This is a genomic window from Pseudomonas sp. IT-P2, assembly GCF_949767575.1.
GTDB classification, from domain to species: Bacteria; Pseudomonadota; Gammaproteobacteria; order Pseudomonadales; family Pseudomonadaceae; genus Aquipseudomonas; species Aquipseudomonas pharyngis.
Window position 1 is genome coordinate 1,035,466 of the sequence record NZ_CATKQA010000011.1, and the last position, 57,671, is coordinate 1,093,136.

Below are 57,671 nucleotides of genomic sequence, written 5' to 3' on the forward strand. Positions count from 1 at the left end.
GTAGTTCACGGCATAGTCTTCGATGTGGCGGTCTTCATTGGTCAGACCGGTACGCAGCATCTTGGTCAGGCCGAGGAAGGAGTTCTGGTCGTATTCGATATGGCCGCCATCGGCCTGATCGACAACGGTGAACTCTTCGTAGCCAAGGAAGGTGAAGTGGTTGCCCACCAGCCATTCCAGGAAGCTCTTGATTTCGGTCTTCTCGTCGGCATCGACGGGGAATGCGCTGTTATCGAGCTTGGTGAGGATTTCCTGCACCTTGGCCTTCATCGGCTCGAAATCGGCGACCGCGACGCGGACTTCACCCAGGACCTGTTCCAGTTCCTTGGACAGCACATTCAATTCGGCCGCGTTGGCGCAGCGGTCGATTTCCAGGTACATCAGCGACTCGTGCAGCACGCCTTCGCCGGTGGTGCCTTTTGGCAGGATTTCCAGCAATTCGCCCTTGCTGCCACGACGCACGCTCAGCACCGTGGTCTGCAGGGTGTGGATGCTGTAGCCGCGACGGTTCAGCTCGGTACGCACCGAGTCCACCAGGAACGGCAAGTCATGGTGCAGCACTTCGACCGCGGTGTGGGTCGACTGCCAGCCGTGACGTTCGTAATCGGGGTTGTAGACGCGCACTTGCGGTTGCGCGTGATCGAAGCGCTCAAGCAGGCGCCACGCAGAGAGAGTACAGCCAGCGAGGTCGGAGAGGCGACGTTGGGTCAGCTCGTCCAGGGAAATGATGCCGAAGAATTGTTCAGCGAACAGCGCCACTTGTGGCAGTGCCTGTTCACTGATGTGCTGCGCCAGTGCCGCTTGCAGTTGGTGCTGGAAGTCGGCTTTGCTGGCTGCGGTGAAGAACGCCATCTGTGGTACTCCGCTTGGGCTTGTTATTGATGGAAAGCGTCGCGTGCAAAACCCCTTTCGGGGCGTTCCGTCGCCCTGTTCCTGAATCTCGGGCAGAGGAAACAGGGTGACAGGTGGGTGAAGCTGGACGAGACACTCAGGTCACATTCACCTTCCATGAATGGGCATCTGCAAAAACGACTGACCGGCGCCGCTCGCGGGGCCCTGGCAATGCCTTTACGGGTGCTCATCCGTTGCGCAGCTTAATGGGTGCGACAATGTGTCTGCTTGCGGTGCTGCGACATATTCGGTCATTGGCACGTAAACCAAGGCCTGCGCATCGGTAAACACTAGCATTCATGGGGCGGAACGCCGGTCTGAATCCCCGTTTTTACGGTACAGGCGTGCCAGGAATGACCATTGATCTGTGTCGCGTTCACGACACATCCTCTGACACTCTCACATGCAGAAATTCCCGGGGGCTGGCAGAATCGCGCCCAATTGCGACCAACACGCCCGCCGAGGCAGGAATTTCCCATGCAAATGACCACCGCCCTTTTGATCGTCAACCCGTGCGACGACGAAGAAGACAACATGGCCATGCTCTGCTGCCACAGCGACAAGGGCGAAATGTTTCTGATGAGCCGCTATCCGGACGAGGATGAGCTGGAGATCACCCTGGATGGCGAGCCGTCGACCCTTGATGGCGTGAAAGTCACCCTGGCCAAAACCCTGCTGAAGATCGAAATCGCGGCCGCCGATGCCGATGCGTTGAATGGGGATGATGTGCTGGAAATCACCTACAACCCGGACATGGTCGATCTGGCCGAGGTTGAGGAAACCCTGAAAAACATTCTTGATGGTACTGGCACCTATATCAGCCAGATTTGATGGCGTCTGCACTGCCCTCATCGCTGGCAAGCCAGCGATAGGGCCAGAACTGACTCCCCACCTTTCCCTGTCTACAAAATTCCAACATTTACCCCGGTCATTTTCCGCACTTTGCGCAAAATGCCGTTAGTCGCCACCCCCTGCGATGGATTAAAGTAACGCCCCCAGCCCCGGCGTTATCCGAACGCCTGTGGCCACCCTTTCCAGGAACAGTCATCGATGGAACATCGTGAAGCGCTGCTGGCGCTGCGAACCTTTCTTTCAACGCAGATTCTCGGCCAGGAAAAACTCATCGAGCGCTTGCTCATCGCCCTGCTCGCCGACGGCCACATGCTGGTCGAGGGTGCTCCGGGTCTGGCCAAGACCAAAGCGATCAAAGAGCTCGCCGAGGGCATCGAAGCCCAGTTCCATCGCATCCAGTTCACCCCGGACCTGCTGCCGGCCGACATCACCGGCACCGAGATCTATCGCCCGGAAACCGGCAGTTTCGTGTTTCAGCAAGGCCCGATCTTCCACAATCTGGTGCTGGCGGACGAAATCAACCGTGCCCCGGCCAAGGTGCAATCAGCTTTGCTCGAAGCCATGGCCGAACGTCAGGTCAGTGTCGGGCGCAGCACTTACGAGTTGTCGCCGCTGTTTCTGGTGATGGCCACGCAGAACCCGATCGAGCAGGAAGGCACCTACCCGCTGCCCGAAGCGCAGCTCGACCGCTTCCTGATGCACGTGAAAATGGGTTTCCCGGACGCGGCCGTCGAACGCCGGATCCTGCAACAGGCCCGGGGCGAAGCCCTCAACGGCGAAACCAAGCCCGAACGCCGGGTCAGCCAGCAGGCGATCTTCGCCGCGCGCAAGGAAATCCTCGGGCTGTACATGGCGGACGCCGTGGAGGAATACCTGGTGCAACTGGTCATGGCCACGCGCAACCCGGCCAAGTTCGACCCGGAAATGGCCGAGTGGATCGCCTACGGCGCCAGCCCGCGCGGCTCGATCGCCCTCGACCGCTGCGCCCGCGCCCACGCCTGGCTGGCCGGTCGCGACTTCGTCAGCCCGGAAGACATCCAAGCGGTGCTGTTCGACGTGTTGCGTCACCGCATCATTCTGTCGTTCGAGGCCGAAGCCGCCGGCATCGACCAGGATCGGGTGGTGCAACGGATTCTCGACGTCGTAGCCGTCGCTTGACCCCGATGAACGCCTCCCTGCCGTCCGAACCGGGCATCCGCATCAGCCTCGCCGAGCTGATCGAGATGCGTCACCGCGTGCGCGAAGTGCAGCTGTTTTCCACGCCGAGCCAGCGCAGCCCGCTGATCGGCCTGCACCACTCGAAATTTCGTGGTCGTGGTGTGGACTTCGATCAGGTGCGGGTCTATCAGGCCGGCGACGACGTGCGCACCATCGACTGGCGCGTGACGGCACGGACGCAGGAACCGCACACCAAACTGTTCCATGAAGAACGCGAACGGCCGATTTTCATCATGGTCGAGCAAAGCACGCGGCTGTTTTTCGGCTCCGGGCTGATGTTCAAATCGGTGCTCGCGGCGCAGGCTGCGGCGCTGATCGGCTGGGCTGCATTGGGTCATAACGATCGGGTTGGCGGGCTGGTGTTCGGCGACAACGAGCATTACGAAATCAAGCCGCGCCGCAGCAAGCAGAGCCTGTTGCAACTGTTCAACCGCTTGGTGAAGGTCAATCAGTCACTGCACAGCGAGCGGGAGCCGGACCGCGATGCGTTTGGCGTGGCGTTGCGCCGGGCCCGTGAAGTGCTGCGACCGGGCAGCCTGGTGATCGTGATCTGCGACGAGCGCGCACTGTCCGACAGCGCCGAGCAACAGTTGAGCCTGCTGTCGCGCCATTGCGACCTTTTGATGCTGCCGCTTTCCGATCCGCTGGACCACGCCCTGCCCGCCGCCGGGCTGCTGAGATTCGCCGAACGCGGTGCGCAACTGGAACTCGACACGCTGAATTTCGACCTGCGCCAGACCTACCGCGCCCAGGCCGAAGCGCGGATCGCTCGCTGGGAACTGCTCGCGCAGAAGCTGCGCGTGCTGCTGATGCCGCTGAGCACCCAGAGCGAAATGGTCGAGCAAATGCGCGAATTTCTTAACCCGCAACGCCCGGGGAAAGGTCGATGAACGGCCTCGAACAACTGCAACCGCTGATCTCCCCGCCACCGATCGCCTTCTGGCCACCGGCGCCGGGCTGGTGGCTGCTGCTTTTGCTGCTGCCGGTGATCGGCTTTGCGGTCTGGCGTCTGCGGCGTTTCATTCCGATCAAGAAGAAACCGGTCGTGCGCGCCGAACTGCCGCTCGATCCGGTGCGCATCGCTGCACTCGCCGAACTGGCGCAGATGCCCAAACCCTACGACGGCGCCCCGGCCGGAGCCTGGCTGCAGCAGCTCAACGGCCTGCTCAAGCGCCTGTGCCGCAACCATTACCCCTACAGCCAGAGCCATACCCTCAACGGCCGCAAATGGCTGGCGTTTCTCGACAACCGTTGCCCCGCCGCCGGCCTGACCCGCTGGATGGTGCTCGTCGAAGGCGCCTACAAACCCGAGTGCAAACTCGACGACAAAGCCATCGCCGGCCTGACCCAGGCAGTCGACACCTGGATCCGCAAACATGTTTGAGTTCGCCTGGCCGTGGATCTTTCTGCTGTTGCCGCTGCCGTGGCTGATGCGCCTCGTGCTGCCGGTGGCCGACAGCGGCGAGCCGGCGCTGAAAGTGAGTTTCCTGGGCGACCTCGAAGGTCTCGCCCGCCGTCGCGCCCGGGCCAATCTGCCGGCCTGGCGCCAACAGGCGCCGTTTCTGTTGTTGTGGCTGATGTTGCTGACCGCCGCCGCACGCCCGCAATGGCTCGGCGAACCGCTGCCGATTGCCGCCAGCGGCCGTGATCTGCTGGTGGCCGTGGACGTGTCCGGCTCGATGGATTTCCCGGACATGCAATGGAACGACGAAGACGTCAGTCGCCTGTCGCTGGTTCAGCATTTGCTCGGTGATTTTCTGGAAAGCCGCGACGGCGACCGGGTCGGCCTGATCCTGTTTGGCAGCCAGGCCTACCTGCAAGCACCCCTGACGTTTGACCGGCGCACCGTTCGAGTCTGGCTCGATGAAGCGCGGATCGGCATTGCCGGCAAGAACACCGCGATTGGTGACGCCATCGGCCTGGCCCTAAAGCGCCTGCGCATGCGTCCGGCCCAGAGCCGGGTGCTGATTCTGGTCACCGACGGCGCCAACAATGGGGGCGAAATCGATCCGCTGACCGCCGCAAAACTGGCCGCCAGCGAAGGCGTGAAAATCTACCCGATCGGCATCGGCGCCGATCCTGAAGAAAGCGGCGCCACGGCGTTGCTCGGCGGCAACCCGACCCTCGATCTCGACGAACCGGCGCTCAAGGCCATCGCCGAGGTCACCGGCGGGCGCTATTTCCGTGCCCGCGATGGCAGGGAGCTGCAAGCGATCAAGGACACCCTCGACCAGCTCGAACCGGTGACTCAGCAACCGACCCAGGCCCGCCCGGCACAGGCGTTGTATCAGTGGCCGCTGGCATTCGCGCTGCTGCTGAGCATTCTGCTGGTGGCCCGCGTGTTGTGGCCGGACAACCCGCTGCAACGGCTGTTCACCAAAGAGCTGTATCTGCAAAGCCCTCTGCCTGACTGGCGCGAGCGCCTCAAGCGCCTGCGTTTGCGGAGGCGTCGATGATCGCCCTCTGGCCGCACTGGTTCCGCCCCTGGTGGCTGTTGCTGCTGCCGGTGCTCGGCTGGCTGATCTGGCAGCTCTGGCACCGGCAGAAACGCGCCGGTCGCTGGCAGATGATTCTGCCGCCGGCCTTCCACGCCACGTTGCTCAGTGGCGGCAGCGGTCGCGACAGCAAGTTGCCTTGGGTCGCCCTGAGCGTGGCCTGGCTGCTGACGATTCTGGCGTTGCTCGGGCCGAGCTGGGAACGGGTCGAACAGACCAGCCAGAAACCCGCCGACCCGTTGGTGGTGGTGCTGGAGCTGACCCCGGAAATGCTCGCCACCGATTCGCCGCCGACGCGACTGGAACAGGCCCGGCGCAAGCTGTTCGACCTGTTGCAGGTGCGCAGCGATGCCCAGACCGCTATCGTCGTTTACGCCGGCAGCGCCCATACGCTGGTGCCGCTGTCGGATGACCTGGCGACCAGCCGCAACCTGCTCGACGCGCTCAAGCCTTCCCTGATGCCGGAAAGCGGTCATCGCGCCGATCTGGCGGTGAGCAAAGCGCTGGCGCTGCTCAAGCAGGGTGCGCTGGGTCAGGGGCGGATTCTGCTGATTGGCTCTTCGCTGTCGGAAGAAGAACGCCAAGGCATTCGCAATGCGCTGAGCGGCCAATCGGCGCAGTTGTTGATGCTCGGTGTCGGCACCGCCGAGGGCGCGCCGATTGCTCAGGAAGACGGCAGTTTCCTCAAGGATGCCCAGGGCGCAATCCGCGTGCCGCAACTCGACAGCCCGGGCCTCGGCGCATTTCTCAACGCGGTCGGCGGCGAGTACCGCAGCGCACGGCTGGATGAATCCGATCTGGGCGACCTCGGCCTGCTCGATGGCCCGCGCAGCCTGCGCAGCGATGGCCAGACCGTTCGACTCGACACCTGGGCCGATCAGGGTTACTGGCTGCTGTTGCCGCTGTTGTTGCTCGCCGCGTGCGCCGGGCGGCGTGGCTGGTTGTTCTGCCTGCCATTGTTGCTGGCATTGCCGCAACCGAGCTATGCCTTCGACTTCGAAGACCTGTGGCTGCGTCCCGATCAGCAAGGCCTGCACCTGCTCAAACAGAAGCGCCCGGCCGAGGCGGCGAAGCATTTCGAAGATCCGCAATGGCAAGGGGTGGCGTTGTACGAGGCCGGCGACTACAGTGGCGCCGCTCAGCGTTTCGCCGAGGGCAATGACGCCCACGCCCACTACAATCGTGGCAACGCCCTGGCCAGAAGCGGTGAGCTGGAAGCAGCGCTGGACGCCTACGAACAGGCCCTGGAACGCCAACCGGATCTGCGCCCGGCGCTGACCAACAAGGCGCTGGTGGAAAACCTGCTGAAACAGAAAAACGCCCCGCCGCCGGCCGAACCGCAAGACAAACCGGCGCAGCCAAACCTACCGGGCGATGAACCACCGCCAGCGACCGCTCCGCCGCCAGCGGTCAAAAGCGAAACCCAGAGCGAGCCGCAAACCGGTGAGTCCGTCAGCGAACCGCCGCCGACCACCCCGCCGCTGCCGGGTGCCAACGAGCTGCCGGACAGCGAACCGGACAAGGAACAGAACACCCCGCCGCTGCTGCGCCCCAATGAGGACACCCTCGAAGGCGAGCAACAGCAGGCGCTGGAACAATGGCTGGGCAAGATCCCGGATGATCCGGGCGAACTGCTGCGACGCAAATTCTGGTACGAACAGCAACAACATCAGGATCAGGAAAACATTCGATGACCCGTTTCACCGCTCTCTTGCTGCCCCTGCTGATCTGCACGGCCACCGCCCAGGCGGCCGAGCTGACGGCCAGTGTGGATCGCAGTCGCCTGAACTCCGGCGAGACGGTCGAACTCACCCTCGAATCCAACGATGTCACGCAGTTCGGCAAACCGGACCTGAGCCCGCTGGAGCCGCTGTTCGAAGTGCGCGGCACGCGTCAGGTCAACCAGTTGAACACCCTCAACGATGACAACCGCGCCACCACTCGCTGGATCATCACCCTGTTGCCCAAGCAGAACGGCAGCGTTGAAATCCCGCCGCTGAAACTGGGCGACGTCGAGAGCCAGCCGATCACCGTGCAGGTGATCGAGAGTGACACCCGCGAAGAGAGCAGCGCCCGCGAACCGGTGTTCATCGAAGCCAGCCTCGACCAGACCAGCGTCTACGTGCAGGCCCAGGCCATCCTGACGTTGCGCATCTACCATTCGGTGTCGCTGTACGACGACAGCAGCCTGACGCCGTTGCAGATCGCCGACGCGCGCATTGAGCAACTGGGCGACATGCGCACCTACGAAAAAGACATCAACGGTGTGCGCCATGGCGTGATCGAGATGCGCTACGCGATCTATCCGCAGCACAGCGGGTTGCTGAGCATCGCTCCGCAGACCTTCAGCGCCACTCTGGTCGATACCCAACCCTCACAGGACGCCACGGCGCAGGGGCCGAAGCCGGGCAAGCTGATGCACATCAGCTCCGCCGCGACTTCGCTGACGGTCAAACCGAAACCGATGACCTACCCCAGCGATGCGCCGTGGCTGCCGGCCCGCAGCCTGAGCCTGAGCGAAAGCTGGAACCCGGAGCCGGAACACACTCAGGTCGGCGACTCCCTGACCCGCAGCCTGACCCTCAAGGTCGAAGGCTTGGCCAGTTCACAACTGCCCGCCCTGCCCGCCACCGAAGCCAACGGCCTGCGCCGCTACCCGGATCAACCGGTGCTGAACAACCAGAGCAGCGACCGCGGCCTGATCGGCAGCCGCGAAGAACGTGAAGCGCTGGTGCCGAGCCGCAGTGGCTCGATCGAGTTGCCAACGGTGGACGTGGTCTGGTGGAACACCTTCGAAGATCACCTGGAACACACCAGCCTGCCGGCGCGCACCCTGCAAGTGGCGAACAACCCAAGCCTGCAAGTCGACACCCCGGCGGGCAACGCGCAACCACTCAGCGCGGCCGACAGCGAAGCCTTGTGGTGGTGGAAACTCAGCACCTTCGTTTTCGCCTGCACCACCCTGCTCGGCTTCGGCCTCTGGTGGCGTGCCCGCTGGCAACCGGCAATCCTGCGCGCCGCGCAAACCGGCCCGAGCCCGCGCACCCTGCTCGACGACATCAAACGCGCCAGCCAGGCCAACGACCCCCACGCCACCCGCCAGGCCCTCGACGCCTGGGCCCGTCAGCAGCCGGAGACACTGGCGGACATGGCGGCGCGGTTTGTGCCGTTGTCGGATGCGCTCGATGGTTTGAACGGCGCGCTGTACAGCGAGACGGGGCAGCATTGGCAGGGTGAGGATTTGTGGCGGGCGATCCGGACGATTCCGACGGCGGAGCGGGTGCAGGATCCGGTCGGTGATAGTGGGTTGCCGCCGCTTTATCCGAAGTAGTTCAGGTGATCCTCAGCGACTGATTTTCACGGCAACTGACGATCGCCTCTCATGGGTTGGCCATGACGAGTCCTGAAATAGGTTTGCACCTATTCACCCCTTTTGGTGTGTTGCTCTGCCTTTACTACTCCAGCACCTATATTTTCTCCGAAATAATTTCCAACTCATCCCACAGATGGGACCGACCAATACTGCTCATATAAGTCATGTAATCCACAAATCCGGGAAACTTTATTTCGTCAATCGAAAACCACGTCACTTCGCACTCAGTATAAAAAGGGGACAGATTTATTAGATCAAATAAATCCGCCCCCTTTTTAGCCTAAACAAAACACCTGCTTCTTATATCCCTGCATCATTCATAGTTAAACTTAGTCGTGACTTGCCAACCTTCACGATAGGACATGACAAAAGACAACCATGGCTCACCACGCCGAACCGCATTGGCTTTTAGTTCTTTCACCAAAAAATACAAATCTGAAATATCAAAATCAATTTCCGCATCTGTCACACTGACACCATCCTTTTCCACTGCCAGTTCGGCTTCCATATAGCTTTCACCCACTTCCACCTCGTAGCGAAATGCATCATAGCCATGAACTATTCCGCCTTCGATCATCTGAAAAATCTTTTTGACGATCTCTAAATCTTCCGTAATCACTCTATTACCTCTGGAATTCTTCGTGCTTCATTTTCTATACAAAGGGACTACAAAGGGGACAGATTTATTTAATCAAATAAATCTGTCCCTTTTTCTTAAATTCAAAAAGAGACAACCCGCAAGAGTTCTTCTATCTTCGCCTTATCTTCAGGATGACGCTGAAGGTACTTCTCACAAGCTAGCCGAAGATACTCAGTACAAACCGATTCGCTGACGACGATGGAGTCCTCATCACTCGGGGGATAGCCATAGGAAAATTCCACCCCCTCGAAGTGTTCTTCGTCGAACGGGCTGCTTTCATCAGGAAAGTTACAGTATGCCCCATCCACACTGAACCCCCATCTTTTCACAAGATAGCCAACCGCCTCGATAAAACGGCCGTCATTATACATCCTGTCAAAATACCCTTTAACAATCCAAATAGGGTCTGACTGGCTATATGGCTGACCGAACAACTCTCTCATATGCACCTCAAACTTCTAATTCGTAAAAAAGTAGGACAGATTTATTTAATTAAATAATTCCGCCCCCCTTTCTTACCTCTTCTCAATTAACGTCCATCCATAGCTCTTTTTATATAATCGAGATTTTTGCCCGCCCACCAAATAGACAAGAGCAACGTCAACGGCATACCAATCCACAGAAAGAGCACATTAAAATCAGGCTCGCAAAAAAAATATAGAAAAAACATCAGCAACGAAACCATCACTAAGGAAATTATAAAACATACTGACAACACCATCCCAAGCAGGCCGCAAAAAATCATCACACGAGAGACGATATTATTTCTCACTGTTTACTTCCTAATAAAACTCAAACGACTTATTAGCCACGCCACCCAAATAAAAAGCCAAATAGATTCTAAAAAGGACTAAAAAATGGGACAGATTTATCAATCAAATAAATCTGCCCCATTTTTTAGTCCCATTTTTTAAGCACCTATATTTTTTCCGAAATAATTTCCAACTCATCCCACAGATGGGACAGACCAATACTGCTCATATAAGTCATGTAATCCACAAACCCGGGAAACTTTATTTCGTCGATCGAAAACCACGTCGATTCGCACTCAGGGCAAATAAAAACAATCGACTTATTTGCTTTTATCATCGCTTTGATAACGTCGTCCTGCTGACATCTTGGGCAAATCATATACACCTCTCTCTAAATATACAAAGGGGACAGATTTATTTAATCAAATAAATCCGCCCCCTTTTTTGGAAACTTTTTATGCAAGTAAATCCTATAACTTGAAGGTGCTGCATCGATGAGAGCGGCAACATTGTCTCCTCGGGCTGAGAAACAGTCGACTATAGACTCTACAAAGTAATAACGCTGCTCCACCCCTTCACCCAGGCAACGTTGAAAATCCTTGAAGAAAATCAAAAGACTTTGGAATGAATTGGCGGACACCAACGCACTACCTAAAAGCTCATACGCTGAAATATAGTATGCGTTTTCCACAACGCCCTGCGCTCCGCCCAGATCAGACAATGCCATCTCCATACTACAAAGGGGACAGATTTATTTAATCAAATAAATCTGTCCCCCTTTTTTTCGTCCCCCTTTTTTTCTATACATCCAAGTACGGGGCGTTGATCAATATTAACTCCACCTCATCAGAAGCCCTTTTTTTCCACTCATCACTGATCCGCCCAAGAATTGATACATATTGTGAAAAAAGCAGCCTCCGCGAGTCGACACCAACAACTCTATTAGCCAATTCGTAGTCTGAAGCCAATTTAAAGGCCACACCACTAATTATCCAATACAGCAACTCATCCAAAGAGGTTGTGCGTCTTCTGTATATTTCAAAACCCCTCTCAGAGCATACATAATTAAACTCGTCCGACTTAACCTCCACATGGGGGCTTCCATCTTCTGGCGAACTGCTTTTAACAATCAAAAGAGAACCTGGAGCACCAATTCGCTCACCCAGCGAGCAAATGGCCTTTTGTATTTCTTCAATGACTGAGCTCATATTAATTAGTTCCCCTCAGGCAACCTTCTTTCATCAAAAGGGGGCAGATTTATTTAATCAAATAAATCTGCCCCCTTTTTTTTATTTGGCGGCGAAAACGTTGCTGTTGATGCTGGAGAATTTGGCGTCTACGACCCATGTGGGCTGTGTCCTTGGTTTTCTGGTGTGTTCGCAACTATCACCGTGGACCAAGGCCAGCCCCTCTTCATTTTTTGCTTTTCAGCTCGATCGGTTAGGTGTTAAGTAAGTGCCATTCAAATCTGTCGCCTTTTTGCCTTTTATACTTACTCAAAACAGTCAAACCTTAACCGCACCCAAGGCTCCTGGATCCAACCCTTCAGGCCATTGCGTTCCTTCATTGTACAGAGCTCCTTTAAAGACAGCCCCTTCCACCCTCCCAACGTCCAAGTTTACATCACACAAGTTGGCACCTTCAAAGTTTGCATAAAAAACATCAGCACCATCAAACCTAGACTTTGAAAGATCTGCCCGGGAAAAGTCAGCCCCACTCGCGATACTGTTCGAAAGGTTAGCTTCCCTCATCCTTGCTTCCACAAAACTTGCATTCATTATCGCAACACTGCAAAGGACTGCTTTTTCCATCACGGCTCGATTGAAAGACGCACCCCTCAAATTTGAACCTGTAAATTCAGCTCCAGAAACATCTATATTGTCAAAAATCGCACGGTGCAATTCCAACGAATTCAGCCTTGAGTTGACAAGACTAGACAACGGCAAAATCAACTCCCCACCTGTTTCATATTTAATAACTATCATCTATTCCCCCAATCTACCGGATCGACTATCACTTCGGAGATAGGCCTGGTTTGGCCAACCTTATTAGGGGGTAAAGTCCCTGGAGTCACCTCTGGAGTCCGCCCTAGTATTTTCGCAGCAATATAGCGATGATTTCCGTCAACGATTATGTTTCCATCCATCTTTATGGGTGGAGCAACGTCACCATTCAAGAGACGATCAACATACCTCTGAACCGCAGGTAGCGAAACAAGTTTTTGTCCGCTGATGGCAGGATCACCTTGCAGTGCCTTTTGAATGATTTCCGCCGTTACTTCTGACCCTTTTGAAACTAGAGGTGCCACTGTTTTTACAACGTCAGCAGCCTCATCAATAACCGTTCCGGCGCCAGAAACAAACTTCGAGCCACCTGATAATAGCACTGAAAAGGGGACAGATTTATTAATCGTTAATCGATTTATTAATCAAATAAATCTAATCAAATAAATCTGTCCCCTTTTTTCTTCCCCTTTTTTTCTTTAGCCAAATCAATTTACGAGATTAAATTTTTCGATTATTTTTTTAGACAAAGCACTTGCATTTTTCTCTATGGAAATGAAACACCCTTCAAAGGATCCACTAGTCAAAATCAAGTTATTGCCTTCATAACAAGCTGAAACCAATACTGAATACGGGCCAATTTTACGAACTTCTTCTTTGATACTCAGAGTTTTCAAGACGACACTCACAAATTCTTCAAACCTTTCCTCCTCATAATCATCGAAAAATATGAAATGATTAGTTTCGGAACTTGACTCGGAAAATCGAAACATAAGATTACATTCCCAACCCATCATTAACAGACGTACGAGAAGACTGGGATTTTTCTATGATCTTCGACCATAACGCATCTCCTGATAGACCTTGCCCCGAATATTTATTCACAATCTCACTCCAAGTTCTATTTGGGTCAGTCTTGCTCAAGGAGTCAGCCAATGTCCTATTAGACATTAACTCTCGTGCCGTTGATCTCAAATCATTTCTCATATCAAAAGCCTGCTTCGCCTGCTCTTCCAAGGAGGCGCTACTGTTAATACGAGCCGGAATTTCTGCTTCTTTAGATAAATACCAAGCTCTAGCCTCTCTATCAGTTAAGCTTTTTGGCTGTGCTAGATCATCCCACCATTTAGTATAGGACACAGAGTCGTCTTTCGCTTTTGCACCACCAGCCCCTTCCTTCGTACCTCCCTTCCCGCCTCCAGGCACCTTGATCGTCGGCGCGATGGCAGACACGCTCTGCGCTAGACCTTCAACAGCCGCCATCGCCAATTCATGACTGATACCGAGCGTCTGGACCAGCGTGTCGGCAATAGCTGCAACCGTATGCCCGGCGGTAATACCCGCCAGCATGTTCTGGAAGCCATAGTTTTCGGTGATCAGCAGATCAAAGAGGTGAGCGGCTTCAGGTGATGCAGAAGCGGCCAGGTCTTTGAGTTTCTGGGCTTTGCTCTCCGCGTCGGCAACCAGACTGGAGAAGGGACCGCATCGATCCGGATTGGATGCACACTGTGCGACCGCCTCAATATCCTGTTTCTGGCTCAGCTCATGGTATTCGCCATAAGCCTTGTTTGCGCAGGTCGAGTCGTTTCCGCAGTTGATCATCTCCTTCGCAGCGCGCTCAAGATCCGAGTGCGACAGGTAGTTGTACTGCGTAGCCGTGGCCGCAATGTTCGCAGCGATATTGGGGTCGGTCCCGGCAAGCACAGCAGAAAGCACGGCCATCAACTGCGACATCGCCAACAGGTTGGCTTTGGACTGACCGGCCCCCGGCATATTCGGATCGTAATCGGCAGGCAGTATCAAATCCGCAAGGTATTGAACCATGGCCTCGTTGGCGCCACCCGCCAGGGCTCCGGTCTTGAAATCTCCGCCCATGGCCATGGATTTCAGACCACCCACGAGCGCGTGCGCCGCAATCTTGGTCGGGCTTCCATCCACCAGATTCAGATTGCCGATTTTGTTGGCCGCCAGAGCACCGCCGATGTCGATAACAGCACCCAACATATTGTTGATGAAGTTATCGCCCAGGCTCCCGCCCTGCAGAGCTGTCTGGGCAAGCGTGTCGGCACTGGTCTTGAGAACCACCTGCCCTGCGCTGTTCCAGTCGAACCCGAGTTCGGTCGGGTTGTAACCAAGACCTGTACCGATCCCGCCCAGCATTCCGGAAAGCACATAGCTCTGGATGTTGTCGCTGCTGAAGACGTCTTTGAGCACCGAGCCCAAATCACCTTTGTTGCTGATCGCACTATTGGCGGCGGTGGTCTCGACAGCGATCAGAATCGCGTTAGCAAAACCTGCGGAGAACGTTCCTGCCGTGGCACCAATCAAGCCTGCGCCCGCCCCCCCGGTAACCGCAGCGAGCATAATGGCCAGAACCAGTTGCGCAGCCACACCCAGCCCGGAGTTCGAGTACTTGAAGCTCTTGTGAATTTCCTCGACACGGCGCCAGTCAACGTCGCCCCGCAGTTCCGCCTCTTTGAGCCAGGCCAGTTTTGGATCAGCCGCGACCATGGTGTCGATGGTCTGACTGACACTTTGCTGGTCGATCTTTTTGATATCGATCTTCAAACCGTCAACAGCTTTGATGACGAGTTTGCCGTTGGCTGTCAGCTCGCTTTGACGCAGGGTTTCATCCGTATTGCCCTTGCCTTTTGCCGAATTCCATCCCGCGTTGCTGTTGCTCTTGGTATGGCTCTCATCGTGTAGATCCTTGACCCCTTCAAATGTGATGGAGCCACCACTGTCGAGCGTGATGTCGTGACCACTATCCAGTTTCGCCACTTGATAGCGCTGATCACCGGTACTTTTCAGGGTCAGATCGCCACCCGAGGTGATCTCACTGCCCACGTGCGTGATGTTGGTGACTTCATCACGCTTGGTTTTGAGGCTGCCGAAACTGCCCTTTTTCTTCATGTCGTACAGCGAGTAATCCGAGTCCTGTTTGGCCAGGATCTCCAGATTGTTCCCCGCCACCAGATACGCCTCATCGCCCGCCGTCACACGGCTGGACACCACGCTGAGGTCTTTACCCGCATCCAGCCTGACGTCGCCGCCAGCCGAAATACCGGACATGACCTGGCTGACATGATCTTCCTGAACGGTCAGCTTCTTGCTCTTCGACAGCGAGTGGGTTTCATCCGCTGCCGATGTGATGACCAGATCGCCGGTTGCTTTGATCGAAACGTCACGCTTGGCATCGATCTGACTGGCGATGACGTTGATATCGCGCTTGGCGTCAGCCTTGAGGTCACGACCAGCGTCGATCTCGGCACCCAGTTGGGTGACGTCGCTGCTGTTGTGGCGGTCGTCGTGGAAGACGCTGTTGTTGACCTGGACGGATGAAACGTTGATGTCGCGCCCGGCATTCAGGACGGTGTCCTGGCCGCTTTTCATCACGCCACCGGCGATGTTGATGTCTTTGGCCGCTTTGACGGTCAGGTCATTGGCCGCTTCGATCCTTGCCGCGTTGTCGGCGTAGTCATGATGCTGGGTGCCAAACCGGGTGCTGTTGTCGGAGGACGTGATCGTGCGTTCATTGATCACGTCCCCGGTGCGAGTGGTCAGGTTCACATCGCGCCCGGTGATGATGCCGCCGGACTTGTTGACGATGTCGTTGGTCGCCAGCAGATCCAGACGGTTACCCGCCTCGATCAGGCCGCTGTTGACGATGTCCTTGCCCGCCGTCGCCGACAGATTATTCGTCGCCTTCAACGTCCCGACGTTATCCAGATTCCCGCCGGCAATCAGCGTCACATCCTTACCGGCAATCAGCGCGCCGGTCGGGCCGAGACGGCCGTTGGCCTGGGCCAGGTACAGCACCGGCACCAGCACTTTTTCGCCGTTCACTTCGTGCTCTTCGAGCCAGACGATATCGTGGGTCAGCGCCGCCACTTGTTCGGCCGTGAGGCCCACGCCCATCGACAGGTTGAGGGCGTCCTTGCTGGCGATGGCGTTATCCATCAGGTAGCGGAACATGTCCTCGTTGTTGCTGCGGCCATCGATGAAAGCCTGGCCGGTACGCGCGGTCACGGCTTGCTGTACCAGACGCTGTTCAAAGAGGCCGTCACCGAGGCGCTTGGCGCTCTGATCCGGGTCGTAACCGAGTTTGCCGAGCAGGTAGTCCGAACTCATGAAGGACTTGAGGTTGGTCAGTGCCGGGTTGGTTTCGATCAGGTATTTGTGCGCGTTGGACGGCGCCTTCGTGTCCGGCAGACCGGCAACGCGAGTCACCGGACGGGTGTCGATCGACTCTCTGGCATCATTGCCGCGGTCTTTCATGCCGGGACCGGCTGACTTCACCGGCACGTTGACATCGACCGTACTGGCCACCGCCGTGACCACGCTCGGGGACCGATGGAATGTGTCAACCGCGCGCGTGCTATCGGAGACTGCGGGCGGTGCATCAATGAAAAGATTACGCGGGCCGCCACTGCTGCCAGCCACGACATGCTCCTCGGTAGAGACAACCTGCCCCCCCATCGTCCAGGTCGGTGCCGGGCCGGTTGTGCCAACGGGTGCGGTGTCAGCCGCGGCCTGACCGCTCAGACGGAACAGACCGTTTTCCCCGGTTGGCAGGGAGAAGCCTGGCAGCGACAGTGGATTGACTTGCTGTTGGGCGAGGTCTGGTGGCAGTTGGCTGTTAATTCGGATGACGGCGGTGCTGTTGCTGACTTTGGTATCGGCAACTTTATTGGTGCCACCAGTGGAACCGTAGTCCTGATGGATAACGCTATTTTCCAGGGTTTTGGTGGCCGTGATCGAAACGTTGCCTCCAGCCTGGATAACCGCGTTGCGCCCGGTAACGGTGCTTGCGGCACCCGTGCTGTCGACGGCGATCTCTGTTGTTCTGTCCGCTGTGCGCTGACTCAGCTGGCTCGGCAGTGCTACCAGGTTATTCGGATCGTATAGAGAGTGTGTTGTTTTTTCGAAGCCATACTTGAGCCCGGACAGGCCTGCCCCATATTTGCGCGCACTGACGTCTTCGCCCGTTACGGAGTCTAAAAGCGCGACCCATTCGAAGGATTGTCCGAGTTCTCCACCCTGGGAGAACTCCGTTGATTCGGGTTTCGCTTTGCGGATCTCGTCCTGTGGAGCAACGTAATAAACAGTTGGAAAATCTGGATTGTTCCGTTGGTTGTAAGGCATCACAACGTCGTTGAAAAATCGCTCGGTTCCACCATCGGTCAACCCGAAGGAGTAATAGCGGGTAACTTCAATGGTTCCGGTTTTTGCACCAATGTTCTTGAGACTGTCAGCGGTGATATTGATATTGCCACCCGCTGCCACCGTACTTTTGCTGTTGAGAAACGTACCGCCTTGGAACACGAAGTCCTTACCGGCGTTGATCACCGCAGATGGGGTGCTATCGCTGTCAGTGCTTTGATAGGTCTCGCGAGCAGCGATAAACAGGCTGTAGTTATCGCCGACGCAGTCGCCACAGCTACCCGCAATAAACCCCGAGATTAACTTCCGGTCACCCGACATCACCGGGCCTTCCGTACGGTTCTCGAAAACATCGGCGTTGATAGTGAACCCGCTCCCGCTCTCCATTGAGCCGGAGATGTTGTAGACACCCGCCGCCCGCGCGGCACCGCCGTAACCATTGATGGTCACGTTCCCCAATCCGTAGAAATCACCGTGCTGGTTGGTCAGGTTGCCTACATTCAGCGTCATGTCCTTGCCGCTGAAGATCAGCCCGCGGTCATTGAGCAATGAAGGGGTGTTGATGTTCAGGTTCTGCGCCGCACCCAACGTGCCGTAGTTGGCGACACTGCCGGCGTTCACGGTCAGATCTTCACTGGAGGTGATGCGGCCCGAGTTGACGAGCGATCCACCGGTACTGATCGTCGACGATCCGCCAGCGGCGATGCTGCCGGCACTACCGATGTTGACTTGCGCTGCACTCAGGTTCAGACCACGCTGACTCGACATCCGCCCATTGCCGCCATAGGCACCGGTCAGTTGCATGTCGATCAGGCCATCACTGGCGAGCAGGCCGTCGTTGGTCCAGTTGCCCCCACGTATCTGCAGAAGATCGGAGGCCAGCAGCTTGCCGCTGGCGCTCTGGCTGAACTGGCGGACATTCACGTTCAATCGCCCGGCCTGAATCACGCTGGAGTTGTTCCAGGTGTCGGCCGTCAGGTCCAGCAGGCCACCGGTGGTAATGCTGCCGCCGGCGCCGATCACGTTGGCCGTGGAGAGATCGAATCGGCCACGGCCGACGTGGTTGAGCTGCCCGCCACCGTTGAGGAAGCTGCCGACGGCCAGGGTCATGTCGGTGTTCGCGGTTTCCAGCACGCCATTGCGGTTGTCCAGCAAGCCGCCGATCTGGAACTCGGTCTTGCCAGAGGTGCCCAGCGAACGCAGTCGGCCATTCTGGTTATTGACACTGGCCGCTTTGACGGTCAGTCGGGTGTTGCTTTCAATGACACCCGCGCCGTTGTTCAGCGCACCACTCAAGCCAAAATCGATGCGCTCGGCGGCGATCTGCCCGGCACCGTTGTCCAGACTCGAACCGCTTACGCCAACCAGCCCTTTGGCGTAGATCACGCCATTGCGGTTATCGAATGCAGCGGTGGTGATATTCGCGTCGGTGGCTTGCGCCGAGATGCGCCCGCCATTGTTGTCCAGACCGGCCAGTGCCGACAGTTTCAGGCCCTGAGCCTGAATGACGCCGCCCTGGCGATTGTTGTTCAGGTCGAAGCCGTTGCGCAGGACACCGACGGTACGCGCCTCAAGCGCGCCCTTGATGCTGGACAGAATCCCGCCGCGGTTATCGATGCTGGCCGCACCGACCGTCACGTCGCCTTCCTGAGCGATGATTTTTCCGCTCTGGTTATCGAGATCGCCAGTAACGTCGAGCGTCAGGCCGGTCTGGCTCTGGATCGAACCTTTGCCGTTGGCCAGGCTTGCCGCCTTGAGTTGCAGGCTGCCGGTCTGGCTGTAGATCAAGCCGTCGGCATCGTTGCGCACGGCGCCGCTGGCGGTGATCTGCAAGTCATCCTTGGCCGCAATGGTGCCTTTGCTGCCGTTGTCGAGCGAGCCGGTCAGCAGTTGCAGTGAGCCTTGGCTGGCGAGTTGGCCGTTGCGGTTGCTCAGATCGCTGACGCCTTTGATCACGACCGGACCGGTGCCCGCCAGTTTGCCGGCGTTGTTGTTCAACTGCCCCGCCAGGTTCAGGGTGATCGCGCCGTTGGCCGCGAATTTGCCCCCGTTGTTATCCAGGCTCGAAGCGTTGGCAGTGAGCGCCTGGAGCGCGTTGATAGAACCGCCTGCGTTGGTCAGTGCAGTGCTGGTGATGTCGAGTGCGGCGCCACTGTCGATCAGACCGCCCTGATTGTTGTTGAGTGCGCCTTTGAGCGTGAGGGTCTGCCCTGCCGCACTGCTAAGGATGCCTTTGTCGCTGTTGTCGAGACTGGCGGCATTGACGGTCAGATTGCCTTGCGAAACCAGAGCGCCGTTACCGCTGTTGAGCAGAGCACCCTTGAGATCGACCGACACATCGCCGTTGCGGCTTGAGAGCGTGCCGTTGGCGCGGTTGTCCAGACTGTCGCCACTGACGCTCAACTGCTGCCAGCCCGAGAGCAAGCCGTTCTGGTTGGTCAGGGTCGTACCGCTGAGCTTCAGTTTCTCGCCGCTGATGATCTTGCCGGCATTGTTGTTCAACGCCCGGGCAACGACGTCGAAACCCAGGCTGCTGGAGATTTCACCGCTCTGGTTGTTCAGGTCGCGCAAGCGCTTGAGGGTCAGCGGTCCCTTGGCCGTCAACAAACCATTGGTGTTGTCGAGGTCACCATTGGCAAGGTCCACGGTGACGGATTTGTCGCCCAGCAGACGCCCGCCGTTCTGCGTCAGGGAGGTCAAGGTCAGGTCGATGTCACCGCCAGCAGAGACTTCACCGCCATTGCTGGAGTCCAGCGCTGTCGCCATCAGCGACAGACTGCCCTGGCTGTTGATCAAGCCTTTGTCGCGGTTGTTCAGGGCCATGGCATTGAGCGTGACGCTGCCGATGCCCTGCAAAACACCGCCCTGGTTGTTCAGGTCGGCGCTGCCAATGCGCAACGCTTGCGCTGCGCTGATCAGACCGTCGTTGTCATTGCGCAGCAAACCGTCTGCGGTCAGGTCAAGGTCGGCACGGCTGATCAGGCTGCCGCCGCTGTTGTTAAGACTGCCGGCCCGGGCATCGATCGATGCTGCACCGATCATGCCTTTGACGTTGTCCAGTGCCTGGGCGATTCGCAGCGTCAGGCTCTGGGTGCTCAGCAATTTGCCATTGCCGTTGTCCAGATTTTGCGCCGCCACGGTAAAGGCTTCACCGCTGGAAATTTCTCCGCCCTGGTTGTTCACGCCATTGAGCTGCTTGAGCAGCAACGTACCGGGTGCATTGATCAAGCCATTCTGGTTATTAAGCTGGCCATTGTTCATGTCCAGGCTCAGGCGAGTGTTGCTGAACAGCTTGCCGCCCTGTTGCTCTAGCCCGGTGAACGACGCCGTCAAAGCGCTCTGGCTGCCAATCTGCCCGCCATCGCGGTTGGTGACCTTCCCCGCGACGAGGTTCAGGGTATCGGCACTGCTGAGCTTGCCGGTGCTGTTGTCGAAGTCGCCTGTGGTGACGCTGGCCGCGCCCTTGGCGCTGAGTGTGCCTGCCTGACGGTTGTCGAGGCCGGTGCTGTCGAGCACCAGCGCCCCATCGGTGACCACCGCACCGCCCTGGTTATCAACGCTGCCGCGACTCTCGATTGTCAGGTCCGCAGCGCTGGAAAGGCTGCCCTTGATGTTGGTCAGTTGCGAGGTTTTGACCGTCAGCATGCTTTCGCTGCTGACCTTGCCCTGGCTGTTGTCGAACGCACCGCCCAGCGTCAGAGCCATGGTCTGCTGACTGAGCAGCTCGCCACCACTGTTGTCCAGTGAATCGCCGTGCAGGTCGAGCGAAGTGTTGGCACTGATCAGGCCCTTGTTGCGGTTGATCAATTGCTCGACAGTGAGCGTCAACGACTGGCCGGTGAAGATTTTGCCGGCGTCACTGTTGTCGAGTTTTTTGCCGGTCACCTGCAGATCGCTATTGGTGCTGATTTCACCGCCGCGGTTATCCACGTCGTCGACGTTCAAGGTCATCGCCTTGGTCGAGCCGAGCAGTCCGCCCTGACGGTTGTCGAGCAGGTCAGCATCGAGTTTGAGGACGCCGGTGGCGATCAACTGGCCGTCCTGGTTATCGAGCTTTTTCGCCTGCACGGTGGCATCCGACTTGCCGGCGATGCTGCCGCCACGGTTGTCCAGCGTCTGCGCCGTCAGTTCGAGTTTGCCGTCGGCAATCACCGTACCAAGCTGGTTATCCAGGGTGTTGTCGGTCGTCAGCGTCAGTGGGCCACGGCTGCTGATCAAGCCTTCATTGTTGGCGAGGCTGGCGCTGTGACTGTCCAGCGATGCCCCGGAAATAACGCCTTTGGCGTTGTTCAGCGCTTGCGCAATACGCACGGTCAGACCCTGCTGGCTCAGCAGTTTGCCGTTGCTGTTGTCCAGGTCATGGGCGGTCAGTGCGAAGGCTTGCTGGCTGGAGATCTCACCGCCCTGGTTGTTCACGCCACTGAGTTGCTTGAGCAGCAACTCGCCGGGCGCATTGATCAAACCGTTCTGGTTGTTCAACTGGCCGTTGTTCAAATCAAGACTCAGGCTGGTCTTGCTGAACAGTTCACCGCCCTGCTGATCGAGGCCGGTGACCGACATGGTCATGGCTTGCTGACTGGCGATGCGGCCTGCAGCGTTGTTGACCTGCCCCGCCGTGAAGTCCAGCGTTCCACCACTGATCAGGCGCCCGCCCTGACTGTTGTCGACATCGCCGCTGTCGATCCGGCTGTTGTCCTTGCCGGAGATCAGACCTTTCTGGCTATTGTCGAGACTGGCGCTCTTGAGTTTCAGAGTGCTGTCGGTGCTGATGGAACCACCCTGATTGAGCAGCGTGCCAAGACTGGTCAACGCCAGGGCACCGGCGCTGGTCAGGTTGCCGGCATTGTTATCGACACGGCCGGCATTGATGGTCAACGTGCCTTCGCTGCTGATGAGCCCCTGGCCGTTGAGCAGTGCATCGTCCAGTGTGATGACCAGACCTTTCAAGCTATCGAACGAGCCACCGGTGTTGTCCAGCGTGCTGCCGGTCAGTTTCGTCGCGCCACTGGCGACGATCATGCCTTTGTTCTGGTTGATCAATCGGGTAACCGCCAGTTCCAGATCGCTGGCGGCGAGAATTTTGCCGCCGTCGCTGTTGTCCAGACGCTGGCCCTTGATGTTGAGCAACAGGCTGCCAGATAGCTCGCCCGCTCGGTTATCGATGTCATCGACCGCGAGAGTCAGCGCTTTTTTGGTGCCGATCAGCCCGCCGTTTCGGTTGTCGAGTGTGGTGCCGGTCAGGCTCAGATTGCCCTGTGCGACCAGTGCGCCGCCCTGCTGTTGCAGCAGGCCGATGGTCGCGGTCAAGTCGCCCTGGCTGGAGATCCGCCCTTTGGCGTTCTGCACCTCGCCGGCCTTGAGACCGACAGGGCCGACAGCGCTGACCAGACCATTGCTGTTGTCCAGTCGCGTGCCCGCGTAGGTAACGCCGGCCTTGCCGATGATCAGACCGTTGTCGCGGTTATCCAGTCGATCGACGTTCAGCGTCAGTTGCCCGTCGCCTTGCAGCGCGCCGCCACGGTTGTCTGCCGAATCACTGCGCAAGGCCAGCGTGCCTTTGCCGATGACCTTGCCGTCACGGTTGTCGAGATGACCGGCCTGCGCGTCAATGGCGCCCCTGGCAGTGATTTCGCCTTTGTTGCGGTTGTCGAGCAGACCGCTGACCCGCACCACAAGACCGCCATCGCTGACCACGACCCCGGCGTCACGGTTATCGAGACTGCCGGCCTTGAGATCGAGAGCAACGCCGGAACCGAGCACGCCGTCGCGATTGTCCAGCGCCGCACTGAGATCAATGTTGAGCCCCAAATCACCCAGAATCTGGCCGCCGAAGTTGTTGACCGACGTCCCGTTGAGTCGAGTGATACCGGAACTCGAAACCTGGCCATTGCTGTTGTTCAACTGACCGATCGTGGCCGTCAGGCTACCCTTTGCGTCGATCAAACCCTGGCTGTTGAGCACTTGATTGGCGGTCACGTTGAGCGCGCCTTTACTCAGCACACGTCCGTCATTCTGGTTGTCCAGCGTGCCCGCAACGATGCTTGCGATCTGCGCAGCGCTCAGCGTGCCGCCCTGGTTGCTCAGCACCTGTGCGGCATTCACCGCCAGATTGCGGCTGGCCACCAGGCTCTTGCCACGGTTGTCGATGTTTTGCGCACTCAGGCTCAGATCACCACTGGCATTACGACCACCGTCAGCATTGACCCCGGCTTCGATCGCCCCGGCGTTGGTCAACTGACCGCCCGCACTGAGGCTGATGCTGTCCCGCGCCGCGAGGGTCTGTCGGTTGGTCAGGTCGCCCTGGGTCTGTACGTTCAGCGAGGTGCCGGCGTACACCGCAGACCGGGTCTCCAGGCCGGCGGCCTTGACGTTGACCGCGCCGGTAGCCGAGGTCTCGGCCAGGCTCAACTGGCCGTTGGCGTCGAGCTGGATGTCACCGCCGCTGGCGATCAGTTTGCCGTCCAGCTTCACCCCGACCCCGGCCTCGGTGCCGACCAGTTTGATCGCACCGGCGTACATGCCGCCCAGTGCCGAAGAGTCGATGGCCAGTTGAGGCTTGGCGCTGCCGTCGTCGGCGCGGGCCGTAGCGTTGAGGTTGTCGGCGTTGACGTCGTTGCGCCCGGCAACGATGGTCAGGTTTTTCGCCTGGATCTCGGCGTTGATCTTTGCGCTGCGGGTGATGATTTCGAAGCGGTCGACATTGGTTGCGTTAAGCCCGGCGCCTTCGATGGCGACGCTGCCCTGATCGACCTGGAAACGGTCCAGGCGACCGCTGCCATCCAGCACCGGTTTGCCGGTGGTGAGGGTGACGCGTGGTGTGTTGATGAAACCGCAACCGTTGCAACTGATGCCGTACGGGTTGGCGACGATCACCCGCGCCGACTGCCCCGCCACTTCGGTGTAGCCGCGCAACTGGCTCGGGCTGCCACCGATGACTTCGTTGAGAATCGCCTGCGCCGAACCGCTGTTCTTCAGGTGCGGGTTGTCAATGATGTAGCCGCCCAGTTGGGTGGACGAAGCCTGGTTGGAGCCGTTGTTGAGGATGACGCCCTGCGCGCCGACGTTGTAGTCATGGAACTGGTTGTGCGACAGACCTGCCCCGTTGGGTGTGGCGATGTTGATGATCTGCACGCCGTTGCCGGCGCGGTCGAGGGTAGTGCCTGGGTTGGCCACCACAATGCCGTCGGCCTGTGCCCACATCGGTTGCCAGAACATGACGTTGGCCAGCAAAAACGCCAGTCCGCGCTTGGGCATACCGCAGAACTGATCACGGCTTTTTACGGCGGCAGATGGCAGGCGAGCGAGAAAGGCGAACTGACGAACGTCCATGTAAAGGTCTCAATGCAACAGGCAGGATGGGCGATTTGAAGGCAGGCGCGACAACCCCGACGGGCGCACGGTCAGCGCCAGTCAGAGCGAAGTGGGTTAGGGAGAAAGTTGCGCAAGGCAATCCAGCGTCGCCCAGTCGATCACGGCAAATGCCATGAAAACCTGTTCGTTCCCTCGTAGCGGCACACTGATATCAAATTAATGGCGCGATATTAGATGGCCACTATTTTGACGTCAATTATTGAATGCAACAGCGGTGCGCTGCCGATGAACGGTCATGGCCAAGTTGAGCGTCAATAAGACCGTCCTCCCGGCCTCGGTCAGCCCTCCCGGCGCAATAATCTGTAAACTCTCCCCTCTTTCGCCGCCCTCTCATCCCGGCGGCCATCACCTCTTTATATTGCGGAGTCAGCCTTGCGTCTGTTTCACACCTCCGACTGGCACCTTGGGCAGAACCTGCACGGCCAGGAGCGCGATTTCGAGCACGCCTGTTTTCTCGAGTGGCTGCTGCGCCAATTGAAGTTGGCGCAGCCGGACGTGCTGCTGATCGCCGGCGACATCTTCGACACGGTCAATCCGCCGGTCAAAGCCCAGGAACGCCTCTACGATTTCATCGTCAGCGCCCACGAACAGCAACCGTTGCTGACCATCGTGATGATCGCCGGCAACCACGATTCCGGTTCGCGGATCGAGCTGCCCGCGCCGTTGATGCGGCGTTTGCGCACCCATGCGTTGGGTCGGGTACTGTGGCTGGATGACGGACAACTGGATGCAGAACGTCTGCTGTTGCCGTTGCCGAATGCGTCCGGCGAGATCGCCGCGTGGTGCCTGGCGCTGCCGTTCCTGCGGCCTGCCGAGGTCACCGGCGCGCATCTGGGTGACAACTACCTGCGCGGCATTGGCCAGGTGCATGAATGGCTGATCGAAGCGGCGAATACCAAGCGCCAGCCGGGCCAGGCGCTGGTCGCCATCAGCCACGCGCACATGGCCGGTGGTTCGGTATCGGAAGACTCCGAGCGCAGCCTGATCATCGGCAACGCCGAAGCCCTGCCCGCCAGCCTGTTCGGACCGAGCATCAGCTATGTCGCGCTCGGCCATTTGCACAAGCCGCAGAAGGTCAACGGCGAAGAGCGGATTCGCTACAGCGGCTCACCGATCCCGTTGTCGTTTTCGGAAATCAGTTATCAGCACCAGGTGCTCGACGTCGTTCTGGACGGCGAAACCCTGGTCAGCGTCGAGCCAATGCTGATCCCTCGCTCTGTCAATCTGCAGCGCCTCGGCCCTGCGCCGCTGGCGGAAATCCTGCTGCAACTGGCGGATCTGCCGAACATCGACCTGCTGGCCGAAACCCAGCGCCAACCGTGGCTGGAAGTGCGGGTGCGCCTCGACGAGCCACAGCCGGACCTGCGCCATCAGGTCGAAAGCGCCCTGCAAGGCAAGGCTGTGCGACTGGTGCGAATTGCCGCGGAGTACGCCGGCAATCGGGGCGCTGACGGCGCCGAGGACGGCAGCGCGCTGATCGAGCTGGACCAGCTTACGCCGCAGGAGTTGTTCAGTCGCGCCTGGCTCGACAACTACGGCAACGAGGTCGACGAGCAAACCCTTAAGGACTTCGCCGAACTGCTGCAAGACGTACAAATGGAGGGCGAGCAGCCATGAAGATTCTCGCCATTCGTTTGAAGAACCTCGCGTCGCTGGCCGGCCCGTTCGAGATCGACTTTACCGCCGAACCGCTGGCCAGCGCTGGCCTGTTCGCCATCACCGGCCCGACCGGCGCCGGTAAAAGTACTTTGCTCGATGCGCTGTGCCTGGCGTTGTTTGGCTCTGTGCCGCGCTTGAACAACACTAGCCGTGACGCCAAGGTGCCGGACGCCGACGGCGAAATCGCCACCGGCGACCCGCGCACCCTGCTGCGTCGCGGCACCGGTGAAGGCTTTGCCGAAGTGGATTTTGTCGGCGTCGATGGCCGCAGGTATCGCGCGCGCTGGGAAGCCAACCGCGCCCGGGAAAAGGCCGGCGGCAAGTTGCAGGCCAGCCGTCAGAGCCTGCGCGACATCGATCAGGATCAACTGCTCGCCAGCCAGAAAGGCGAGTACAAGACTCAGCTCGAGGCCGCGCTGGGCCTGAACTTCGAACAGTTCACCCGCGCCGTGCTGCTGGCCCAGAGCGAATTCAGTGCGTTTCTCAAGGCCGATGACAACGACCGCAGCGAACTGCTGGAAAAGCTCACCGACACCGCGCTCTACACCCGCCTCGGCCGCCGCGCATTCGACAAGACCAAAGAGGCCCGCGAAGCCCACAAGCAGTTGCAGGATCAGGCCACCGGCGTGACCCCGCTGGCCCCCGAAGCCCGCGCCGAACTCGATGAGCGCTTCAATGCCGCCCAGCAAAAACTGAAGTTGCAGCAGGCGCAGCTCAAGCAGATCGAGCAACAGCACGACTGGCTCAGGGAGCTGTTGCGGCTGCAAGACTCGCAACAAGCCGCCGCCGAGCAACTGCGCAGCGCCGAGCATGAACGCGAATCGCTGGCCGGAGAACGTCTGAAACTGACACGCCTGGAACAGCTCGCCCCGCAACGGCACCAGTTCGCCCGCAAGACCGAACTCGATGCACAGCTGACGCCGCTGGCCGCACAGATCCACGCGCACACCCGGCAACATGGCGAGCTGACCGAGCGCCAGACACGACTGGAACAGGATCTCGCCGCAGCGCAGATCGCCCTGACCCAGGCGCAAACGCAACTGAGCGAAAGCGCGCCGCTGTTGCGTCAGGCCTTCGAGGAGCAGAGCACCCTCGCCCGCCTCGCCAAGGACGTTGCGTCCGGCACCGAAGCGAAGCAAGCCGCTGAGCAAGCCTGTGCCCAGGGCCAGAGCGCGATCCAGTCCCTGCTCGATCAGCAAAAACAGGTCGCCGAACGCTTGCAGCGCATTGCCGCCGATCTTGAGCAAAGCGCTCACTTGGCACCGTTGAGCGAAGCGTGGAATGCCTACCGCGACCGCTTGCAGCAACTGATGCTGATCGGCAACCGGTTGAACAAGGGCCAAAGCGAACTCGCTTCCCTCGAAGAAAACGCCACTCGCGCCAGCGAAGCGCTCGCCACGCAGAAGCAACAGCTGGAAGTGCTGTTCAAGGAAGCCGGCGCCGAGCCGGACGCCGTCGCCGAGCAGATCGGCATCCTCGGCACTCTGTTGCAGGACAACCGCAAGCAATTGCGCGCCGTCGAGGACCTGACGCGCCTGTGGGCCAGTCAGCAGGAGCTGGACAAACGCAGTGCCGAGCTGCAACAGCGTCAGCTCGATGCGCAACAGGAACGCGAGCGCCTGACCCAGGACGGGGTGAAGACCAAGTCCGAGCTGACCGTCGCCGAACAGACCCTCAACGTCACCCGTGAACTGCTCGAGCGTCAGCGTCTGGCCCGCAGTGCCAGTGTCGAAGAGCTGCGCGCGCAGTTGCAGGACGACCAGCCGTGCCCGGTCTGCGGCAGCAACGAGCATCCGTACCACCAGCCGGAAGCCCTGCTGCAAAGCCTCGGCCGTCACGATGAAAGCGAGCAGGCCAGCGCGCAGCAAGCAGTCGATCAACTGAAGGAAAAACTCACCGAGCTGCGTGCCAGTGTCGGTGGCGTGATTGCCCAACAGAAAGAGTTGCTGCAACAGCAGGAGCAACTGGCGGCTCAGCAGCAGACGCTGACGCCAAGCATCGAGGCGCATCCGCTGGCGGCGTCCTTGCTGAATCAGGACAGTGACAAACGCGCTGCGTGGCTGACTCGCCAGAATGAACAGCTGAACCAGAGCATCACCCAGGACGAACAGCGCCAGACCGCCCTGCTCACGCTGCAACAGGAGGCGGCGCGCCTGACCCAGCAATTGCGTCAGGCCGAGACGGCGCACCAGCAAGCGGCCCAACACCTGAGCAATCAGCAACGCGAGCTGGGCGCTGACCGCCAGCGCCTGGACGAAGAACTGGCGGCCTTCGCCACACTGCTGCCGAGCGACACCCTCGAAGCCGTGCGCGCCGAACCGGCGGCGACCTTCATGCAGCTTGACCGGCAGATCGCCGAACGTCTGGCGCAAGTCGATCAGCAGAAGGAAGAACTGGCCGAACAGCAACAACGCCAGCAGACGCTCGAGAAAGAACAGGACCGCCAACAGGGCCGTGTGCAGCAGCTGCAAAACGCTGAACAGCAACTCAACACGCTGACCGGGCAACAACAGACCAGCCAAGAGAAGCTTGCGCAATTGCTGGGCGATCACACCTGCGCCGAGCATTGGCAGCAGCAACTGGAACAGGCCGTGGAACAGGCACGCAACGCCGAATCCACCACGACTCAGGCGCTGCAGGACGCGCGTACGCAGCTCGTGCAAATCGCCGCCGAACTCAAGGCGCAGCAAGAGCGTCTGCAAGCGCTGGAAACCGAAGATCGTGATCTGGCCGGCAAGATTGCCGACTGGCGCGCCCGTCATCCGGAGCTGGATGACGGTGGCCTCGAAGACCTGCTGCGGATTGATGACGCGCAAGTTGATGAGCTGCGCCAGCGCTTGCAGCGCAACGAAAAAGCCGTTGAACAGGCCACGGTGTTGGTGCAGGAACGCGACCAGCGTCTGCTCGAACATCAGGGCCAACACAACGGCAACCTGGACGCCGAACAACTCGCCAGCGCCCTCGCCGACCTGCAAAACCAGTGCACGGCCAGCGAACAGCAATGCGCCGAACTGCGCGCCGAGCAGGCCGAAGACCAGCGCCGCCAGAACGCCAATCAAGCGCTCGCGCAGCAGATCGCCGATGCCTATGCCGAATATCAGCGCTGGGCGCGGCTCAATGCGCTGATCGGCTCGGCCACTGGCGACACCTTCCGCAAGATCGCCCAGGCTTACAACCTCGACCTGCTGGTGCATCACGCCAACGTGCAGCTGCGGCAACTGGTCAAGCGCTACCGCCTCAAGCGCGGCGGCAGCATGCTCGGCCTGCTGGTGATGGACACGGAGATGGGCGACGAACTGCGCTCGGTGCATTCGCTGTCCGGCGGCGAAACGTTTCTGGTGTCGCTGGCCCTTGCCTTGGGTCTGGCCTCGATGGCGTCGAGTACGTTGAAGATCGAATCGCTGTTCATCGACGAAGGCTTCGGCAGTCTCGATCCGGAATCCCTGCAACTGGCCATGGACGCCCTCGACGGCTTGCAGGCTCAAGGGCGCAAGGTTGCGGTGATTTCCCACGTACAGGAAATGCACGAACGGATTCCGGTACAGATTCAGGTGCAGCGACAAGGCAACGGTTTGAGCACGCTGGAGGTGAAATGAACACGCTGTATTCCTTCCGCCGCTGCCCGTACGCGATGCGGGCACGGATGGCCCTGCGTTATTCGGGCGTGCCGGTGGAGATCGTCGAAGTCAGCCTCAAGGCCAAACCGGCCCAGATGCTGGCGATCTCGCCCAAGGGCACGGTGCCGGTGCTGGATGCGGACGGTCAGGTGATCGACGAGAGCCTGGAGATCATGCACTGGGCGCTGGCGCAGCATGATCCGGATGACTGGTTGCTGGGTGGCGATTCAAGGATCGCCGAGTTGATTGAAGCCAACGATCAAGTGTTCAAGATTCACTTGAATCGCTACAAGTACGCCGAGCGTTATCCGGAACAGCCGATGGAGGTTTATCGCGCCGAAGGTGCTCTGTTCTTGCAGAAACTGGATGAGTTGCTCGAGGGTCGCGATTACTTGTTGACCGCGCATCCGAGCCTGGCCGATATCGCGCTGTTGCCGTTCGTTCGCCAGTTTGCTCACGTTGATCGTGACTGGTTTGCACAGACGCCTTACGTGCGGTTGCAGGCCTGGTTGCAGCGGTTTCTGGAGTCGGAACTGTTCACCGGCATCATGAAAAAGTAGGCGCGTTACGCCAACACTTCACACATGCCGATGGCCGAGCAATCCACTTCGAACGGGCCGAGAAAACCGCTGGCGGTTTTCGCTGGCGGATTGCCGGCCAGCAGCCCCAGCGCATTGGCCCGTTCGATGTTGTGCGCGATGTTGTGGTTGGCCTCTATGGCCCGGGCCAGCCCGCCGACCGAGCCTTGGCCGAATCCCAACAGGGAAGCGCCGTTGGTCATGAACGCCAGTCCGGCAATGACCCAGAGTCTGTAGCCTTTCATGCTCCGCCGACTCCCGCGAGTTCAGCTGAACCGACCGCTGCGTTTTGTGAGCGAAGTTCGAACTGGATGCCGGGATGTGCAACGTCGATAGGTGCTTCGAAGCTGTGTTGCGACTGCGACGCCAGACTGACAAACAGCACCATGACCAGGTACAGACCGATGGCCACGTAGGCGCCGCGTTTGGCGGAAGTGATGATTGAAGTGGCCATGATGTGTGCTCCGTGGACAATGTTTCGAGGTCCACAGAATCGATCAAAAAAGCCGGGGTATCCACTCAGGGTTTTCCATAGTAACCATCAGCTTCGTTGATTATTTAGCCGATCTATCTCGTCGTTTAAAAATAGCTATCGTCGGTCGTTGCGCAGGCAAAAACTGCCCAAGGCTGCGATCTTTTGATTTTGCTTTTTCAGGAAACAAGATCAAAGGATCGCAGCCTTGGGCAGTTCCAGGGCGTAACGGAAATTTCAGTGTTGAGCTTTGTGATCCAGCGCGGCGTAGAAGTTGGCGCTTTGTTGCAGGTATTTCTGGGTGTAGCTCTGGGTGTGGGATTTTTTGTCGCTGATTTCAACGTTGGCACTGGCTGGCAGAGCCACGGTGGCGGAGATGGCGGAAGCGGCAATTACGGAGAAGAGATTGAAGTTCATGGCGGTAACCCTCGTGTTCAGTTGGCTTGCTTGCCCGGTTGGGCCGTGAAGCAAACTTAACGCTCGAGGGTCGATCGCTTGAAATGCTTTGCAACATTACCTGTTATCAGCAGGATTAATACAAAGCTTCAGGCCCCGTAGAACGGGGCCTGCGGCTTATTGACGCACCAGAAACTTGATATCGCTCGGGGCGTCCATCGGCAGTTTTTGCACGGTCTTGCCCAACAGACCGGTCTTGCCGTCGCGCTCGACCACGACAATCTGATTGCTCTTCTGGTTGGCGATCAGCAGGAATTTGCCGCTTGGGTCGAGGCTGAACTCACGGGGGTGATCGCCTTCCACCGAACGTCGCTGCAACTCTTTGAGCTGACCGGACGCCGGATCAATCGCGAACACCAGCAGCTGATTGGCCGAGCCACGGTTGCTGACGTAGAGGAATTTGCCATCGGCGGACGCGTGCAGCGCGGCGGCGGCCTTGTCGGAGGTCGGTTGACCGGCCGCCAGATCGACCAGTTGCGTCTGGGTCAGCACGCCGTCGTGGTAATCGAACACCGCAACCTGGGCGCTCATTTCCATGGTCAGCCAGGCATGTTTGCCGTCGGCGCTGAACAACAGATGACGCGGGCCGCTGCCGGCGGGCAAAGGCACAGAAGCGGTCATCGCCGGCGTCAATGGCAAGTCCGGATTGGCCTTGGGATCGAACAGGTAGACAAAGACCTTGTCCGCGCCCAGGTCATTGGAGAACACATAACGACCGTCCGGCGAGGAAACCGTCGAGTGCACGTGGTTCGAGGCCTGACGATCGAGATTGATCCGGCTCGCCGGGTGCGCGCTCATCTGCACCACCGGTTTGAGCTTGCCGTCGCTGCCCACCGGCAATACCGCAAGGGTGCCGCCCGGATCTTCCATCACCGAATAGTTGCTGACGAACAGATGGCTGGCGTCGCCGCTGAGGCTGGAATGGGTCGGCTCGTTGCCCAGGCTCTGGACCTGATTGATCAGGGTCAGGGCGTGGGTCTTCGGATCGATGGAATAACTGCTGACGCGACCGACCGGGTCTTTCTGCCCAGGGCCGTTTTCGTTGACCACAAACAGCCGACGCTGATCCTTCGACAGGGTCAGCCATGACGGGTTTTCACTCTTGATCACTTGCAGCGGCTTGGCGTCGATCTGGCCGGTGGCGCTGTTGAAGTTCATCCGGTAAATGCCTTCGCTGGTATCGGCGGTGTAGGAGCCCACCAAAAACTGGAAGCTCTCGGCCGAGGCGCTGGAAAGGCCCATCGCGCCGACGCTGCCGGCTATCAGCAATGGCCAGAATTTACGCATGTTCATTCAGTTTCGTCCTCGTCGTCGGCACTGCTCAGTACATCACCGAGGCACACCAGACGGTGCTCGCCGACGGTTTTGGTGTCGCTGGCAAAACCGACGATCAGCCAACTCTGCAAATCTTGATCAAACGTCGCCGCTGCCACCTGCGCCGGGGTGAACTCCCAATGCTTGGCTGCCCGGCCATCGATGCATTCGATGTGCAGGTTGTCGTCTTCGTCGAGGGCGAATTCGAAAGCGTGCAGGCCGTCGATTTCGACCATACCGCAGTGTTCGAGGGCGTTGAGAAGGGTGTCGGTTACGGCAGTCATGGCAATCATGTCTTTCAGGGGGAAAGGGGCAATGATAGCTCAAAGCCCCTGCTCTTGATCGTTCCCACGCTCTGCGTGGGAATGCCTCAAGGGACGCTCCGCGTTCCAGCTCTCGAATGGGACGCGGAGCGTCCCGGGCTGCATTCCCACGCGGACGGTTCGACGCCTCGACGTGGGAACGATCATGCGGTTAGAGGGCTTCGCGCGATGGTTTGCCATCGACCAGCCGCTGTATGCGCAACGGGTTGGCGTTTTTCAGCGGTTCCGGCAGCAGACTGTCGGGGTAGTTCTGGAAGCACACCGGACGCAGGAATCGATCGATCGCCAGCGTGCCCACCGAAGTGCCGCGGGCATCGGACGTCGCCGGATAAGGCCCGCCGTGCACCATCGAATCGCACACTTCGACACCGGTCGGATAACCATTGAGCAGGATCCGTCCGACCTTCTGCTCCAGCAACGGCGTCAGCTCCGGGAAGCGCTCGAAATCCGTCTGCTCGCCGATGATGGTCGCCGTCAGTTGCCCGTGCAGGCCCTGCAACGCCGCGCTCAACTGCGCCTTGTCGGCCACTTCGACAATCACCGTGGTCGGGCCGAACACTTCTTCCTGCAGCACTTCATCGCCATCGATCAGCAGGCTGACATCGGCCTTGAACAACTGCGGCTGCGCCTGATTGCCCTGCTGCGGATTGCCCGCCAGATGCTCGATGCCGGCGTGCGCCAGGAGTTTTTCCAGGCCTTTGCCGTAGCTGCCGAGGGTGCCGGCATTGAGCATGGTTTGCGCCGGTTGATCACCGATCAGCGCCGCGACTTGCTCAACGAATGCGGTGAACTGTGGCGAACGGATGCCGATCACCAGGCCCGGATTGGTACAGAACTGACCACAGCCCTGTACCACCGACGCGGTCAGATCGCGGGCGACGGTTTCCGAACGTACGGCCAGTGCCTGGGGCAACACGATCACCGGGTTGATGCTCGACATCTCGGCAAAAACCGGGATTGGCTGAGGCCGCGCGGCCGCCATATCACACAGCGCCCGTCCGCCCCGCAGCGAACCGGTGAAACCCACGGCCAGAATCGCAGGATGCTTGACCAGCCATTCGCCGACGCCACCGCCGTAGATCATGTTGAACACACCGGCCGGCATAGCGGTTTTTTCTGCTGCACGAATCAGCGCATCGGCGACAAGCTCGGCCGTGGCCATATGACCGCTGTGGGCCTTGAACACCACCGGGCAACCGGCCGCCAGCGCCGACGCGGTATCGCCGCCGGCTGTGGAAAATGCCAGCGGAAAATTGCTGGCGCCGAACACCGCCACCGGCCCCAGGCCGATACGGTACTGACGCAGATCCGGACGCGGCAACGGCTGTCGATCCGGCAACGGCAGGTCGATGCGTGCACCGTAGAAATCCCCACGCCGCAAAACTTTGGCGAACAAGCGCATCTGGCCGCTGGTGCGCCCTCTTTCGCCCTGAATCCGCCCGGCCGGCAGCGCGGTTTCGCGGCAGACCACGGCGACGAAATCATCACCCAGCGCGTCCAGCTCATCGGCAATTGCATCGAGAAACTGCGCGCGGCGTTCGGCGCTGAGGCTGCGATACGCCGGATACGCCGCCGCAGCGGCCTTGGCGGCGGCGTCGACTTCCGCTTCCGTGGCCTGAATGAAGTCGTGAGGCAGTGCCTCGCCCGTGGTGGCGTCGACGCTTTGCAGCTTGACGCTGCCCGCCGCGCTACGACGACCGCCGATGTAGTTGTGACCGAGAATCTGAGTCATGGGATCTCCTTAAAGGGTGCCGATGCTGTCCGGTTCGAATGCCGCTGCGACCGGGGCGATGCCGTTGACCAGCGGTGCGCCGAATTCGGCCTGGCTGATCTCGAACACGTCGCCCGGCTGAGTGCGGATGCCATCGGCGAACGACAGGGTCGCGGTGCCGAAAAAGTGAATGTGCACGTCGCCAGGACGCAGGAATTGGCGGTACTTGAAGTGGTGGTATTCGAGGTTCGCCAGGCTGTGGCACATGTTGGCCTCGCCACTGAGGAATTCGTTCTGCCACAGCACTTCGCCATTGCGCAGGATCCGGCTGGTGCCCGCCAGGTGTTGAGGCAATTCACCCGTGCGAAGTTCCGGGCCGTAGCTGCAACTGCGCAGTTTCGAGTGGGCCAGATACAGGTAATTCTTGCGCTCCATGACGTGATCGGAGAATTCGTTGCCCACCGCAAAACCGAGGCGATACGGCTTGCCGTCGTGGCCGATGATGTAGAGGCCGGCCATCTCCGGCTCCTCGCCGGCGTCTTCGGCAAACGGCGGCAGCGGGAACGGCTGACCGGGACGCACGACAATGCTGCCGTCGCCCTTGTAGAACCATTCCGGCTGCACCCCGGCCTGCCCCGCCGCCGGTTTGCCGCCCTCCACGCCCCACTTGAAGATGCGCATGGTGTCGGTCATCGCCGCTTCGTCGCCGGCCTGCTGGTGCATCTTGTCCCGGGCCGACGCGCTGCCGAGGTGCGTGAGGCCCGTGCCGCTGACAAGCAAGTGCGCCGGGTCCGGGTGATCAAGTGGCGGCAGGATCCGCAGTTGGGCCAGCAACTCGGCGTAATCATGGCTGATGCCCAGGCCGAGGGTCTGCACTTGCTGCGCGAGCGTGTTGCCGGCCTCGATTGCGGCCAGGGCAAGATCACGAACCGTGCGCGCATCCTGCACTTCACGCACCAGACCGCCCTCGACCACCCCGACACGGCGCTCGCCGTTACTCAATTCGAATTGAACCAGATGCATGATGTTCTCCTGTTAAAACAAATCCCGGATCGAAATCAGGTGCGCGTCGCACCGCGTGCGCTCGCTGCAAATTGCTCGACTGGCAGCACATGTTTGCGCTCCAGCAAGCGATAAACGACGCCCGTCAGAATCAGCCCGAACACCATCACCCCGGACAGGAAGTACAGGCCCGAAGCGAGGTTGCCGGTGTATTCCTTCAGCGCGCCGATCACGAAAGGGCCGATGTAGCCGCCGAGGTTGCCCACCGAGTTGATCAAGGCGATCCCGGCCGCCGCGCTGGCACCGGCAAAGAATCGGCCCGGCAGCGTCCAGAACACCGCCGTGCAGGAAAACAACGCAAACGCCACCAGACACAACGCCGCCAGTTGCGCCACCGGCAAGGACAGCCAGGCGCTGAGGAACAGGCCGATGGCACCCAGCACATAGAGCACCGCCAGATGGCCGTAGCGGTCGTTCAAGCGGTCGGAACTGCGCGGAATGATCAGCAGGCCGATGATCCCGAAGATGTACGGCACCGAGGACACGAAACCGGTGACCAGATCACTGCCGCCAAACTGTTTGATCAGGGTCGGCAACCACAGACCCAGGCCATAGATGCTCAGGGTCACCGGCAGGTAGAACAGCGCCAGCAGCAACACGCGTTTGTCCTTGAGCGCATGCAACGGATTGCCGTGGCGGGTCTGGCCGTATTCCTGCAGGTCCTTTTTCAGCTCGCCGGTCAGCCAGTCCTTCTCGGCCTGGTCCATCCATTTCACTTGCTGCGGGCCGTCCGGCAGCCAGCGCAATACCGGCCAGGTCAGCAGGATCGCCGGGGTGCCGATAACGATGAACAACCACTGCCAGCCGTGCAGGCCGAGGATGCCGTCCATGCCCAGCAGGCCGCCGGACACGGGGCCGGTGATCATCATCGCGATGGGTTGGGAAAGGATGAACAGCCCGAGGATCTTACCGCGATGGCGCACCGGGAACCATTGGGTGATGTAGTACAGAACGCCGGGAAAGAACCCCGCCTCCGCCGCGCCGAGCAGAAAGCGCATCACGTAGAAACTGTGCGGGCCCTGGACGAAGGCCATGCCGATGGTGATCGCGCCCCAGGTGATCATGATCCGCGCAAACCAGCGCCGCGCGCCGAAGCGTTCGAGCATCAGGTTGCTGGGGATTTCAAACAGAAAGTAGCCGATGAAAAACAGCCCGGCGCCGAGGCCGTAGGCGGCATCGCCGATACCGATGTCGGCGCCCATGTGCAGCTTGGCGAAGCCGACGGCAGAGCGATCCACATAGGCGATCAGGTACAGCAGGATCAGGAAGGGAATCAGTTTCAGCGTGATGCGCCGGACAAGCCGCAGTTCCTGGCTCATGAGATCGGTCTCCGATTGTTGTTTTTATGGAACCTCGGGGGACGCCTCTCGCGGAAAACCGCCAGGGCCATCCCTCCGTCGAAAACGACTATATAGTAATACTAATTACGCAACAACACTTCCAAACCGGCGATTTTGCGCTTATGTTTAGCCAAAGCTCGCAAACAATAGTCTTACAATAAGAGAATCGATCATGTCTGATAAGAAACCCACCCTGCGCTCCGCCCAATGGTTTGGCACGGCCGACAAGAACGGCTTCATGTACCGCAGCTGGATGAAGAATCAGGGCATCGCCGACCATCAGTTCCACGGCAAGCCGATCATCGGCATCTGCAACACCTGGTCGGAACTGACCCCGTGCAACGCGCACTTCCGCCAGATCGCGGAACACGTCAAACGCGGGGTGATCGAGGCTGGCGGCTTCCCGGTGGAATTCCCGGTGTTCTCCAATGGCGAATCGAACCTGCGCCCGACCGCCATGCTCACCCGCAACCTGGCGAGCATGGACGTCGAGGAAGCGATTCGCGGCAACCCGATTGACGGCGTGGTGCTGCTGACCGGTTGCGACAAGACCACCCCGGCCCTGCTGATGGGCGCGGCCAGTTGCGACGTACCGGCGATCGTCGTTACCGGCGGGCCGATGCTCAACGGTAAGCACAAGGGCAAGGACATCGGCTCCGGCACCGTGGTCTGGCAGCTCAGCGAACAGGTCAAGGCCGGCACCATCACGATTGACGATTTCCTGGCGGCCGAGGGCGGCATGTCTCGCTCGGCCGGCACCTGCAACACCATGGGCACCGCGTCGACCATGGCTTGCATGGCCGAAGCACTGGGCACGTCCCTGCCGCACAACGCGGCGATTCCGGCAGTGGATGCGCGGCGTTATGTGTTGGCGCACATGTCCGGCATGCGCGCGGTAGAGATGGTTCGTGAGGATCTGAAACTGTCGAAGATCCTGACCAAGGAAGCCTTCGAAAACGCGATCCGGGTCAACGCGGCGATTGGCGGTTCGACCAACGCGGTAATCCACCTCAAAGCCATCGCCGGGCGCATCGGCGTCGAGCTGGATCTGGACGACTGGACCCGCATCGGTCGTGGCATGCCGACCATCGTCGACCTGCAACCGTCCGGGCGTTTCCTGATGGAAGAGTTCTACTACGCGGGCGGATTGCCGGCCGTGCTGCGGCGTCTTGGCGAGGCCAATCTGATTCCCAACCCGAACGCTTTGACCGTCAACGGCAAATCCATCGGCGAGAACACCAAGGACGCGCCGATTTACGGTGAAGACGAAGTGATCCGCACCCTCGACAACCCGATCCGCGCCGACGGCGGCATCTGCGTGTTGCGCGGTAACTTGGCACCGCTGGGTGCGGTGCTCAAGCCGTCAGCCGCCACGCCGGAACTGATGCAGCACCGTGGCCGCGCCGTCGTGTTCGAGAACTTCGACATGTACAAGGCGCGGATCAACGACCCGGAACTGGACGTCGATGCGAACTCGATTCTGGTGATGAAGAACTGCGGGCCGAAGGGTTATCCGGGCATGGCCGAAGTCGGCAACATGGGTTTGCCGGCCAAGCTGCTGGCGCAGGGCGTGACCGATATGGTGCGCATCTCCGATGCACGGATGAGCGGCACCGCTTACGGCACCGTTGTTTTGCACGTCGCCCCGGAAGCAGCGGCCGGCGGACCTTTGGCAGCGGTGAAGGAAGGCGACTGGATCGAGCTGGATTGTGCCAGCGGGCGCTTGCACCTGGACATTCCGGACGCCGAACTGGCAGCGCGCATGGCGGATCTGCAACCGCCGCAGCAACTGTTGGTGGGTGGGTATCGTCAGTTGTACATCGACCATGTGCTACAGGCGGATCAGGGTTGCGATTTCGACTTCCTCGTTGGTTGCCGAGGGGCTGAAGTCCCGCGCCATTCCCACTAAAACCGCCGACTGATCGTTCCCACGCTCCGCGTGGGAATGCAGCCCGGGACGCTCTGCGTCCCATTCGAGAGCTGGAACGCAGAGCGTCCCTTCAGGCATTCCCACGCGGAGCATGGGAACGATCATTGCGTAACTCCAGATTACGCCGTGCCTGCTATGATGCGCGGCATCTCCATCGCTCAGGATCGCGTCACTCCCCATGGATTACCGCAAACCTTCCGACCGTAAAAGCATGCACTCGCGCATCGTCCAGGAACTGGGCATGCAGATTGTTTCCGGACGTTTTCTGCCCTGCGACAAACTGCCCGCCGAAGCCCTGCTCTGCGAGGAGTACGCGGTCAGCCGGCCGGTGTTGCGCGAAGCCACCCGAGTGCTGGTCGCCAAGGGCCTGGTGTATTCGAAACCGCGCGTCGGCACCGTGGTCAAGCCGCGCCGCGAATGGCACATGCTCGACCCGGACGTATTGCACTGGTTGATGCAAAGCAGCCCGCAGAACGAGTTCTTCAATGTTCTGACCAGCGTGCGCAGCATCATCGAACCGGCCGCCGCCGCCCTCGCCGCCCAGCACGCCACCGATGCCGACATTGCGTCGATTGCCGAGGCTTACCAGCGCATGGAAGCAGCGCCAACGCCTGAGGCCTTGCTGCAACCGGATCTGGACTTTCACAGCCGGATTGCCGACGCGACCCACAACGATTTGCTGGCCAACCTGTGCAACATGCTTGCGGTGGCGATTGCCGAGGCGTTGAAGCATTCGAACCAGCGGCCGAATCTGCATGAACTGGCGTTGCCTCGGCACAAGGCGATTTTGACGGCTATCGAGAATCGGGATGCGTTGGGGGCACGGCATGCGACGTTGGTGCAGTTGGATGATGCGCGCAGTGCCTTGAGTGTTGTGCTGGGGGCGGATCTTTCGTAAGCCTTGAGACCGCCTGCCCTCACCCTAGCCTTCTCCCGGAGGGAGAGGGAACCGATCCGGGGATATTAGCGATCTACACCGACTTGAACGACCTGCTTTGAATCCATAATCGACTCGGTTTTCCAGGTCGATGTATCACGCGAGACATTGCGGTCGGTCCCCTCTCCCATGGGAGAGGGCAAGGGTGAGGGGGCTTTTGATCTCACACCATAAAAAAAGCCGCAACCCTTCAAGGTTGCGGCTTTTTCATTTCAGCCAACCGGATCAGTGAGCAAACAGAGAATTTCCCTTCTGCCCCGCCAGTTTCTCCGGCTTGATCAGGAACTTCGCCAGTGCCGGCAGCAGCCACAGCGCACCGAACATGTTCCACAGCAACATGAAGGTCAGCATCAGGCCCATGTCGGCCTGGAACTTGATCGCCGAGAAGATCCAGGTGCACACGCCGATGGCCAGGCACAGACCGGTGAACAGCACTGCCTTACCGGTGGATTTCAGGGTCTGGTAATAGGCTTCCTGCAACGGCAGGCCGGCACGCAGGAAACTTTCCAGACGGCTGTAGATGTAGATGCCGTAGTCCACGCCGATCCCCACGCCCAGCGCCACCACCGGCAACGTCGCCACCTTCACGCCGATACCCATGAACGCCATCAGCGCGTTGCCCAGCACCGAGGTCAGCACCAGCGGCAGCACGATGCACAGGGTCGCCGCCCACGAGCGGAAGGTGATCATGCACATGACCGCCACGCAGATGTACACCAGGATCAGGATGGTCAGCTCGGACTTCTTGATCACCTCGTTGGTGGCCGCCTCGATCCCGGCGTTACCGGCCGCGAGGATGAATTCCAGGCCTTCCTTGTTGTTTTCCTTGGCGAAGTCCTGCACCGCATGCACCGCGCGATCCAGGGTTTCAGCCTTGTGGTCGTTCAGAAACACCAGCACCGGCGCCAGCGAGCAGCTGTTGTTGTACAGGCCGTCAGCACGGGCGATGGAGTTGTTCAGCACGTCAGGGTTGCGTGACAGGGTTTCCCATTTCAGGTTGCCCTCGTTCATGCCCTTGATCATCTGCTTGGACACGGTCACCAGCGAGATCGCCGACTGCACGCCCTCGGTGTTCTGCATCTTCCACATCAGTTCGTCAATCGGCGCCATGGCTTCATAGCGCGAGCAGCCTTCGGACTTGGTCTTGACCATCACCACCAGCACGTCGGAGCTGGTCGAATAGTTGCTGATGATGAAGTTGTTGTCCTTGTTGTAGCGCGAGTCCGGACGCAGTTCCGGCGCGCCCTGGTCAAGGTCGCCGATCTTCAGGTTCTGGCTGTACCAGAGGCCGCCACCGAAAGCGACCAGCGCCAAAGCGATGGAAATCGGGGCGACTTTCGGGTTGGCGAAGTTCGACAGCAGGCGCCAGAACGGATGTTCGCGGTGCGCGTCCTTCTTGCTCTTGGCGATCGCACGCTTGCTGATGCCGACATAGGAAATCGCCACCGGCAGCAGGATCAGGTTGGTGAACACGATCACCGCCACGCCGATGGAAGCGCCGATGGCCAGCTCGCGAATCACGCCGATGTCGATGATCAGCAGCGTGATGAAGCCGACGGCGTCCGCCAGAATCGCGATCATGCCCGGCAGGAACAACTGACGGAAGGTCCGCCGTGCGGCCGTCAACGCGTTGTCCGCCTCACCGGATTGCAGGGCGATACCGTTGATTTTCTGCACGCCGTGGGAAATGCCGATGGCGAAAATCAGGAACGGCACCAGCATCGAATAAGGGTCGAGGCCGAAGCCGAAGAAGTGCATCAACCCGAGTTGCCAGACCACCGCCACCAGCGTGGTGCTCAACACCGCCACGGTGCTGCGCAGGCAGTTGGTGAACCACAACAGCAGGATCAGGGTGATGACGAAGGCGATGCCGAAGAACATCACCACCATCACCAGGCCGTCGATCAGGTCACCGACCTTCTTGGCGAAGCCGACGATGTGGATCTTGACGTTGGGGTTCTGCGCTTCGAACTTGTTGCGGATCTTGTCTTCGAGCTCATGGGAAAACTGGCGATAGTCCAGCGCCAGCAGCTTGCCCTGGTCCTGCGGGTCCGGGTAGGACTCCAGCAGCGGGATGTCGACAATGCTCGACTTGAAGTCGTTGGCCACCAGACGCCCGACCTGACCGGACTTGAGCACGTTGTTACGCAGCAGATCGAGGCTGTCCTGGGAGCCGTTGTAGCTCTGCGGGATCACTTCGCCGCCGGCAAAACCTTCCTCGGTCACTTCGGTCCAGCGCACGCTCGGGCTCCACAGCGACTTGAGGCCGGAACGGTCGACGCCGGAGATGTAGAACACCTCGTCGTTGATCTGACGCAGGGTCTCCATGTACTCCTTGGAGAAAATGTCGCCGTCCTTCGCTTCCACCGAAATGCGCACGGTGTTGCCCAGGTTCGCCAGATCGTTGCGGTGCTCCATCATTTTTTCAATGAACGGATGCTTGAGCGGGATCATCTTTTCGAAACTGGTGGACGGACGGATCAGCGTGGCCTGCCAGAACAGGAAAATGCTGACCAGCAGGCAGATCACGATCACTGCCGGGCGGTTGTTGAAGATCAGGCGCTCGAGAAACGTCGCCTTGTCCTGATGATGAGTGCTCAAGGAAGTCATAGCCCCGCCTTCTTATTATTGATTCGGCTCATTTGCCCAGCTCGGCGCCGTTCGCAGTCGTGACCCGAACGCCACCCTGCCCGCTCAGGATCAGATTGCCGTTGCCGGCGGCGGTGACCGACGACAGCGAGATGCGATCCGGACGGTTGAACACGCTGAAGGTTTCGCCGTTGTCACTGCTGCTGACCACCGAGCCGCCGTTGCCGACGATGACGATGGAGCCGTCCGCAAGCAGTGTGGCACCGGACAGGCCGAACTCCAGCGAACCGCGCGCGGCTTTCAGTTCGACCTGCTCCCAGGTGCTGCCGAAATCGGTGGAGCGGTAAAGGTTGCCGCGCAGACCGTAGGCCAGCAGGGTTTGCGGCTGCGCCGTGCCGATCACGCCGAACAGCGAGCCTTCGTACGGGCCTTCGAGTTTTTCCCAGGTCTGGCCCCAGTCGGCGGAGCGGAACATGCTGCCCGACTCGCCAACGATGAACAGACCGGCGTCTTTTACCGCGCCGATGGCGTTTAGGTGGAACTGGTCTTCGTTGTCGAGGCGATCACTGACGTCTTCCCAGTTTTTTCCGCCATCGGTGGTTTCCAGCAGCGCGCCGTAGGCACCCACGGCCAGGCCACTGTTGACGTCCTTGAACCAGACGTCGAGCAGCGGCGATTCACGCTTGAGGTCTTCGAACTGTTTGGTCCAGGTCAGGCCGCCGTCTTCGCTGGCGAGGATCTGTGCGTCGTGGCCGACGGCCCAGCCGTGCTTGTCATCGACGAAATACACGGCGGTCAGCAACTGGCGGCTCGGCACTTTGGCCTGGGTCCAGGTCTTGCCCTGGTCGTCGGAATAGAGAATGTGCCCGCGATCCCCGACCGCCACCAGCCGGGTTCCGGCGTGAACGACATCGAGCATCAGGCTTTTCGAGGCCTTGGCCGATTCGGTGGAATAGACCACGTCGGCGGGCGCTTCGGCGGCGAGAACCGGCGCCGACAAAGTGGCAAAGCCCAGCAGAGAGAGTGCTGTGGCCAGCAACGCGGTGTTGCGTAACGCCGGCGGGCGGCAACGACTCATAGACCTTCCCCTGTTTATTATTGTTGGTCATGGACCTTAAGGGCGCCGCAAGGGTGCTCACGGTGACTGCCTGGTCACAAGCATAGTCCTGAAACCCGCTGTCCAGAGCCCCTTCGGAAGCTGGCTCATCCTATCGGGCATTCGAAACGTCTGACAATCGGCGCAACGTTATCTTTTGTTAACCGAAAGGGACTACAGCGGCGGCTGAATGCGCGGGCATTCGTCCGACTGATGGCAGGGATTCTTGCGAGGGGGACTTGCACGATCGGTATTATGGTATACCATCAGACGCACAGACACTCTTTATCCCCTACGGAGCAGCTCATGAGTTTCGAAATTCGCAAGATCGTCAGCTATGTCGAAGAGACCTTCATTGAAGGCGGCAAGGCGTCCGACACCCCGGTGACCATGGTCGGCCTGGCTGTCGTGATGAAGAACCCGTGGGTCGGCAATGGCTTTGTCGAAGACCTCAAGCCGCAGATCCGCGCCAATTGCTCGGACCTCGGCGCGATGATGGTCGAGCGTCTGGTGGGGATCATCGGCGGCGCCGAGAAGATCGAGGCTTACGGCAAAGCCGCGGTGGTCGGTGCCGATGGCGAAATCGAACACGCGTCGGCGGTGATCCACACCCTGCGCTTCGGCAACCACTACCGCGAAGCGGTCAAGGCCAAGAGCTACCTGAGCTTCACCAACAAGCGCGGTGGTCCGGGCACTTCGATTCAGATCCCGATGATGCACAAGGACGACGAAGGCCTGCGCTCGCACTACATCACCCTGGAAATGCAGATCGAAGACGCCCCGCGCGCCGACGAAATCGTCGTGGTGCTCGGTTGCGCCGACGGTGGTCGCCTGCACCCGCGCATCGGCAACCGCTACATCGATCTGGAAGAACTGGCCGCCGAAAAAGCCCAGTAACCACAATAAAAAAGGCATTGCAGGAGCGCTCCATGATTCGGCTCACCGCTGAACTCACCCCGGCTGGCACCAGTTATCTGGCGACAGGCGTTGGCCAACCCGTGGTGTTGATCCACGGCGTAGGCCTGAACAAAGAAATGTGGGGCGGCCAGATCGTTGGCCTGGCCACGCAATACCGGGTGATCGCCTACGACATGCTCGGCCATGGCGCCAGCCCGCGACCGGCCAGCGGCACCGCCCTGCTCGGTTACGCCGATCAGTTGCTGGAGTTGCTCGACCACCTGCAATTGCCCGAGGCATCAGTGATCGGCTTTTCCATGGGCGGCCTGGTGGCGCGGGCGTTTGCTCTGCATTACCCGGAGCGCCTGAAAAGCCTGGTAGTGCTCAACAGCGTGTTCAACCGCAGCGAAGAGCAGCGCGCCGGGGTCATCGCCCGCACCGCGCAGGCTGCCGAACACGGACCTGACGCGAATGCCGAAGCGGCGCTGTCACGCTGGTTCAGCCGCGAATATCAGGCGGCCAACCCGGCGCAGATCGCTGCGATCCGCCAGACCCTGGCCGGCAATGATCCGCAAGGCTACCTGACCACCTACGAACTGTTCGCCACCCAGGACATGTACCGCGCCGACGACCTGGGCAGCATCCAGGCGCCGACGCTGATAGCCACCGGCGAGCTGGACCCCGGATCGACCCCGGAAATGGCCGAGCAACTGGCCGCGCGCATTCCCGGCGCGAAGGTTGCCGTGCTGCCCGAGCAACGGCATATGATGCCGGTAGAGTCGCCACGGCTGGTAAACCAGACGCTGCTGGAATTTCTCGACACCGCACACGCCCGACAAAACCATATAAAGGGGATCGTTGCATGACGCTCGCACGCTTCCAGATGTGCATCGGCGGAGAATGGGTCGACGCCCTCTCCGGCAAGACTTTCGAAAGCCTCAACCCGGCGCTGGCCGAGCCCTGGGCCGAGCTACCCGACGCTGACGAAGCCGACGTCGAACGCGCGGTGCAGGCCGCACAAACTGCTTTCGACAGCCCGGCATGGCGTGGATTGACCGCCACCGCGCGCGGCAAATTGCTGCGTCGTCTCGGTGACCTGATCGCCGAAAACAAGGAACAACTGGCGCAGCTGGAAAGCCGCGACAACGGCAAACTGATCCGCGAAACCCGCGGTCAGGTCGGTTATCTGCCGGAGTTCTTCCACTACACCGCCGGCCTCGCCGACAAGCTTGAAGGCGGCACCCTGCCGCTGGATAAACCCGATCTGTTCGCCTACACCGTGCACGAAGCCATGGGCGTGGTCGCCGCGATCATTCCCTGGAACAGCCCGCTTTATCTGACTGCGATCAAACTGGCGCCGGCGCTGGCTGCCGGCAACACCATCGTGATCAAGCCGTCCGAGCATGCCTCGGCAACCATTCTGGAACTGGCGCGCCTGGCCCTCGAAGCCGGGATTCCGCCGGGCGTGGTCAACGTCGTCACCGGCTACGGCCCGAGCACCGGTGCCGCCCTCACACGCCACCCGCTGATCCGCAAAATCGCCTTCACCGGCGGCGCGGCCACGGCCCGGCACGTGGTGCACAGCAGCGCCGAGAACTTCGCCAAGTTGTCGCTGGAGCTGGGCGGCAAGTCGCCGAACATCATCTTTGCCGACGCTGATCTCGACAGCGCGATCAACGGTGCGATTGCCGGGATTTATGCGGCATCCGGGCAGAGTTGCGTATCCGGCTCGCGACTGCTGGTGCAGGATGAAATCTACGACGAATTCGTCAGCCGACTGGTGGAGCGCGCCCAGCGCATCCGCATCGGCAATCCGCAAGACGACAACAGCGAAATGGGCCCGATGGCTACCGCGCAGCAACTGGCGGTGGTCGAAGGTCTGGTGGCTGATGCCATCGCTGAAGGTGCGCGTCTGCGTCTGGGCGGCAAGCGGCCTAGCGGCGTCGGTGACGGCTGGTTCTACGAGCCGACGCTGTTCGAATGCGATCGCAACTCGATGAAGATCATGCAGGAAGAAGTCTTTGGTCCGGTGGCCTCGGTGATCCGCTTCAAGGATGAAGCCGAAGCGCTGGCGATTGCCAACGACTCGCAGTTCGGCCTCGCCGCCGGCATCTGGACCCGCGATCTGGGCCGGGCCCATCGCCTGGCCCGGGACGTGCGCTCGGGGATTATCTGGGTCAACACCTACCGCGCGGTGTCGGCGATGGCACCGATCGGCGGCTTCAAGAACAGTGGCTATGGACGCGAAAGCGGCATCGATTCGGTGCTGGCCTACACCGAACTGAAAACGGTGTGGATCAACCTCTCCCAGGCGCCGATGCCTGATCCGTTTGTGATGCGTTAGGAGTCCTGCGACATGATCGAACCCGGCATTTACAAAGACGTCATGAGCTCGTTTCCGTCCGGGGTCACGGTGGTCACCACCCTCGACCCGGACGGCGGCATCGTCGGCATCACCGCCAGCGCCTTCAGTGCGCTGTCGATTGATCCGGCGCTGGTGCTGTTCTGCCCCAACTACGCCTCCGACACCTACCCGGTGCTGCGCGACAGCAAGCGTTTCGCGATCCATTTGCTGTCCGCCGACCAGACCGCCGAGGCCTATGCTTTCGCCGGCAAAGGCAAGGACAAGGCCAACGGCATCGAGTGGCACTTGAGCGAGCTCGGTAACCCGATCCTCGCCAAGGCCACGGCGATCATCGAATGCGAACTGTGGCGCGAATACGACGGTGGCGATCACGCGATCATCGTTGGCGCAGTGAAGAACCTGATCCTGCCGGCGCAGCCGGTGACGCCGATGATTTATCACAAGGGCAAGCTCGGCGCGTTGCCGACACTGGGTTGAGCGGAGAAACACATGAGCAACGAAAAGTACGAGCAAGGCCTGAAGATCCGCACCCAGGTACTGGGCGAAGCCTATGTGCAGCGTTCGATCGAGAATGCCGACGACTTCACCCGCCCGCTGCAGGAAATGGTCACCGAATACTGCTGGGGCCACGTCTGGGGACGTGAAGGCCTGTCGCTCAAGGAGCGCAGCATGATCAACCTGGCGATGATCTCGGCGCTCAACCGCCCGCACGAACTGAAACTGCATGTGCGCGGCGCCTTGCGTAACGGCCTGAGTCGTGAGCAAATACGCGAAATTCTGCTTCAGGTCGGTATTTATTGCGGCGTCCCGGCAGCCGTGGACAGTTTCCGGCTCGCCCGTGAAGCCTTCGCCGAAGCCGACGCCGAGGCCTCCAGTTAACCCCTCGGCTGTTTTGATGCCCGTCTGGCATGGACAGCCACCTTAAAGAGCGGACCCCATGAAACGCCTGCCACTCGACGACAGCTTCAAGGTCAATCGCAATCCCGTCACCCTGCGCGAAATCGTGCTGGATAAACTGCGAAGCGCCATCATGAACTTCCAGCTGCTGCCCGGCGATCGCCTGGTGGAGCGCGATCTGTGCGATCGCCTGGGCGTGAGCCGTACGTCGGTGCGTGAAGCCTTGCGTCACCTGGAATCCGAAGGCCTGGTGGAATTCGCCGACGCCAAGGGTCCGCGCGTGGCGATCATCACCCTCGCCGATGCGGTCGACATCTATGAACTTCGTTGCGTGCTCGAAGGCCTGATCGTCCAGTTGTTTACCCTGCGCGCCAAGGCCAAGGACATCAAGGCCCTGGAAAAAGCCCTCGACGAGAACCGCAAGGCGCTCAAGGACGGCGAACTGCAGCAGGTGATCGACTCGGTGCAGGGTTTCTACGACGTGCTGCTGGAAGGCTCGGGCAACCATGTCGCGGCCACCCAGTTGCGTCAGTTGCAGGCGCGCATCAGCTACCTGCGGGCGACCTCGGTGTCCCAGGAAAACCGTCGTGGCGCGAGCAACCAGGAAATGGAAAAAATGGTCGAGGCGATCAAGAGCGGCGACGCACTCGCGGCGCATCAGGCCTGCGTCGATCACGTCCGCGCCGCCGCTGCCGTGGCCCTCGATTATCTGAAGCGCAAACAGGAAGAGACCGGCGCCACACCGGCCATCACCCTGCCCATCGCGCTGAAAGAACCACGCATAGGTCACTGACATGTTCAGCCCGAGCTTTTGCCCGAAATGCGGTGGCGCCGACCTCGGTCAGCAGGTGCCGCCGGGCGATACGCACGAGCGCCTGATGTGCCGCGGCTGCGGCTACATCCACTATGTGAACCCGAAAATCATCGCCGGCTGCATCATCGAGCAGGACGGCAAATACCTCTTGTGCCAACGGGCGATTCCCCCGCGCCCGGGCACCTGGACCCTGCCCGCCGGTTTCATGGAAAGCGGCGAAACCACTGAACAGGCCGCCCTGCGCGAAGTCCGGGAAGAAAGCGGCGTACGCGCGGAAATCGTCTCGCCCTATTCGATCTTCAGCGTGCCGAAAATCAGCGAGGTCTACATCATCTTCCGCGCCCTCGCACTGGAAATCACTGGCGAGTACGGCCCGGAAACCCTCGCCTGCAAATTCTTCGCCCCGGAAGACATCCCGTGGGAGCAGATCTACTACCCGGCGATCCGGCAGATCCTCGAACGCTACATCGAGGAACGCCAGGCCGGGGTGTATGGCATGTACATGGGCAACGACGACAGCGGCAAGATTCATTTCATGCGTTGATCGTGCTGCCCGCGCCGTCTGATCGTTCCCACGTCGAGGCGTCGAACCGTCCGCGTGGGAATGCCTCAACGGACGCTCCGCGTTCGGCTGTGGAAGGGACGCGGAGCGTCCCGGGCTGCATTCCCACGCAGAGCGTGGGAACGATCAAAGCAAGCCGTTACGGCGCCATCCCTTCAACGATGACGATCTCCGCCCTCGCCCACTCCTCGCGATAGCTTTTCGCTTCCTGATACGCCGCCGAGCGGTAGCACGCCACGGCCTGCTCATAACTGTCGAACTCGATCACCACACTGCGCTGCGGCGTCGTCCGTCCTTCCATCGCTTCGCTGCGCCCGCCTCTGGCTAAAAACTTCGCGCCGAATTCGGCGAACGCTTTCGGCGCGCGCTGGGTGTATTGGCTGTAGTGATCGGGATCGGTGATGTCCACGTGAGCAATCCAGTACGCCTTCATAGTGACCTCTTGGCTGATTTTGTATTATGGTATACCACAAATTTCATTCATACCGAGAGTCCAGCATGGCCTTCAACAGCATCGAAGAAATCATCGAAGATTATCGCCTCGGCAAAATGGTGTTGCTGGTCGATGACGAAGATCGGGAAAACGAAGGCGACCTGCTGCTGGCCGCCGACCGTTGCACGCCCGAGGCGATCAGTTTCATGGCCCGCGAGGCCCGGGGGCTGATCTGTCTGACGCTGACTGACGATCATTGCCAGCGCCTGGGGCTGGAGCAAATGGTGCCGAGCAATGGCAGCGTGTTCAGCACCGCGTTCACGGTTTCCATCGAAGCGGCGGTCGGCGTTACCACCGGGATTTCCGCGGCCGACCGCGCGTGTACGGTGGCCGCTGCGGTGGCGCCGAACGCACGCGCAGAAGACCTGGTGCAGCCGGGCCATATCTTTCCGTTGCGCGCCAAGGAAGGTGGCGTGCTGACCCGTGCCGGTCACACCGAGGCTGGTTGCGATCTGGCGCGGCTGGCGGGGTTCACGCCGGCCTCGGTGATCGTCGAGGTGATGAACGACGACGGCACCATGGCCCGTCGTCCGGATCTGGAAATCTTCGCGCGCAAGCACGGGTTCAAGATCGGCACCATCGCCGACCTGATCCACTATCGCCTGAGCACTGAACACACCATCGAGCGCATCGGCGAGCGGGAACTGCCGACGGTGCATGGCACCTTCCGTTTGATTACTTTCGAAGATCGCATCGAGGGCGGCGTGCACATGGCGATGGTCATGGGCGAGCTGCGCCGTGAGGAACCGACGCTGGTGCGCGTGCATGTGATCGATCCGCTGCGCGATCTGGTGGGTGCCGAGTACAGCGGGCCGACGAACTGGACGTTGTGGGCAGCACTGCAACGGGTCGCGGCCGAGGGGCATGGCGTGGTCGTGGTGCTGGCCAATCATGAGTCTTCCCAGGCGCTGCTGGAGCGCATTCCGCAACTGACTCAGCCGCCACGGCAGTTCAGTCGCTCGCAATCGCGGATCTATTCAGAGGTCGGCACCGGGGCGCAGATTCTGCAGAACCTGGGCGTCGGCAAGCTGCGCCACTTGGGCCCGCCGCTGAAATATGCCGGGTTGACTGGCTACGATCTTGAGGTGGTCGAGAGCATTCCGTTCACCGAGTAAAGCAGCCCTCACCCCAGCCCTCTCCCGGAGGGAGAGGGAGCCGACCGAGTTGTTTTACCGCTATACATCGACCTGAAACTCCGAGTCGAACTTGAGTTTTGAACAGCAAGAAGACCTTCGCCAGATAGCCGGTACGGCAAAGTGCTTGCACAAAGTTTGGAATACCATAATATGATATTCCATAGACCGGACGATCAAAGAACCGTCCAGCTACTGCTCCCGACAGGCGGGCAACAACGCAAGCCCGCTCAAAAACACAACAATGAGGGCGTAAAAATGGTGTTGAACAAAGCTGCAACCGCGATCTTTTTCGCGGGACTGCTGAGCGTGACCGGTCAGGCCGCGATGGCCGCCGAGAGTGTGAACTTTGTCAGCTGGGGCGGTAGCACCCAGGATGCGCAGAAACAGGCCTGGGCCGATCCGTTCAGCAAGGCCAGCGGCATCACCGTCGTGCAGGACGGCCCGACCGACTACGGCAAACTCAAGGCCATGGTCGAAAGCGGCAACGTGCAATGGGACGTGGTCGATGTCGAAGCTGACTTCGCCCTGCGCGCCGCTGCCGAAGGCCTGCTCGAACCCCTCGATTTCAAACAGATCCAGCGCGACAAGATCGACCCGCGTTTCGTCAGCGACTACGGCGTCGGCTCGTTCTTCTTCTCCTTCGTCCTCGGCTACAACGAGGGCAAACTCGGCGCCAACAAGCCGCAGGACTGGAGCGCGCTGTTCGACACCAAGACCTTCCCCGGCAAACGCGCCCTGTACAAATGGCCGAGCCCCGGCGTACTTGAACTGGCCCTGCTCGCCGACGGCGTAGCCGCCGACAAGCTCTACCCGCTGGACCTGGATCGCGCCTTCAAGAAACTCGACACCATCAAGAAAGACATCGTCTGGTGGGGCGGCGGCGCGCAGTCGCAGCAACTGCTGGCTTCCGGTGAAGCGAGCATGGGCCAGTTCTGGAACGGCCGGATCCACGCCCTGCAAGAAGACGGCGCACCGGTCGGCGTGAGCTGGAAACAGAACCTGGTCATGGCCGACATTCTGGTGGTGCCAAAGGGCGCGAAAAACAAGGACGCGGCGATGAAGTTCCTGGCCAGCGCCAGCAGTGCCAAAGGTCAGGCCGACTTCTCCAACCTGACCGCCTACGCCCCGGTCAACGTCGACAGTGTGCAGCGTCTGGATTCGACGCTGGCCCCGAACCTGCCGACTGCCTACGCTAAGGATCAGATCACTCTTGATTTCGCGTACTGGGCCAAGAACGGTCCGGCCATCGCGACACGGTGGAACGAATGGCTGGTCAAATGAAAATGGCGGCCACCGCGTCCCGTCCCTCCACTGCCACCGGGAGCGCCGCGAGCGCTGCCGGCCTGGCATCCGGCAAGGCGAGTGCAATGGCGCAAGCCCCGTCCCTCAAGCAACGCTGGCGCGGCGCCGGCAATCTCGCGCCGGCGCTGTTGTTCCTCGGTCTGTTCTTTCTCGCCCCGCTGATTGGTTTGTTGCTGCGCGGCGTGCTCGAACCGGTGCCGGGCCTTGGCAACTATGAACAACTGTTCGCCAACTCGGCGTATGCACGGGTGCTGTTCAACACCTTTTCGGTGGCGGGATTGGTGACGGTGTTCAGCCTGCTGCTGGGCTTTCCGCTGGCCTGGGCGATCACTCTGGTGCCGCGCGGCTGGGGCCGCTGGATTCTCAACATCGTGCTGTTGTCGATGTGGACCAGCCTCCTCGCCCGCACCTATTCCTGGCTGGTGCTGTTGCAGGCTTCGGGCGTCATCAATAAAGCCCTGATGGCCATGGGCATCATCGATCAGCCGCTGGAAATGGTGCACAACCTGACCGGCGTGGTGATCGGCATGAGCTACATCATGATCCCGTTCATCGTGCTGCCGTTGCAGGCGACCATGCAGGCCATCGACCCGATGATCCTGCAGGCCGGTTCGATCTGTGGCGCGAGTCCCTGGACCAACTTCTTCCGGGTGTTCCTGCCGCTGTGCCGGCCGGGTCTGGCGTCCGGTGGGTTGATGGTGTTCGTGATGTCGCTCGGTTACTACGTCACTCCGGCGCTGCTGGGCGGGGCGCAGAACATGATGCTGCCGGAATTCATCATTCAGCAGGTGCAGTCGTTCCTCAACTGGGGCCTGGCCAGCGCCGGCGCCGCGTTGCTGATCGTCATCACGCTGGTGCTGTTCTACGTCTACCTGAAGCTGCAACCGGAATCCCCGGTTGGCGCCAGTAACGCGAGGTAAGCCGAGATGCTCCTGACGCCCAATGCCATGAGTCGCCGGATGCGCTTCGGCCTGTATTTCACCACCGGGCTGATCGGCCTGTTCCTGCTGTTGCCGATCGTATTCATCGTCCTGCTGTCGTTCGGTTCGTCCCAGTGGCTGGTGTTCCCGCCGCCGGGCTGGACGCTGAAATGGTACGTGCAGTTCTTCTCCAACGCTGACTGGATGAGCGCGGCACTGGCCAGCCTCAAGGTCGCGGTGCTGACCACGATCTGCGCCGTCGCCCTCGGTTTGCCGACGGCCTTTGCGCTGGTGCGCGGGCGCTTTCCCGGCCGGGAAATGCTCTATGGCCTGTTCACCCTGCCGATGATCGTGCCGCTGGTGATCATCGCCGTGGCGGTGTACGCGCTGTTCCTCAAGCTCGGCTACACCGGGACGATGTTCGCCTTCGTCGTCAGCCACGTGATCGTCGCGCTGCCGTTCACCATCATCTCGATCATCAACTCGCTGAAGCTGTTCGATCAGTCGATTGAAGACGCGGCGGTTATCTGCGGTGCGTCACGCCTGCAAGCGGTGTTCAAGGTGACCTTTCCGGCGATCCGTCCGGGGATGGTGGCCGGCGCCCTCTTCGCCTTTCTGGTTTCGTGGGACGAAGTGGTGCTCAGCGTGATGATGGCCAGCCCGACCCTGCAAACCCTTCCCGTGAAAATGTGGACCACCCTGCGCCAGGACCTGACGCCCGTGATCGCCGTCGCCTCGACGCTGCTGATCGGCCTGTCGGTATTGGTCATGGTGATCGCCGCCGCGCTGCGCCGGCGCAACGAAATCAGCGCCTGAGCGCCCAGGAGTACGACATGAGTGCCGTGATCAAAGACGCATCCCAGCAGAACGACAAACCCCTGGTCAGCCTGCGCAACCTGAACAAGCACTACGGCGATTTCGCGGCCGTGGACAACATCTCGCTGGACATCAAGGACGGCGAATTCCTGACCTTTCTCGGCTCCAGCGGCTCGGGCAAAAGCACCACGCTGTCGATGCTCGCCGGCTTCGAAACCCCGAGCAGCGGCGAGATCCTGGTCAATGGCCAGTCGCTGGTGAATGTGCCGCCGCACAAGCGCGACATCGGCATGGTGTTCCAGCGCTATTCGCTGTTCCCGCATCTGTCGGTGCGCGACAACATTGCGTTCCCGCTGGCGATCCGCAAACTCGCCGCCGCTGAACGTGACAAGCGCGTCGATGCGATGCTGAAACTGGTGCAGCTCGAACAATTCGCCCATCGCCGCCCTTCGCAACTGTCCGGCGGCCAGCAGCAACGGGTCGCCATCGCTCGCGCTCTGGTTTACGAGCCACGCATTCTGCTGATGGACGAACCGCTCGGTGCGCTGGACAAGAAACTGCGCGAAGACCTTCAGGACGAATTGCGCCAACTGCACCGCCGCCTCGGCATCACCATCGTCTACGTGACCCACGACCAGGAAGAAGCCATGCGCCTGTCCCAGCGCATCGCGATTTTCAGTCACGGCAAGATTGTCGGGCTCGGCAGCGGTTATGACCTTTATCAGAATCCGCCGAATGCATTTGTGGCGTCGTTTCTGGGTAACTCGAACTTTCTCAAGCTCAAGGCGCAGGGCAATGCGGCGGCGAGTTTTGAGGGGCAGTCGCTGTCGATTCGCCTGACTGCCGGATTGCAGACCGGGCAGGATGTTTTGCTGATGGTGCGTCCGGAAAAGGCTTTGGCGTTGAGTGTGCAGCAGGCGATCGATGAACCGCTGGCGGCGGGTTGGAACGAGGTTTCGGCGAAGGTGGTCGAGGTGTTGTTTCTGGGTGAGAGTCAGACGTGCAGTGTGGTGACGTCAGGCGGGACTTCGATGACGGTGAAGGCGTTGTCGGCGGCGGGGATGCCGCTGAAGGCTGGGGATCCGGTTCGGGTGCGTTGGGCGACGGCGGATGCTTGCGTCTATACCGAGTGGGCTGAGAGCGATTTGAACAAAGCGGCGGGGGCTCATTAACACCGAGTCGCCTGCCCGCCCTCACCCCAGCCCTCTCCCGGAGGGAGAGGGAGCCGACCGAGGTGTCTTGCGCTGTACATCGACCTGAAAAACCGAGTCGATTGTGGATTTGGCACAGCATTCTGGTCGGCGGCGATTATGGATTCACTGCGGAGCTTTCAGGTCGGCGTACTTCTCGAATATTCCCCAATCGGCTCCCTCTCCCCCCGGGAGAGGGCTGGGGTGAGGGCCAGCGGCCGACTCGGTCTCACTTGATAGCCGCAAACCCCTCAATCTGATCAGGCCAAGCCGTCAACACTTCAAACCCGTCCTCCGTCACCGCCACCATATGCTCCCACTGCGCCGACAATGACTGATCCTTGGTCACCACCGTCCAGCCATCCGCCAGACTTTTCACATGCCGCTTGCCAGCATTGAGCATCGGCTCGATGGTGAAGATCATCCCCGCCTTCAGCTTCATGCCCTGCTCCGGATAACCGTAATGCAGCACCTGCGGTTCATCGTGATAAACCTTGCCAATCCCGTGCCCGCAATACTCGCGCACCACACTGAACCCTTCTTTCTCCGCCAGCGTCTGGATCGCATGACCGATGTCACCCAACGTAGCGCCCGGACGCACCACGCGGATGCCGGCGCACATGGCGTCGTAAGTGGTCTTGATCAGATGCCGCGCCTCGGGCGTCGGCTCGCCGACCACGTACATGCGGCTGGTGTCGCCGAACCAGCCGTCCTTGATCACCGCGATATCGAGGTTGACGATGTCGCCGTCCTTCAGCACGCGCTTCGAAGGAATTCCATGGCAGACCACTTCGTTGACTGACGCGCAGACGGTTTTCGGGAAGCCGTGGTAACCGACGTTGGCCGGAATGGCTTTCTGCACATTGACGATGTAGTCGTTGCACAACTGGTCGAGTTGATCGGTGGTGACGCCAGCCTTGACGTGCGGCACCAGCATCGCCAGCACCTCGGCGGCCAGTCTGCCGGCCTCGCGGGATTGAGCGATTTCGGCCTGGGTGTTGATCTTGATCGGGTTTCTCATGCCTTTACCGCCTCTTTGACCGAGGCGTTCTGCGCGGCATCCGCCAGTGCGCAAACCTGCTGCAGATCCAGACCGCCCGACTGCTCGGCGCGAATCAGCAACCGGCAAATGGCGTGGTGATCAAGATCGGGATACAGCTCGGCGAGCATGCCGATGCGCATCCAGTGTTCGGCCTGCGCGTTGATCGAGCGGCTGAGTGCGTTGCTGGAAATGCGCAGATTCTCGTGCATGTCCTCTGAAATCTTTACGATGCCCATGGCAATATCCGATACGAAGTGTATATGGATCGTATATTAATCGTGTGTCGCTCGGGATTGCAAACGCTGCATACCCGGTAAGTCGCTGAGAAAAAATCTGCCCGGCACCGAAGACTGGTTCTGACGAGCAATCAATCAGCATTTTTCGCTGCAAGATTTTTACTACCGGATCAAGCGCTTCGTGACGCTGAAGACGCCCTTTCAATACTCGATGACGCCTGCGTATAAACCCCTGCAAATCACTTCCTGCCCCTCGCTGATTTCGTTCTATCGTTAGATCGAAATGGCAGTATTTCCGGCTGTTTAAAGGTTGCGACAGCTCAGGTCTGAGCCTATGTTGCACGCGAGCTTTTTCCCCGCGAATGGAACGCGATCAACACCACAAAGAGGTGAAGAGATGTCAAAGGATTCACGCCCTGCCGTACTTGGGCTGATCGGCAATACGCCGCTGGTACAAGTCACCCGCTTCGATACCGGTCCCTGCACCCTGTTTCTCAAACTCGAATCACAGAACCCCGGCGGCTCGATCAAGGACCGCATCGGTCTGGCCATGATCGACGCCGCTGAGCGCGACGGTCGCCTGCAACCCGGTGGCACAATCGTCGAGGCCACCGCCGGCAACACCGGTCTGGGCCTGGCCCTGGTCGGCCGCGCCAAGGGCTACCGCGTCGTGCTGGTGGTGCCGGACAAAATGTCCACCGAGAAAGTCCTGCACCTCAAGGCCATGGGCGCCGAAGTGCACATCACCCGCTCCGATGTCGGCAAGGGTCATCCCGAGTATTACCAGGATGTCGCCGCGCGTCTGGCCAAGGACATTCCCGGCGCGTTCTTCGCCGACCAGTTCAACAACCCCGCCAACCCGCTGGCCCACGAGTGCAGCACCGGGCCGGAAATCTGGGCCCAGACCGAGCATGACCTGGACGCGATCGTGGTTGGCGTTGGCTCGGCCGGCACGCTGACCGGCCTGACCCGCTTCTTCAAGCGCGTACAACCGGATCTGGAAATGGTCCTGGCTGACCCGGTCGGTTCGGTGATGGCTGAATACAGCCGCAGCAAGCATCTCGGCACCGCAGGTTCGTGGGCGGTGGAAGGCATCGGTGAGGACTTCATTCCGTCGATCACCGACCTGTCGAGCGTGCGCAGCGCCTACTCGATCAGC

General features: G+C 60.1%; 45 protein-coding genes (2 of these 45 only partly in view). 25 read left to right on the forward strand and 20 right to left on the reverse strand.

Annotated features, from left to right (window positions below; genetic code table 11):
- Positions 1-852 carry the 5' portion of an NAD-glutamate dehydrogenase gene (locus ACM6JM_RS11300; protein ID WP_074688547.1) on the reverse strand. 4,035 nt of this gene lie to the left of the window's left edge, so the window shows 852 of its 4,887 coding nt (coding positions 1-852); its start codon is at positions 850-852; its stop codon lies beyond the left edge, outside the window.
- 516 nt (positions 853-1,368) lie between these two features.
- On the opposite strand from ACM6JM_RS11300, the gene ACM6JM_RS11305 reads away from it, so the two are divergent.
- The 7 genes from ACM6JM_RS11305 to ACM6JM_RS11335 all read left to right on the forward strand — a co-directional run bounded on the left by ACM6JM_RS11305 (position 1,369) and on the right by ACM6JM_RS11335 (position 8,787).
- A complete protein-coding gene (locus tag ACM6JM_RS11305; RefSeq protein WP_414881882.1) occupies positions 1,369-1,722 on the forward strand; it encodes a hypothetical protein in 354 nt (117 codons plus the stop codon).
- 219 nt (positions 1,723-1,941) lie between these two features.
- On the forward strand, positions 1,942-2,901 hold the full coding sequence (locus ACM6JM_RS11310) for an AAA family ATPase (protein ID WP_011334589.1): 960 nt from the start codon (positions 1,942-1,944) through the stop codon (positions 2,899-2,901).
- 5 nt (positions 2,902-2,906) lie between these two features.
- Positions 2,907-3,851: a DUF58 domain-containing protein gene (locus ACM6JM_RS11315; protein WP_414881883.1), complete on the forward strand. Its 945-nt coding sequence runs from the start codon at positions 2,907-2,909 to the stop codon at positions 3,849-3,851.
- Positions 3,848-4,345 carry a DUF4381 domain-containing protein gene (locus ACM6JM_RS11320; protein ID WP_039766825.1) on the forward strand — a complete coding sequence of 166 codons (498 nt, stop codon included), beginning with the start codon at positions 3,848-3,850 and terminating at the stop codon, positions 4,343-4,345. Before ACM6JM_RS11315 ends, ACM6JM_RS11320 begins: the two co-directional genes overlap by 4 nt.
- On the forward strand, positions 4,338-5,417 hold the full coding sequence (locus tag ACM6JM_RS11325) for a vWA domain-containing protein (RefSeq protein WP_085610528.1): 1,080 nt from the start codon (positions 4,338-4,340) through the stop codon (positions 5,415-5,417). Before ACM6JM_RS11320 ends, ACM6JM_RS11325 begins: the two co-directional genes overlap by 8 nt.
- Entirely contained in the window at positions 5,414-7,150 is a 1,737-nt protein-coding gene (locus ACM6JM_RS11330; protein WP_074688553.1) for a vWA domain-containing protein, read from the forward strand. The genes ACM6JM_RS11325 and ACM6JM_RS11330 overlap by 4 nt, the downstream gene beginning before the upstream one ends.
- Positions 7,147-8,787 carry a BatD family protein gene (locus ACM6JM_RS11335; protein WP_414881884.1) on the forward strand — a complete coding sequence of 547 codons (1,641 nt, stop codon included), beginning with the start codon at positions 7,147-7,149 and terminating at the stop codon, positions 8,785-8,787. Before ACM6JM_RS11330 ends, ACM6JM_RS11335 begins: the two co-directional genes overlap by 4 nt.
- Positions 8,788-9,142: 355 nt before the next feature.
- Here ACM6JM_RS11335 and ACM6JM_RS11340 read toward each other — a convergent pair whose 3' ends face one another.
- From ACM6JM_RS11340 to ACM6JM_RS11365, 6 genes are all read right to left on the reverse strand, one after another.
- A complete protein-coding gene (locus ACM6JM_RS11340; protein WP_414881885.1) occupies positions 9,143-9,448 on the reverse strand; it encodes a hypothetical protein in 306 nt (101 codons plus the stop codon).
- Between the two features lie 101 nt (positions 9,449-9,549).
- The gene (gene cdiI / locus ACM6JM_RS11345) at positions 9,550-9,912 is read right to left on the reverse strand and encodes a ribonuclease toxin immunity protein CdiI (RefSeq protein WP_414881886.1); all 363 of its coding nucleotides are present in this window, start codon (positions 9,910-9,912) and stop codon (positions 9,550-9,552) included.
- A gap of 727 nt (positions 9,913-10,639) precedes the next feature.
- Positions 10,640-10,942 carry a hypothetical protein gene (locus ACM6JM_RS11350; protein ID WP_414881887.1) on the reverse strand — a complete coding sequence of 101 codons (303 nt, stop codon included), beginning with the start codon at positions 10,940-10,942 and terminating at the stop codon, positions 10,640-10,642.
- 79 nt (positions 10,943-11,021) lie between these two features.
- Positions 11,022-11,429: an Imm63 family immunity protein gene (locus ACM6JM_RS11355; protein ID WP_414881888.1), complete on the reverse strand. Its 408-nt coding sequence runs from the start codon at positions 11,427-11,429 to the stop codon at positions 11,022-11,024.
- 297 nt (positions 11,430-11,726) lie between these two features.
- Complete coding sequence (locus tag ACM6JM_RS11360) at positions 11,727-12,206, reverse strand: pentapeptide repeat-containing protein (RefSeq protein ID WP_080770591.1); 480 nt, start codon at positions 12,204-12,206, stop codon at positions 11,727-11,729.
- A gap of 795 nt (positions 12,207-13,001) precedes the next feature.
- Positions 13,002-24,716: a filamentous hemagglutinin N-terminal domain-containing protein gene (locus tag ACM6JM_RS11365; protein ID WP_414881889.1), complete on the reverse strand. Its 11,715-nt coding sequence runs from the start codon at positions 24,714-24,716 to the stop codon at positions 13,002-13,004.
- A 414-nt stretch (positions 24,717-25,130) separates the two neighbouring features.
- On the opposite strand from ACM6JM_RS11365, the gene ACM6JM_RS11370 reads away from it, so the two are divergent.
- Genes ACM6JM_RS11370 through ACM6JM_RS11380 form a run of 3 tightly spaced genes read left to right on the forward strand, consistent with a single transcriptional unit; the run spans position 25,131 to position 30,594 of the window.
- Positions 25,131-26,375 carry an exonuclease SbcCD subunit D C-terminal domain-containing protein gene (locus ACM6JM_RS11370; RefSeq protein ID WP_414881890.1) on the forward strand — a complete coding sequence of 415 codons (1,245 nt, stop codon included), beginning with the start codon at positions 25,131-25,133 and terminating at the stop codon, positions 26,373-26,375.
- Positions 26,372-30,013 (forward strand): AAA family ATPase, encoded by a 3,642-nt coding sequence (locus ACM6JM_RS11375; protein WP_414881891.1) that lies wholly within the window; start codon positions 26,372-26,374, stop codon positions 30,011-30,013. The genes ACM6JM_RS11370 and ACM6JM_RS11375 overlap by 4 nt, the downstream gene beginning before the upstream one ends.
- Positions 30,010-30,594, forward strand: a complete 585-nt coding sequence (locus ACM6JM_RS11380) for a glutathione S-transferase (protein ID WP_074688573.1) — start codon at positions 30,010-30,012, stop codon at positions 30,592-30,594. Before ACM6JM_RS11375 ends, ACM6JM_RS11380 begins: the two co-directional genes overlap by 4 nt.
- A 5-nt stretch (positions 30,595-30,599) precedes the next feature.
- Here ACM6JM_RS11380 and ACM6JM_RS11385 read toward each other — a convergent pair whose 3' ends face one another.
- The 8 genes from ACM6JM_RS11385 to ACM6JM_RS11420 form a co-directional block, all read right to left on the reverse strand.
- Positions 30,600-30,857 carry a hypothetical protein gene (locus tag ACM6JM_RS11385; protein ID WP_039766855.1) on the reverse strand — a complete coding sequence of 86 codons (258 nt, stop codon included), beginning with the start codon at positions 30,855-30,857 and terminating at the stop codon, positions 30,600-30,602.
- The gene (locus tag ACM6JM_RS11390) at positions 30,854-31,066 is read right to left on the reverse strand and encodes a hypothetical protein (protein ID WP_039766857.1); all 213 of its coding nucleotides are present in this window, start codon (positions 31,064-31,066) and stop codon (positions 30,854-30,856) included. The genes ACM6JM_RS11385 and ACM6JM_RS11390 overlap by 4 nt, the downstream gene beginning before the upstream one ends.
- A gap of 255 nt (positions 31,067-31,321) precedes the next feature.
- Positions 31,322-31,501, reverse strand: a complete 180-nt coding sequence (locus ACM6JM_RS11395) for a hypothetical protein (protein WP_007941320.1) — start codon at positions 31,499-31,501, stop codon at positions 31,322-31,324.
- Between the two features lie 156 nt (positions 31,502-31,657).
- On the reverse strand, positions 31,658-32,833 hold the full coding sequence (locus tag ACM6JM_RS11400; protein WP_414881892.1) for a lactonase family protein: 1,176 nt from the start codon (positions 32,831-32,833) through the stop codon (positions 31,658-31,660).
- Positions 32,830-33,138, reverse strand: coding sequence for a DUF5629 family protein (locus ACM6JM_RS11405; RefSeq protein ID WP_134333938.1), 309 nt, complete (start codon positions 33,136-33,138; stop codon positions 32,830-32,832). Before ACM6JM_RS11405 ends, ACM6JM_RS11400 begins: the two co-directional genes overlap by 4 nt.
- A gap of 190 nt (positions 33,139-33,328) precedes the next feature.
- Positions 33,329-34,909, reverse strand: a complete 1,581-nt coding sequence (locus tag ACM6JM_RS11410; RefSeq protein WP_414881893.1) for an aldehyde dehydrogenase (NADP(+)) — start codon at positions 34,907-34,909, stop codon at positions 33,329-33,331.
- Positions 34,910-34,918: 9 nt separating this feature from the next.
- On the reverse strand, positions 34,919-35,911 hold the full coding sequence (gene araD1 / locus ACM6JM_RS11415) for an AraD1 family protein (RefSeq protein ID WP_414881894.1): 993 nt from the start codon (positions 35,909-35,911) through the stop codon (positions 34,919-34,921).
- A 35-nt stretch (positions 35,912-35,946) separates the two neighbouring features.
- Complete coding sequence (locus tag ACM6JM_RS11420; protein WP_007957417.1) at positions 35,947-37,269, reverse strand: MFS transporter; 1,323 nt, start codon at positions 37,267-37,269, stop codon at positions 35,947-35,949.
- A gap of 193 nt (positions 37,270-37,462) precedes the next feature.
- Between ACM6JM_RS11420 and ACM6JM_RS11425 the strand changes: the two genes are divergently transcribed.
- The gene (locus ACM6JM_RS11425) at positions 37,463-39,199 is read left to right on the forward strand and encodes an IlvD/Edd family dehydratase (protein ID WP_011334608.1); all 1,737 of its coding nucleotides are present in this window, start codon (positions 37,463-37,465) and stop codon (positions 39,197-39,199) included.
- A 199-nt stretch (positions 39,200-39,398) separates the two neighbouring features.
- Positions 39,399-40,118 carry a FadR/GntR family transcriptional regulator gene (locus ACM6JM_RS11430; RefSeq protein WP_011334609.1) on the forward strand — a complete coding sequence of 240 codons (720 nt, stop codon included), beginning with the start codon at positions 39,399-39,401 and terminating at the stop codon, positions 40,116-40,118.
- Between the two features lie 264 nt (positions 40,119-40,382).
- Here the strand turns inward: ACM6JM_RS11430 and ACM6JM_RS11435 are convergent, their stop codons facing one another.
- Together ACM6JM_RS11435 and ACM6JM_RS11440 are read right to left on the reverse strand one after the other, a co-directional pair.
- Positions 40,383-42,767, reverse strand: coding sequence for an efflux RND transporter permease subunit (locus ACM6JM_RS11435; RefSeq protein ID WP_007957414.1), 2,385 nt, complete (start codon positions 42,765-42,767; stop codon positions 40,383-40,385).
- 28 nt (positions 42,768-42,795) lie between these two features.
- Positions 42,796-43,824, reverse strand: coding sequence for a WD40/YVTN/BNR-like repeat-containing protein (locus ACM6JM_RS11440; RefSeq protein WP_103386955.1), 1,029 nt, complete (start codon positions 43,822-43,824; stop codon positions 42,796-42,798).
- Between the two features lie 324 nt (positions 43,825-44,148).
- On the opposite strand from ACM6JM_RS11440, the gene ACM6JM_RS11445 reads away from it, so the two are divergent.
- The 7 genes from ACM6JM_RS11445 to ACM6JM_RS11475 are packed head-to-tail and all read left to right on the forward strand — an operon-like array spanning position 44,149 to position 49,359.
- Positions 44,149-44,739 carry an amino acid synthesis family protein gene (locus ACM6JM_RS11445; protein ID WP_007957412.1) on the forward strand — a complete coding sequence of 197 codons (591 nt, stop codon included), beginning with the start codon at positions 44,149-44,151 and terminating at the stop codon, positions 44,737-44,739.
- 32 nt (positions 44,740-44,771) lie between these two features.
- A complete protein-coding gene (locus ACM6JM_RS11450) occupies positions 44,772-45,605 on the forward strand; it encodes an alpha/beta fold hydrolase (RefSeq protein ID WP_039766874.1) in 834 nt (277 codons plus the stop codon).
- Positions 45,602-47,083 carry an aldehyde dehydrogenase gene (locus tag ACM6JM_RS11455; protein WP_414881895.1) on the forward strand — a complete coding sequence of 494 codons (1,482 nt, stop codon included), beginning with the start codon at positions 45,602-45,604 and terminating at the stop codon, positions 47,081-47,083. Before ACM6JM_RS11450 ends, ACM6JM_RS11455 begins: the two co-directional genes overlap by 4 nt.
- A gap of 12 nt (positions 47,084-47,095) precedes the next feature.
- The gene (locus tag ACM6JM_RS11460; protein WP_127798405.1) at positions 47,096-47,581 is read left to right on the forward strand and encodes a flavin reductase family protein; all 486 of its coding nucleotides are present in this window, start codon (positions 47,096-47,098) and stop codon (positions 47,579-47,581) included.
- 12 nt (positions 47,582-47,593) lie between these two features.
- Complete coding sequence (locus tag ACM6JM_RS11465) at positions 47,594-47,983, forward strand: carboxymuconolactone decarboxylase family protein (RefSeq protein ID WP_007957404.1); 390 nt, start codon at positions 47,594-47,596, stop codon at positions 47,981-47,983.
- A 58-nt stretch (positions 47,984-48,041) separates the two neighbouring features.
- Positions 48,042-48,794, forward strand: coding sequence for a GntR family transcriptional regulator (locus tag ACM6JM_RS11470; RefSeq protein ID WP_074688591.1), 753 nt, complete (start codon positions 48,042-48,044; stop codon positions 48,792-48,794).
- 1 nt (position 48,795) lies between these two features.
- Positions 48,796-49,359, forward strand: coding sequence for an NUDIX hydrolase (locus ACM6JM_RS11475; RefSeq protein ID WP_074688593.1), 564 nt, complete (start codon positions 48,796-48,798; stop codon positions 49,357-49,359).
- Between the two features lie 157 nt (positions 49,360-49,516).
- Here ACM6JM_RS11475 and ACM6JM_RS11480 read toward each other — a convergent pair whose 3' ends face one another.
- On the reverse strand, positions 49,517-49,810 hold the full coding sequence (locus ACM6JM_RS11480; protein WP_039766882.1) for a DUF1330 domain-containing protein: 294 nt from the start codon (positions 49,808-49,810) through the stop codon (positions 49,517-49,519).
- A gap of 65 nt (positions 49,811-49,875) precedes the next feature.
- Here ACM6JM_RS11480 and ribBA point away from each other — a divergent pair, with 65 nt between their 5' ends.
- The 5 genes from ribBA to ACM6JM_RS11505 all read left to right on the forward strand — a co-directional run bounded on the left by ribBA (position 49,876) and on the right by ACM6JM_RS11505 (position 55,216).
- Positions 49,876-50,985, forward strand: a complete 1,110-nt coding sequence (gene ribBA, locus ACM6JM_RS11485) for a bifunctional 3,4-dihydroxy-2-butanone-4-phosphate synthase/GTP cyclohydrolase II (RefSeq protein ID WP_414881896.1) — start codon at positions 49,876-49,878, stop codon at positions 50,983-50,985.
- Between the two features lie 276 nt (positions 50,986-51,261).
- Positions 51,262-52,287 carry an ABC transporter substrate-binding protein gene (locus ACM6JM_RS11490; protein ID WP_414881897.1) on the forward strand — a complete coding sequence of 342 codons (1,026 nt, stop codon included), beginning with the start codon at positions 51,262-51,264 and terminating at the stop codon, positions 52,285-52,287.
- On the forward strand, positions 52,284-53,228 hold the full coding sequence (locus ACM6JM_RS11495; RefSeq protein WP_039766889.1) for an ABC transporter permease: 945 nt from the start codon (positions 52,284-52,286) through the stop codon (positions 53,226-53,228). The genes ACM6JM_RS11490 and ACM6JM_RS11495 overlap by 4 nt, the downstream gene beginning before the upstream one ends.
- A gap of 6 nt (positions 53,229-53,234) precedes the next feature.
- On the forward strand, positions 53,235-54,044 hold the full coding sequence (locus ACM6JM_RS11500; RefSeq protein WP_007957396.1) for an ABC transporter permease: 810 nt from the start codon (positions 53,235-53,237) through the stop codon (positions 54,042-54,044).
- Between the two features lie 17 nt (positions 54,045-54,061).
- Positions 54,062-55,216: an ABC transporter ATP-binding protein gene (locus tag ACM6JM_RS11505; protein ID WP_103386950.1), complete on the forward strand. Its 1,155-nt coding sequence runs from the start codon at positions 54,062-54,064 to the stop codon at positions 55,214-55,216.
- Positions 55,217-55,463: 247 nt separating this feature from the next.
- Here the strand turns inward: ACM6JM_RS11505 and map are convergent, their stop codons facing one another.
- Both map and ACM6JM_RS11515 read right to left on the reverse strand, forming a co-directional pair.
- Positions 55,464-56,255 (reverse strand): type I methionyl aminopeptidase, encoded by a 792-nt coding sequence (gene map, locus ACM6JM_RS11510; RefSeq protein WP_414881898.1) that lies wholly within the window; start codon positions 56,253-56,255, stop codon positions 55,464-55,466.
- Positions 56,252-56,512: a ParD-like family protein gene (locus ACM6JM_RS11515; protein ID WP_039766896.1), complete on the reverse strand. Its 261-nt coding sequence runs from the start codon at positions 56,510-56,512 to the stop codon at positions 56,252-56,254. The genes map and ACM6JM_RS11515 overlap by 4 nt, the downstream gene beginning before the upstream one ends.
- A 397-nt stretch (positions 56,513-56,909) precedes the next feature.
- Between ACM6JM_RS11515 and ACM6JM_RS11520 the strand changes: the two genes are divergently transcribed.
- Positions 56,910-57,671, forward strand: the 5' portion of a protein-coding gene (locus ACM6JM_RS11520; RefSeq protein WP_039766899.1) for a pyridoxal-phosphate dependent enzyme. Its footprint extends 615 nt past the window's final position; the window shows 762 of its 1,377 coding nt (coding positions 1-762); its start codon is at positions 56,910-56,912; its stop codon lies beyond the right edge, outside the window.

Excerpts from the sequence above, each read along its gene's own strand:
- ACM6JM_RS11410 (WP_414881893.1), bottom strand. The coding sequence starts at position 34,909 with ATGACTCAGATTCTCGGTCACAACTACATCGGCGGTCGTCGTAGCGCG.
- ACM6JM_RS11400 (WP_414881892.1), bottom strand. The coding sequence starts at position 32,833 with ATGAACATGCGTAAATTCTGGCCATTGCTGATAGCCGGCAGCGTCGGC.
- ACM6JM_RS11425 (WP_011334608.1), top strand. The coding sequence starts at position 37,463 with ATGTCTGATAAGAAACCCACCCTGCGCTCCGCCCAATGGTTTGGCACG.
- ACM6JM_RS11365 (WP_414881889.1), bottom strand. The coding sequence starts at position 24,716 with ATGGACGTTCGTCAGTTCGCCTTTCTCGCTCGCCTGCCATCTGCCGCC.
- ACM6JM_RS11470 (WP_074688591.1), top strand. The coding sequence starts at position 48,042 with ATGAAACGCCTGCCACTCGACGACAGCTTCAAGGTCAATCGCAATCCC.
- cdiI (WP_414881886.1), bottom strand. The coding sequence starts at position 9,912 with ATGAGAGAGTTGTTCGGTCAGCCATATAGCCAGTCAGACCCTATTTGG.
- ACM6JM_RS11475 (WP_074688593.1), top strand. The coding sequence starts at position 48,796 with ATGTTCAGCCCGAGCTTTTGCCCGAAATGCGGTGGCGCCGACCTCGGT.
- ACM6JM_RS11505 (WP_103386950.1), top strand. The coding sequence starts at position 54,062 with ATGAGTGCCGTGATCAAAGACGCATCCCAGCAGAACGACAAACCCCTG.
- ACM6JM_RS11395 (WP_007941320.1), bottom strand. The coding sequence starts at position 31,501 with ATGAACTTCAATCTCTTCTCCGTAATTGCCGCTTCCGCCATCTCCGCC.
- ACM6JM_RS11390 (WP_039766857.1), bottom strand. The coding sequence starts at position 31,066 with ATGGCCACTTCAATCATCACTTCCGCCAAACGCGGCGCCTACGTGGCC.
- ACM6JM_RS11490 (WP_414881897.1), top strand. The coding sequence starts at position 51,262 with ATGGTGTTGAACAAAGCTGCAACCGCGATCTTTTTCGCGGGACTGCTG.
- ACM6JM_RS11420 (WP_007957417.1), bottom strand. The coding sequence starts at position 37,269 with ATGAGCCAGGAACTGCGGCTTGTCCGGCGCATCACGCTGAAACTGATT.
- ACM6JM_RS11435 (WP_007957414.1), bottom strand. The coding sequence starts at position 42,767 with ATGACTTCCTTGAGCACTCATCATCAGGACAAGGCGACGTTTCTCGAG.
- ACM6JM_RS11355 (WP_414881888.1), bottom strand. The coding sequence starts at position 11,429 with ATGAGCTCAGTCATTGAAGAAATACAAAAGGCCATTTGCTCGCTGGGT.
- ACM6JM_RS11405 (WP_134333938.1), bottom strand. The coding sequence starts at position 33,138 with ATGACTGCCGTAACCGACACCCTTCTCAACGCCCTCGAACACTGCGGT.
- araD1 (WP_414881894.1), bottom strand. The coding sequence starts at position 35,911 with ATGCATCTGGTTCAATTCGAATTGAGTAACGGCGAGCGCCGTGTCGGG.
- ACM6JM_RS11455 (WP_414881895.1), top strand. The coding sequence starts at position 45,602 with ATGACGCTCGCACGCTTCCAGATGTGCATCGGCGGAGAATGGGTCGAC.
- ACM6JM_RS11360 (WP_080770591.1), bottom strand. The coding sequence starts at position 12,206 with ATGATAGTTATTAAATATGAAACAGGTGGGGAGTTGATTTTGCCGTTG.
- ACM6JM_RS11385 (WP_039766855.1), bottom strand. The coding sequence starts at position 30,857 with ATGAAAGGCTACAGACTCTGGGTCATTGCCGGACTGGCGTTCATGACC.
- ACM6JM_RS11325 (WP_085610528.1), top strand. The coding sequence starts at position 4,338 with ATGTTTGAGTTCGCCTGGCCGTGGATCTTTCTGCTGTTGCCGCTGCCG.
- ACM6JM_RS11315 (WP_414881883.1), top strand. The coding sequence starts at position 2,907 with ATGAACGCCTCCCTGCCGTCCGAACCGGGCATCCGCATCAGCCTCGCC.
- ACM6JM_RS11330 (WP_074688553.1), top strand. The coding sequence starts at position 5,414 with ATGATCGCCCTCTGGCCGCACTGGTTCCGCCCCTGGTGGCTGTTGCTG.
- ACM6JM_RS11465 (WP_007957404.1), top strand. The coding sequence starts at position 47,594 with ATGAGCAACGAAAAGTACGAGCAAGGCCTGAAGATCCGCACCCAGGTA.
- ACM6JM_RS11320 (WP_039766825.1), top strand. The coding sequence starts at position 3,848 with ATGAACGGCCTCGAACAACTGCAACCGCTGATCTCCCCGCCACCGATC.
- ACM6JM_RS11500 (WP_007957396.1), top strand. The coding sequence starts at position 53,235 with ATGCTCCTGACGCCCAATGCCATGAGTCGCCGGATGCGCTTCGGCCTG.
- ACM6JM_RS11380 (WP_074688573.1), top strand. The coding sequence starts at position 30,010 with ATGAACACGCTGTATTCCTTCCGCCGCTGCCCGTACGCGATGCGGGCA.
- ACM6JM_RS11515 (WP_039766896.1), bottom strand. The coding sequence starts at position 56,512 with ATGGGCATCGTAAAGATTTCAGAGGACATGCACGAGAATCTGCGCATT.
- ACM6JM_RS11440 (WP_103386955.1), bottom strand. The coding sequence starts at position 43,824 with ATGAGTCGTTGCCGCCCGCCGGCGTTACGCAACACCGCGTTGCTGGCC.
- ACM6JM_RS11495 (WP_039766889.1), top strand. The coding sequence starts at position 52,284 with ATGAAAATGGCGGCCACCGCGTCCCGTCCCTCCACTGCCACCGGGAGC.
- map (WP_414881898.1), bottom strand. The coding sequence starts at position 56,255 with ATGAGAAACCCGATCAAGATCAACACCCAGGCCGAAATCGCTCAATCC.
- ACM6JM_RS11445 (WP_007957412.1), top strand. The coding sequence starts at position 44,149 with ATGAGTTTCGAAATTCGCAAGATCGTCAGCTATGTCGAAGAGACCTTC.
- ACM6JM_RS11335 (WP_414881884.1), top strand. The coding sequence starts at position 7,147 with ATGACCCGTTTCACCGCTCTCTTGCTGCCCCTGCTGATCTGCACGGCC.
- ACM6JM_RS11460 (WP_127798405.1), top strand. The coding sequence starts at position 47,096 with ATGATCGAACCCGGCATTTACAAAGACGTCATGAGCTCGTTTCCGTCC.
- ACM6JM_RS11305 (WP_414881882.1), top strand. The coding sequence starts at position 1,369 with ATGCAAATGACCACCGCCCTTTTGATCGTCAACCCGTGCGACGACGAA.
- ACM6JM_RS11430 (WP_011334609.1), top strand. The coding sequence starts at position 39,399 with ATGGATTACCGCAAACCTTCCGACCGTAAAAGCATGCACTCGCGCATC.
- ribBA (WP_414881896.1), top strand. The coding sequence starts at position 49,876 with ATGGCCTTCAACAGCATCGAAGAAATCATCGAAGATTATCGCCTCGGC.
- ACM6JM_RS11450 (WP_039766874.1), top strand. The coding sequence starts at position 44,772 with ATGATTCGGCTCACCGCTGAACTCACCCCGGCTGGCACCAGTTATCTG.
- ACM6JM_RS11310 (WP_011334589.1), top strand. The coding sequence starts at position 1,942 with ATGGAACATCGTGAAGCGCTGCTGGCGCTGCGAACCTTTCTTTCAACG.
- ACM6JM_RS11375 (WP_414881891.1), top strand. The coding sequence starts at position 26,372 with ATGAAGATTCTCGCCATTCGTTTGAAGAACCTCGCGTCGCTGGCCGGC.
- ACM6JM_RS11480 (WP_039766882.1), bottom strand. The coding sequence starts at position 49,810 with ATGAAGGCGTACTGGATTGCTCACGTGGACATCACCGATCCCGATCAC.